The following is a 57671-nucleotide window of genomic DNA, read 5'->3' as shown; positions in this document are numbered from 1 at the left end:
CATCGTTGTTGTTGACGAGGCACTCATTCGAGGCGATACCAGCCAAGCCGTCACAACCATGCTTCTTGCCGCTGGAGCCAAAGCCGTACATTGGGCGATTGGTTCGCCGCCTATAGTTGCTCCGAATTACTACGGCATGGGTATTGACACGCCAGATGAGCTCGCATTCTGGCAGGCATTGAAGCGACTTCCGCCTGAACTGCGCGCCCAGTGCCTTCGCTTCCACAGGATGGACTTGCCAGCCCTCAGAACCATTGAAACCAACATTGCGAGAGCGATCCAAGCAGCGACGGTAACTTATCTGCCCTTCCGCGCCCTAGTATCCATATTGGCTGACAGGCTAGACAGCATCGATTTGTCACCCTTCACATTCGAGATGCCAACGCCCGCTGGACGGCAGCGCGCGGACAGAAGCTTGGAGGCGTTGCTGGCCGCTCTTTCTGTCAATCCCCGTCTGAGGTCAGGATCATGAAACCCGCTCTCGTATTCGACTGGAACGGAACATTGCTGGATGACACGTACGCGCTGCTCGATACGACCAACGCAATTTTGAACCGCTTTGGTCGTCCGCGCATCAATATAGACACCTTACGAGAGCATTGTGATGTTCCCCTCTCTCGTCTCTTTCATAGCCTTGGAATGTCGCAGGAGGAGATGGAGGCAATAGAGCGTGACGAGGGCGCACTGTTTCATGACACGTACGAGCCTCTTGCCGATAAAGCCGATTTACGTGAGGGCGCTCGCAGAGTGTTCGAGTTGGCGCGCCGAGAATCGGCTCTACTCATCATCGTCAGCAACCACATAGTCGCGCCTCTACAGTCCCAGCTGAGGAGACTTGGCGTGGATGACTACATCACCGATGTGCTCGCCTTTGAAAGCCGCGCCACCCAATACAAATCGATGAGCAAAGGAGAGCGGCTTCGCCTTTATATGCACAAGTACAGCCTGAATCCGTCGTCAACCTTCATCATCGGCGATATGCCCGTCGAGACTGATATTGCGCGTAATCTCGGGCTGACAAGCATATCCATTACCGGAGGCTTTGTTTCGACCTCGCGCCTGCAAGCCGCGCGTCCAGATTACACGATCAACAACCATCACGAGCTGTTGCCCATCCTACAAAAGCATGGCTTCTTTTCGGAATGCTAAATCATGAGCAAGGGATCATCAGCCAACGCGGCTCCCAAAACGATCAAGCAGAGCATAGGGCTTATCGGAGCGGGGCGCATGGGAACAGGTATAGGCATTAGCCTGTTGCGGCGCCAAAGCGAGCTCCACATCAAAGTCAACAAGAACCGGTCCGGTGCTGATCGCCTGACAGGTGGAGGAGCCCGCGAGCACACATCGATCGCAGAGTTGGCGCAGCACGTAAGTGTCGTGGTGTTATCCTTACCGTCCAGCCGTGAAGTTGAGACGGTGTGCCTCGATCACGATGGACTGTTTGCTCACATGTGCCGAGGAGGCCTGATAATTGATTGCACGACCTCGTATCCTACCTCGACCATTGCATTGGCGAGAAAGGCGCGAAGCCGGGGTCTAAACTTTATTGATGCTCCGGTAACACGGAGCCCCGAGCAAGCAGAGCTGGGCCTTCTCAACGCGATGGTTGGGTCGGATGCAACACTCTTTCCCGTCGCCGAACGCATTCTTGCTGCGTTTTGCGAGACCGTTCTGCATGTTGGAGATGTCGGAGACGGCCACAAGCTCAAGCTTGTTTACAACAGCATGACGATGGGCATAGCTGCCGTCGCCGCTGAGGTCTGCCAATTCGCGGATAGTCTAGAGATAGATCTTGTGACGCTACGCTCTTTGGTCGGTCGCGGCTCGACTAACAGTGGAATATTCCAAGCCTTCGCCGCCTTTTTGTTGGGCGAGAAACCAGATGCACTCGCAATCTCGATTGCAAATGCTGCAAAGGATATCGAGTGTGCTGTGCGCCTGGCGCGCGAGAGAGCCGTTTCCGTGCCGGTCCTGGATGCTGCCGCGCAGGAATTCAACCTCGCGGTTGTCGCAGGCAAAGGTGGACTGACCCTGCCACATTTGGCGATCGTAAACGGCTTGGTATAAGTCTGCGCGGGGCCATCTTTCCGCGTGCCTTTGGTGTCCGTGTTTCGGCGGGTGCCGCCCTGTGTTCGATGAGTATGACATTAGGCCTCAGCGCAAGCGAATCCGGCGGCGGCGTCAGGAGGTGGCAGCGCACCGAACTGAGCCAGGGCGCCGGCGATTGCAGGCGGTGGTTTAGCGATCATGAAGCGCGCGCTCGAAGCCGGAACGCGTTTGGAGAGTAATCCAAACCTGCGCTGGTTGGGGCGACACGCGGACGGCAAGGAATAGCTCACATCGCTTAAGGATGCTTCCTTGCCTCCTACGGCCAAGGAAGGCGGATTCGAACGCGTCACGCTTGCAACAGAAACGTCGGTATTGGTGGTTGCTCGCCGGCTATCATTGGCGGGAATACTTGAGCGCTCCTGCACACGTAACTGTTGTCCACGACGGGCTGATTTACTGGACAAAGTATCTCGTTCTGCTCCCGCCTGAATGTTCCGGTTTTAGCTCGCCTGGCTCACAAATTTGGTGTGAAGATAGCCCTCGATTGCCTCGAGGCCACCTTCCGAACCGAACCCCGGCTCCTTCGTTCCTCCGAAAGGCACTTCGGGAAGCCCAAGTCCATGATGATTGATCGACAGCATGCCGCATTGAAGATCGGCCCCGATCGCGGCGATCGTAGCGGCGGATCGCGTGTAGGCGTAGGCGGCGAGCCCGTAAGGCAGTCGATTGGCCTCCGTGACAACCTCGTCATAGGTTTTAAACCGCGCGATCGGGGCGACGGGGCCGAACGGCTCTTCATTCATGATGCGCGCTTGGAGTGGAACATCGGTCAGGACCGTCGGCTCGAAGAAGTACCCCGCATTGCCGATACGCTTGCCGCCGATGCGCAACTGTGCGGCGCGACCAAGAGCGTCCGCGACAAGCTTTTCCATTGCGTCGACCCGCCGCCAGTTGGCGAGCGGTCCCATCCGGCTATCCCTTTCGAGGCCATTGCCAACCCTGATCGCGCTGGCCTCGGCAACAAACCTGTCGACGAACTCTTCATAGATACTCTCATGCACCACAAAACGCGTCGGCGAGACGCAGACCTGGCCGGCGTTACGGAACTTGTTCGCCGAGAGGATTTTGGCGGCTTTCCCGACATCGGCATCCGCGAAAACAATGGCAGGCGCGTGCCCGCCAAGCTCCATGGTGGAGCGCTTCATATGGGCGCCGGCAAGGGCTGGGAGATGCTTTCCGACCACGGTCGAACCGGTGAAGGATACTTTGCGGATGATGGGATGGCGGATGAGATAGTCTGACACTTCGGACGGCACCCCGAAGACGAGATTGACGACGCCCGCCGGCAAGCCCGCATCCGCGAAGCTACGAACCAGCCCATGCAGCTCGCCGGCGTCTCTTCAGGTCCCTTGACGATGATGGACCAGCCGGCTGCAAGGCTCGCGGATATCTTGCGCACGGCCTGGTTGATCGGAAAATTCCACGGCGTAAATGCCGCAACCGGCCCGACCGGCTCCTTGGTCACCAGCTGGCCAACATTGCCAAAGCGCGCCGGTACGATCCGCCCATAAGCTCGGCGCCCCTCCTCGGCGAGCCAGTCGATGATATCGGCGGCGAGGAGCGTTTCAGCGCTCGACTCGCTCAGCGGTTTACCCTGTTCGAGCGTCATGATCGACGCGATGTCGGCTGCGCGCGAGCGTATGAGATCGGCGGCCTTGCGCATCATCCTGTACCGGTCGAAGGCCGATACCTTTCTCCAGATCTCGAAGCCCTCCGCGGCGGCTGCGAGGGCGCGATCAAGATCGCCGCGGGACGCATAAGGAGTCTCGCCAATGGGCTGTCCGGTCGCGGGATTGAGGATCTCTTCAGAGCGATCCGCCGTCCACTCCACGGCGATGAACATCCTGATCTGGGGGTACACAACTTGTGCCCGCACCGCTTCTTCTCGATTGTCCACGCCTCAATGTCCCCAGCGAAGAGCCAGCGGGCTGAGCTCATGCGCAAGCTCCATCAATCCAGCTCTCGTCGTCGGATGGAGCTGCTCGAGCGGATGGCGCACGGCTTCGCATCTGATCACACCACCTTCAGCCATCACGCTCTTGGCTGCGCGCAGGCCGCACTGGCGGTTCTCGAAATTGATGAGGAGCAGCACCCTTGCATACGCAAGAGCGGCTTCCTGCCGGCGTCCCGCTTTGTGATGATTGAGTACGGGGCGAAGCAGATCGGGCAGCAGCGCGCTCGACATCGTTCCGGTCGCACCGGCATCGAGGTCTGCCATCATGGTGATGGCTTCTTCCCCGTCAAATGGACCGATGATGGCCTCACCGCCGAGGTCGATCAGGCTGCGCAGCTTGGCAGCCGCAAACGGGACCTCGATCTTGAAATATCTGGCGAGCGGCACCTCGCAAGCAAGCCGGACGAGAAAAGGGACCGTCAATGTAACGCCGGAGAGCGGCGCGTCCTGGACCATGATTGGAATCCCGGCAGCGTCCGCGACGCGGCCGAAATGCGCGATCATGGCGCTTTCATCCGCCTTGAGGCTTGCGCCATGATAAGGCGGCATCAGCATGACAAGGCTTGCCCCACGTTCGGCCGCATAGCGGGCGCGTTGCGCTGCGATCTGCGTACTGAAATGGCTGCAGGTCACCATGACGGGCTTGCGGCCCGCGACATGCGAGAGGCAAAGATCGACCAGAATATCGCGCTCCTGATCCGACAGCAGGAACTGCTCGGAATAATTGGCCAGAATGCAGATCCCGTCGACGCCTTGATCGATCATGCAATCGAGCACGCGCCGCTGCCCTTCCAGATCGAGAGCTCCGGATTCCGTAAAGGGCGTCGGAGCGACCGGGAACAGGCCGCGATAGACGGGAGTTTTCGCATTTCTCATGCAGAGGGTTCCAAACAGGAGGCAGTCAGTTGTCTCGGGCTCGATCAGACCCATCGGAACATTCAAGGAGTAGAGCCGATGCCGTCGAACTTCCTGGACAGATCGAGCGGCGCGTCGCCGAGCAAGACTGCTCGAAAATGCTATCGATCAAGGTCGGACGTTTCGCTCATCGGGACTAGATCCGTCCAGATGGGAGCAGCCCCGTCAGGATGGCAAGACATTCAAACAGGAAGTAGCTTCCGAAGATCAACTCGACGTTCTCCGCCGCATCGATATCGCGCACGATTGCCTTTCGGGTGAAGCAGCCGCCGGTGAGCATTCCGGGCGGGCGCCGGTCTTCGGGAGCAGTCGGTGTCAGGTATTTCGACAGCTGCGTTACTGTGCGCTCCGCAAACACTCGATACTTGGCGCCCTCCTCAGGACCAAGTGCGGATGCGAGACGCAGCGCCGAGGCAGCGGCGATAGCAGTGGCCGCAGTATCCCTGCTGGTGTTGGGGATCGCCGGATCGTCGAAATCCCAGTAGGCAATGAGGTCGGCAGGGACATGGTCGATCCACCAGCCAAGAACCCGCACGGCGTAATCGCGCCATAACGGCTCTTTCGGGCGAACCATGGCGGCGTGAGCGGTGTAGAGCATCGCCCATCCCTGCGCCCGGCCCCAGGTGCTGATATCGCTATATCCCTTGTGCGTGTGTGTTCTGAGAACCTTGCCGGTGTGCGGGTCGAGCGTGGAGGACTGGATCACCGAATTATCCGGCCGCACGTGGATCTCCAGGACGCGCCGCATATGCGCATTGGCAACCTCCTCCATCCGGGCATCGCCAACCTCGTCGGCGGCCCAATAGAGCAGGCCTATCGCCTGGAGGGAGTCGATGCTGCTCTCGGAGGCCCCGACTGCGCTTGCCTCCTCGGCATCCCCGCCCAACGGGATCAGTCCGAGGCGTGGATCATACATGTCCCGAAGCGACCTTGCTGCTGTCAGAGCCGCCGCGCGCGCGGTTTCATCCGTAAAAAGAATGCTGCCGAGGGCGCCAGCATGATAGAATCCGAAACCCTTGAAGGCCGTAAGCCGCTCGGCACGTGGCAACATCCGACTTAGCGCTGCATGCGCATCGTCGATTGAGAACCGCCTCGGGTCAGCGAGATGCGCAAGCCAGAGCTCACCGACGAACGCTCCGCCAGTCCAATCACCGTCGGGCGTGAACGTCCAGGTTCCGTCCACGGTACTCGCCCAGTGTGGCAGGCCGGAGCGTGCAGCGTCCCGGGTCTGTGCAATGCGCGTGAGCATGCGCTCGCGCGCGGAAAGATATTCGCTTCTCGACATTATTCTTGGTCCGACAGGGTTTCTCTTTACGCCACGAGGCGCAGTGGGGAGGCAGGCTGGGGTCAGTCGCCGATGTAGACGCGGCCACGCTTTCTTGCGATCTGGTAGACCACGACGCTGAGCAGCGCGATCAACGATCCATAGGCAGGAAACATCCAGGCGATCTGCTCACGTTGTAACCACACGAGCAGATAGGGTGACGTCCCGCCGAACAGCGACACGCCCAACGCGTAGCCGAGGGCCACCCCTGTGGTCCGCACGGCACGCGGCATCAGGGTTGTGGCGATGAAGTTGTAGAGGGCCATGTTGAAGCCGACTATGGCGCCGCCGAACACCGTGACAAAGAAGAACGTGGAGATGCTCTTCTGCGAATAGACCAGTGTCAGAAAGAAGCACGGAATGAGCAACAGCCGCAGAAGCGTGAAAGCGCGCGAGGGCCGGACCTTGTCGGCGAACGCACCAACCAACGGTGCGGCAAACATCCAGATCAGGAGCATCAGCGTCATGATGCCGTAGACTGACGTGCTATCCTCCTTGAACACGGTGTTGGCCATGTTGGGCAGGCCGGTGTTCCAGGCGTAGTTCGCGATCTGCACCGACCCGATTACCAGAATGACGGCGAGCAGCGATAGCCGGACGCTCCAAAGCGTCTTCCAGACTCCGCCTGTCGTATCCTGAATGCGCGACAGCTCATGTTGCCGGTGCATCGCGCGATTGATCAAGGTTTCTGGAAGGGTGCTGCGCAGATAAATGATCAAGAGGCCAAGCACGCCGCCCACGGCGAATGGCAGACGCCAAGCCCATTCGCGCATCGCCTCGGGGGCGACCGACGCGCTCACCAGAAAGGCGACCATGCTGGATCCGAAGATGCCGAGCTGGATAAACGAACCACTGATCAGGCCCAGATAACGCCCTTCCCGGCCGGGCGGCGCCAGCTCGATGGCGATGGCGTTAGCGACGCCGGCTTCAGCGCCGGTCGCCAGTCCTTGAACAAGACGAAGGAGAAGCAGCGCAACCGCCGCGGTGACCCCGATATCCCTGTAAGTCGGCAGAAGCGCGATCAAGAGCGAGCACAGCGCCATCGCCGTGACCGAGATCATCATCACTCGTTTGTGGCTGATGCGATCGGCGACCGGACCGAGCAGGGCCGCGCCCAGCGGCCGCGCGAAGAAGCCGGCTCCGTAGACGGCGAGTGCCGCGAGCAACGAGGTGGTGGGATCATTGGACGGGAAGAAATGTGGCGACAAAAACGCCGCCATCACGCCATAGACGTTCCAATCGTACCATTCGAGCGCAACGCCTCCTCCGAGACCTGCCGTCATTGTCCTGGTGGCAATTTGCCCCTCAGGCGCATCGGACACGGGACTGACGTGAACGAAGGTGTTCACCTCTCCGCCAAGCGGCATCGCCGCTTGCGCTGACGTCGAAGAGTAAACGTTGCTGGAAGCGTCGCCGAAAAAGCGCGCGCGAGTTGGCTTATGTCCCATTCCCATGGTCCCTCCTGTTGTGAAAGCGCGCTTCTTTCGCGAAGCTTATTTTTCTTTGGTCATGCTATTCTGCAGCGCCGACGGCGCCCGTCTCGTAGAGATCCTTCAATTGCCGGGCGTCATAGCCGAGCTCTTTCAGGATCTCTTCCGTTTGCGCACCAAGCTTTTGCGGCGGCAAACGCACATCCGGCAGCTCCCCGTCGTAGCGCACGGGATGGCTGACAAGCGTGATGGGAGTCCCCGTTGCACCAGCGACGACCTGGAAGTTTTTGTTGTGCGCGATTTGCGGATCGGCAACGACCTCGGCATAATCGTTGACGGCGGCGTGCCAAATTCCGTGCGCTTCGAACAGGACGATGCATTCCGTGGTTGAGCGCTTAGCGACGTTGGCGGCAATCAGGGCCGAGGCTTCATCCCGCCGGCGATAGGCCTCCTGGTCAGGAATTCGCTGATCGGCAGGCAGGCCGAGCGCGTCCGAGAGCGCCTCCAGCGATCCCAGAGAGATCGCAATGTGTCCATCGCGCGTCGCGTAGATGCCGTAAGGTGCTCCGTAGTACCAGCCGGCTACGGGGCCCGGCTGACGGACGTCGTCAGGCCTTTTGCCGTTCAGGTAGCAGGTAAAAGATTCCATCTGCAGGTCGAGCGCTGCCGACAGCAGGCTGACATCGACGCGGCAGCCCTGCCCCGTGCGCGCTTTTCTCACCAGGGCAGCCAGGATCCCCGCCGCAAACAACGCAGCGCCGTGATGATCAATGGCGGAAACGCCCACAGCCCGCGGCCCTTGCTCGCGACTTCCGGTGATCATCGCAAGTCCTGACAGCGCCTGGATCAAAAGATCCTGGCCGGGGCGATTGACGTAGGGCCCGTCAGGACCGTAGCCGGAGGCGGCAGCGTAGATGATCTGAGGATTGATCTTCTTTGCATTCTCATAGCCAAGGCCCAGCTTGTCGAGCACGCCCGGGCGAAAGTTCTCTGTGATCACATCCGATTGCGCGATCAATTGCCTGGCAATGGCCACGGCTTCGGGTTTTTTCAGATCTAGCGTGAGGCTGCGCTTGTTGCGGTTTCCGGTGAGAAGCAACATCGACTGGCCGTCGACCCGCTTGTCCGCTCCGCCCCATTTCCTCTGAAAGGCCCCGCCGGGAGGCTCTACGGCGATCACGTCAGCGCCGAGGTCCGCCAGAAACTGCACCCCGACCGGACCCATCAGGAAGTGATTGAAGCTCAGGACACGAATGCCCTTCAATAGATCGACCATACGTTCGTGCCTTCGGCTTCCGTGAAGATGACGGTATTTTCTTACTTCATTTCTGAAATCGATTTCAGAATTATTCCCTCCTTTGAACGGAGTCAAGCGGATCAACAGATTTTTCGAATGCCGCCCGACCAGCTCACCTGCCGTCCGCGCTGGGAGGACCACAGATAGCGCGGGATCGTCACACACAGGACTTGAGCATGTGGTGCTCGGGATGGTTAAAGCTTTGAGCGGGAGACCCTCTCCTTCTCCGCGATTGACCAGAGCAGATGGACAAGAAACCTGTCATCGACCCCAAAGGCCGCCAGCAACCGCGCGTGAAGATCGAGGACGTCGCCCGGAAGGCAAATGTCTCACCGGCGACCGTCTCGCGCGTCCTCAATCATCCCGATATCGTGCGGCCGGAGCTTCGCGACAGGGTCATGCGGCATATCAATGACCTCTCCTATACGCGCGATAGCGCGGCCAGGGCCTTGAAATCGGGACGCATGCGGACTGTCGGCGTCATCGTCCCGACGCTGGCGCTCGGCATCTTTGCGGAAGGGGTGGAGGCGCTGCAGAACCGCCTCAGCGAAAGCGGTTACACGCTGTTCATTGCGAATTCCCAGTATGACCAACGGCGGGAATTCCAGGAACTGCAGAGCCTTGTCGAACGCGGCATCGATGGAATCGTGCTGGTTGGCGGCTCCCATGGACGTGAACTGAGGAGCCTGATCGAACAGGCCGGCGTACCCGTCATCACGACCTATGTTTCCAAGGCAGGTGGCGGTATCCCCGCGATCGGGATCGATAACGAAAGCGCGACCCGGGAAATGACCGAGTATCTCCTAAGGCTTGGACATGTCCGATTCGGCGCGATCGCCAACGTTGTTGCAACCTCCAACGACAGATCCCGCGCCAGGCTCGAGGGAATTCAGCGCGCGCTCTCGGACGCCGGCCTGCCGCTCAAGCCGACCCAGATCATCAAGGCCGATTATTCGCTTGCCCAGGGCCGCAGCGCCCTTCGTCAACTCCTGACCGACCACCCTGATACGACAGCGGTGATCTGCACCACCGACACGCTTGCCATCGGTGCCATGGCAGAGGCTCGAAAAATGGGGCTGATCGTTCCGACCGCGCTATCCATCACAGGATTTGACGATGTGGAGCTCGCGGCGCAAATGGACCCCCCGCTCACAACCGTCAGTGTTCCGGCAGCTGAAATCGGCCGAGGGGCCGCCGATTACCTAATTAATGCCATCGCCGGAAGCCCGGTTCCCAAAAGCGTCCTGTTGCCCTACCGCCTGGTCATGCGCTCATCGAGCGCGCCGCCACGCTCTGGCGAAGGGCCCGCCCGCCGGCGGCGCAGCCGAGATGTATGACCACCATTTGAAAACGATTTCATATAAGGAGGTAGTTTGACCTCCCCAAGGCCCCAGGAGCCGGTCGAAACGCAGTGCTGTTCGCCCATTTCATTGTCGCGCGAAAAGTAGATCGGTGACTATGCCATGACACCTCCCAAGAGACGACGGCACAGAGGTTTTCAATGCTCGCGTTCAACGTGAACGGAGTGAACGGGCGCATGGTGGTGGCTGGCGCCGAGCTCGTGCAGCTTGTGATGCAGGCGATGATGCGCAAGTTCCAGGGTGGCTCGCAGCCGCGCGTGCCGCGCCTCATTGGACTTCGGGGCAAGCGTATCCATATAGGCGATCGATCCCTCGATTTGCGCAAGGACCGCCACGGCGTCCGCAGTGGCAAAGATGGGCATCTCGCCAACTGTGACGTAGACAGCACTGGTGTGCGCCGCGATGTCAGCCTCGCGTCCAGCGACACTGCCCCGCACGCGTAGCGCGATCCAGCAGGACTCGGTGACGTGCAGCGAGAGCTGACCTTTGGACGACAAGCTGGCACATCGGACTTCCTCGACCACCGTGCCGTTACGGATCAGCTCCAGCCGTGTCGGTGCAACGCTGACCGATTCGATGCGCCAGTCGATGCCAAGCGTGCCGCCTGAACGGGAAAGCGGGATCGTGCTCCCGGGACGCTGGCCTTCGACGATCATCTCAACCAGAGGCCCGACCGTGATGAACGTATCCCCGCGACGCACGGCCTCCATCCAATTGCGATAGGTGAAGTCGCGCTCGCCCAGCCGCACATAGGTCCGCGAACCGCCGAGGAGTGCGGCCGCGTCCATCTTGTCGGAGCCGGCTACCAGCGGCAGATGGTATCCGATGTTGAGATAGCGGTACCAGTCGGCCAGGCCAAACGCGCTGATCTGCGCGGTCCGCGGGTTGAACGACATCATTTCGATGGCATCGACAAGGCCGAGCACAATGTCGGCCGCCCGCTCGGCTTGGGGGTTCGGCGCGTGCGGCATCACGACCAGTCCCCCTTGCTGGCGGCAGCGCTCCGCCCAGGCAGCCATGGTCGCTTCGAGGACATCGCCGATCGCAGCTTCGTTGGACCCGCCGCAAGAGAGCGGATTGATCATCTCGCCTTCGTAGCCGAGCAGCGATATGTGCCCCAGAACCTGCATTCGGTTCTCCGTGCCGACCCGAACCAGAAATTCTCCGTCCCCACCGAAATCCTTTGCCCCGATCGTCGTGCGGCCGTCGAAATCAGCGACGTTGGTGAATAGCTCGCCCCATTGTGCCGCGAGCAGGTTGACGACGTTGACACCCTCAGCCTTGCCCTCGAGCAGCGCTGTCTGCGGACTCAGGAAATGGACGTGCGTATCGGAGCTGACCCATCCCTGTTCGCGCCAGCGCAGCACACGATCGAGCTCAAAGATGAGATTGTCGGTGGTCGCAGTGATTTCGACGATGGTGCGCAGCGGATGCACCTCAAAACCCCGGCAGATCTCGACGAACACGGGTCCGAGCGGCAGGTCCGCCTCGCAACTGCCGTCCACATAGGCGTACTGGTTCAGCCCGTTGGCAAATTCGCCGGCGAAGTCTTCGAACCTGCCGGTGTTGACCTTGCGGTGATGTCCCTTGGGCGGCAGATACTCCCCGTGCGCACCGTGCAGATGCAGGCGCGCGGCAACACGCACGCCGCTGCCCTTCTCTACGATGCGGATCCTGACCGGCCTTGTGGCCGGTTCGACTGTGGTCACATTGAGCGGCGCGCCTCCTGCATTGCCGGCAGCTTCCAGCGCTCGAAGCTCGAAGACATGCAAGCGGCCATCGTCGGAGCGCAGATAGAGCCTTGCGTCCGGATGCGCGGAGTACTCGACGATGACTTCGTTCCCGGAGCGGACGGGCTGCACATCAACCTTGGCGCCGAGCCAATCCGCTCTGGAGTACTCGAGCACTGCGCGGGCCGAGATGACCGTGCCGAGGTCCATGCCGATCTGCTCGCCCCGATCGTCGACATCGAGCTCGCCAAGCTTGTTCAGATGGACCCCGGGCGGCAGCCGCACCTTGAGCTTGCGGCGGCACTGCAGGCGCAGCGGATGCTGGGTGAGCGTTGTCGTGGTCACCGCAAAGACAAGCGAGATTTCCTGTTCCGCGCGCAAACTCAACGCCGAAAGCTCCTTGTCCGGATAGGGGTTCGGGAGCGCGTAAAGCCACAGGTTCTCGCCTTGCCGATCCATGCGTCCCGATTCGGTGCGGGCCTCGCCCAGGAAGAAGCTCGCCCCCGGCGCTCTGCCGAGTACATAGTCCTCGCCGGTGCTTGCGTGCACGATCGGGGCGCGTAGCGGCAGGGCAGCGAACGCACTCGCACTCCAGGAGATGTGGTTCTGCTGGATCGCGAACCTGCGCAGCACCGGCACGTCGGTCTCGCTGCCGTCGGCATAGCGGAGCCCATAAGTGGCTACCCGATCGCCAAGTGGATTGCCTTCCACAGGCAGCGTAGCCGGGCCGATCTCTCCGAAACCCACGGGGCTTGCACTGGGTCGGTCTGCCGCCACTAGCACGAACAGCACATAGCTCGCCATTCTCGGTGGCAGCGCGATGGCAACAGGAGGTGCCCCGGGGCGCAGCTCCAGCACGTCCGCCCCTGTTTCGCTGCCGAAGAGAAAGGGCATGCCGCGATGGGTCTTCAGCCCGCGAAGCGAACCGATCCAGCCAATGTCGCCCGGGCGGCTGGCAAAACCCTCACCGGCATTTGCACGCCTGGCGTTGAAATATGGCTTCAAGTCCACGGGCGTGAAGTGCGGCGATGAAGGCGTTTTCATTCGTTGGACTCCAGTTCAGGAATTCGCCGGTCCGCAAGCGAGGTGTGCCGCGATCATTGCCTTGCATCGAACACAAAACACTTGCGTCTGCCTTGGTGCAGCGGAATGCAGCAGGCAGAGCACCTTCAATCACCGATGTAGACGCGGCCGCGCTTCTTGGCGATCTGGTAGACGACGACGCTGAGCAGCGCGACCAACGAGCCGTACACGGGAAACATCCAGGCAATTTGCTCGCGTTGCAGCCAGACCATCAGGTAGGGTGACGTTCCGCCAAACATCGAAACACCGAGTGCATAACCAAGAGCTACTCCCGTTGTCCGTACCGAACGCGGCATCAGCGTGGTCGCGATGAAGTTGTAGAGAGCCATGTTAAAGCCCACAATGGCGCCGCCGAACACCGTGACAAAGAAGAAGGTGGAGATGCTCTTTTCGGAGTAGAGCAGCGTCAGGAAGAAGCACGGGATGAGCAGCAGCCGCAGCAGCGTGAAGGCACGCGAGGGCCGTACCTTGTCCGCGAAGGCGCCGACAAAAGGCGCGGACAGCATCCAGGTCAGGACCATCAATGTCATGATCCCGTACACAGAGGTGCTGTTCTCCTTGAACACAGTATTGGCCATGTTGGGCAGCCCGGCATTCCAGGCATAATTGGCAATCTGCATCGACCCGATGACGAGGATGACAGTCAACAGGGATAGCCGCACGCTCCACAGCGTCTTCCACACCCCGCCCGTCGTTTCCTGAATGCGCGAAGCCTCATCCTGCCGATGCATGGCGCGATGGATCAAGGTTTCCGGCACCGCGGTGCGCAGATAGATGATCAACAGACCCAGGACGCCACCGACCGCGAAGGGTATGCGCCAAGCCCACTCGCGCATCACATCGGGAGCCACCGAGGCACTCACCAGGAACCCAACCAGGCTGGATCCGAGGTTTCCCAGCTGGATGAACGTGCCGCCGATCAGACCAAGAAAACGTCCCTCCTTGCCGGGCGGCGCCAGTTCAATCGCGATGGCGTTGGCGACACCAGCTTCAGCGCCGGTTGCAAGCCCCTGAATCAGTCGCATGACGAGCAGCGCCACGGCCGCCATGACGCCGATGTCCTTGTAGGTCGGCAATAAGGATATCAATAGCGAGCAAACCGCCATGGCCGTGACCGAGATCAGCATGACACGCTTGTGGCTGATGCGATCGGCGACGGGGCCCAGCAGCGCCGCGCCCAGGGGCCGCGCGAAGAAGCCCGCTCCGTATACGGCCAGTCCCGCGAGCAGCGAGGTCGTCGGATCATCAGAAGGAAAGAAGTGGGGCGAGAGAAACGCCGCCATCGCGCCATAGATATTCCAGTCGTACCACTCCAGAGCTACGCCTCCTCCGAGGCTGGCGGTCATCCGTCTGTTCGCAACTGGACTGTCAAGCTGGATGGATGCAGCGCTGGGCTGAGCAACAATGTTCATGGGTCCTCGGGCTCTATTGATGACGTGAATGGTGTTGCGGGTCGGGCGAGAACGAGCAACCGCTCGTGGGCTCAACTGCGCCCGCCGACTTGCGGGCCTCGCCTCACGAGTGACCATTGCACGACCTCGGTCGCGCAGGACGCCTCCATCGCTGCTTGCGACTCGCGCGGCGGCTCGCATGAAGCGCGCGCCAGATTCCATGCCATCCCCATGGCCAGCCTTCCTCCTGTTGCTCCAAGCGCTTCTGAAGAAGCTGATTTTGTTGTGTTGGACAGCTCGGCGTCAGAAGAGGCGTCGCAGCGTCAATGAAATCCCTCAGATGCAGCCCACTCTCGCCGGCCGCACGCTTCCGGTTTCCCGCAGTGTCCTTACATCGACTGCTGAAATCGATTTCATAACAAAACGTTTTTGGAACTGTGAGTCAAGGCCTTTTTAAGGGGCGGGTCTCCGCACCGCGCACTTTCAGCCGCGTTGAGCGTGTTGAGCCAGTGCTGCAAGAGCTAAACTAGCGAAAATGAGGCTTCGAAAAGCCTCGTTGCCAAGAAATCGATTTCAGTCTAAGGCGTCCTCTCATATTCCTTCCGGAGAATCGGCCCATGACCGAGACGTCCAATCTCATCCTTTCGACATCTGTGCCGCCCCACGTGCGCCTGTTGACGCTGAACAGGACATCGAAACGAAACGCCCTGAGCAACGAGCTGATCGTGGAGCTTGGCGCCAGTTTGCGCCGTGCCGCAGTCGATGAGGATGTCCGCTGTGTCGTGCTTTGTGGCAGCGATGCGTTCTTCTCTGCCGGAGCCGACATCAAGGAGATGCGGGAGCGCGGCTTTGAGGCAATCGACAATTTCGCCCGGCGTTCTGCCTGGCGGGACATCGCCAATTTCCCCAAGCCTCTCATTGCCGCGGTCGAGGGGATTTGCTTCGGCGGCGGCCACGAACTGGCGCTGCTCGCGGATATCGTGATTGCAGGCGAAGGGGCGGTCTTTGGGCAGCCTGAGATCAACATCGGGATATTGCCCGGCGACGGCGCAACGCAAAGGCTGACACGTGTGGCTGGCAAATCTCTGGCCATGCTAATGATCCTGAGCGGCCAGTCCATTACGGCCAGCAAGGCGATGCAGGCAGGCCTTGTCGCGGAAGTTGTCGAAAACGGCCGGGCACAGACGCGAGCGCTTGAACTAGCCGATCTGATTGCGCAAAAGCCTCCCCGTTCAGCTGAACTTGCCAAAGCGGCCGTTCTCGCTGCGTTTCAGACCACGCTGGACGCCGGCCTCGAGTTCGAGCGGCAAGCGATACGTCACGCTTTCAGCACAGCTGACCAGCAGGAGGGCATGAACGCCTTCTTTGAGAAGAGGCCGCCGAACTATCGCAGGACCTAGCCACCGCGACTGGCTCGCACGCGGCGCCGGCGAAGCTCGCCCGCGCAACATGCGGTGTTCAACACTCCTTCGGCTCGACCGGGCCGGCGCTACGGGCTACGATCTCGTATTGGCCGGCCTTTGCCACACCAATGTACATGTTCATCCTGCAGTGGCGCTTGCCCGGCACCATCTCCGCCGGCCCGCCAGGCCCTTGCGCAATCTTGGCGTGGTCAAGCGCGGTAGCGACGGCCTCGCGGTCAATTGTACCGGCTTCCCTCACTGCGGCTTCCCACAGCTTCAGTCCTCGATAAGTGCCGGTCGCGGCGCTGCCTGCTGAGAACCGGAACTTGCCTGGAAACTGCTTTTCGTAGGCCGACTGAATCTCGGCGCTCACCGGATCTTCCGCCGCGAGCGCCTTGTAATAGTCAAGGCTGCTGGCGAGGCCTTCGATCTCATGAGCCTGATTCATTTCGAGCGTGTTCTCGTCATAGTAGACGCAGCCCAGCTGTCCCCCATTCCTGGAAAAGCCCGCTTCATAAAGCTGTTTGAAGAACGAGCCGACGCCCGGGGGGATAATGCTGTTGAATACGACGTCCACCTTGTTGGACGTGATGCGGCTCACGGTGGATGAAAAATCGATCTGGTCGAGCGGGTAGTACTCCTCGAATACCACCTCCCCGCCGCTGTTCTCGATCACCTTGCGCGCGTAGGCATTGATTGTTTGCGGCCAGACGTAGTTGGAGCCAGGCAGCGCAAAGCGTCTGCCACCGTTCTTGATCAACCACGGAATGAACCGGTCGCAATTCTGCGCCGGTACCGGTCCGGTGCAAAACAGATAGGGCGTGCACTCCCTGCCTTCGTAGGCCTGCGGATAGATGTAGAGCGTCCTGCCACGAGAGATGATGATGTCCTTGATGGCGTTGCGCATCGAGCTCGCAATGCCGCCGAGCACCAGATCGACCTTGTCTCGCTGAACCAGCTTGCGGACATTGCCGACAGCAACCGACTCGTTGGACGCAGTGTCCTCGATCAGGAGCTCGATCGGGCGTCCCAGGAGACCACCGTTCTCGTTGATCTCGCTCGCGACCATGCGAGCGACATTGGCGTCGGTATTCCCAGCAAAGCCGAGTGCCCCCGTAAGGTCGGTGGCAATGCCAATCCTGATCGGGCCCTCGGCGGCGTTGGCCCAGTCAGGACGGATCATCCAGCTGCCCGGGCCGGCCCAAATGGCCGCAGACGCAAAGGCGAAATTGCCGAGAAAGCGGCGGCGGCTGAGTTGCCGGTGATCATTCAACATCGAACTGGCCTCCCCTTGGCTCATGGCCTTAAATCCGAGCGCCCTGCTCTTTCCTCTGGGCGCGGTAGCCGGAAAGCTATCCGTCCTTATTGGGTTCAAGCAGCCTCTTCCGCTCGCGTTTGGGTAAAATCGCGTAACGGGCAGCCTTCAGGACAGTCTGAAGAACTCCCTCGCGTTCTCGCCTAGGATTCTGACCGCCAGGCGCTCTGCGTCTCGTGATCGAAAGTAACCGTTCGCGACCTTTTCGTTCAGAACCTCGCTGATGAGCCGGCGCGCGCCCTGTATCGCGGCAAACGTCTCCTCAACGTGAAGACAATCTCCTCCGATCATCATTCGCGATTCATCCGGCAAGACTTCGATAGCCTCGTGCAGGGCGAGCTTGAAATGTGACGGGCTCAACAGAAAGGACCAGCACAAATCAAGCCAGACATTTCGGTAAACAAAGGCCATTCCCAACAAGTCCCGGCTCCAGGGATAGGCCAAATGCATCAGCAGAAAGCGCGTCCGGGGATGACGCTCAATCAACCCGGTCATTCGCAGGGGGTGGGAGCCGCTTATGATTGCCGTTCCAAGGTGAGTTTGGACTGGCAGGTCGGCCTCGCCTGCGAGCTGGCAAAACAAGTCGACGACAAAGTCAGAGAAAGCCTTGCGCGCCACAGGGGATGGAGACCTTTGTCCCCAGGCCTGCCGAGCCAGGTCCTCATTCGGTTCGTCAAAGCTTAGATCCCGGTCATAGGCGAGCGCGTTTTTGAGCGCAACGTGATTGCGCCAGGCGCAGCCGGATACGAGCTCGCGGATTGCATCGCAATAATCGTCAAAGGTTTTCACCTCCATGCCAAGGCGCCGCAGCAACGTATGGCCGCAATTTCCATTGTGATCGCGGGATTCCGGGTGCCAGCCGAGGGCGAATGCGTTGATCCGGAGGACCGCATCGTAGTTTTGTCCAAGACCCGGGCGCGGATCCATCAACGGATCGAGAAAAGGGTCCGTTACGATCCGCCCAATGGCGGCGCGCCCAATCACTTCACTTGGCCATGTCGCCTCCTTGTGGCGCGAGCGCACGGAAGCGTCTACCGCCTCCCAGTTGTCGCGCGTGATTCCGGTTTCGGCGACGCCGTAAAGCTCGGCTATACCGCCGGCGAGGTTGCGAACGAATGCGTTCGATCCACTCTTCTCCAGGAACGCCGCAAGGGCTTCCCAGGTGGTCGGCTCGGTAGCGGTAGATAACATGTCGCCCGTCGCCTTGGGCTCGGATGGCAGGACGTTGCTTGTCCAAGCCGCATAGCTCTGCTGGAAGAGTTTCAACAGATTTACGTCCCGGCTATGTGCCACCTCGGGCATGTGATGTTCATGGACATCGACGACTTGGCACGCATTCACAAAATCACTCATGGTTTTGGACATCGTTCCTCTCTGTTCAGTCATCTCAAGGAACTTCAGCGCGCCATCTTCCGGGCTGTGATGGCAGCCGGGGACGCCTCTACGGCGCCAGATACGTCAGGAGCCGCGGGTCGTCGCGTAATTGCTGCGAGGGGCCCGACAGCGCGACACGGCCGCGATCGAGCACATAGGCGTGCTCCGCGACACGCATTGCAAGATCGAGATGTTGCTCAACGATGATGATGGCGATCTCTCTGGCCAGCTCCATCAAGCGCTCGGTAATCTCCTCGATGACGCCGATCCAGACACCCTCGGTCGGCTCATCCAATAGGAGAAGCTTAGGGTTTCCGAGCATCGCGCGGGCGATTGCGAGCATCTTGCGCTCGCCACCGGACAGCGTTCCGGCCGGCTGATCCAGGCGCTGGCCGAGTTTTGGAAACATCCTCATGACCCGGTCCACTGCCGATCCATCGCGGTGCAAAAGCGATCCGACGGCGAGATTGTCGCGCACGGACAGGCGCGCGAACACCGAATGCTCTTGCGGCACATATCCAATACCGGCCCGCACCCGCTCTTCGGTGCGGCGGCGATCGATGTCCCGGCCGCCGAACTGCACGCCGCCCTTCCATGCCGGCAGTTCACCCACGATCGCCTTCATGAGCGTGCTCTTTCCGGCGCCGTTGCGGCCAAGGACGGCCACACCGCCGCGCGGCGGGACGGCCATATTGACGCCGAACAAGACCTGGCTGCGTCCATAGCCGGCGTCGAGATGCTTGATATTGAGGAATTCAGGCACGGCGCAAATAGATCTCCTGGACGCTTCTGTTGGCCTGGATCTCGGCAACCGTCCCTGACGCCAGAACCTTGCCCTGATCGAGCACCGTTAGCCGGTCGCACATGTCGCGGATGAAATCGAGGTCATGCTCCACGATGACGAGCGAGCAATGCTGTTTGATCGGCTGCAGCAACTCGCCCGTGACGCGGCGCTCCTCGAGGCTCATGCCACCGGTCGGCTCGTCCAAGAGCAGAAGGCGCGGCCGGCATGCGAGCGCCATCGCGATCTCCAGCCATTGCTGCTGCCCGTGAGACAGGGTCGCCGCAGCATCAAAGGCGCGATCGGCGAGCCGGAACTGGAGGAGCAGCGTCATGACCTCCTCGTGCAGTCGTCCCCGACTGCGCGAGAACGCCAGATCCAGCAGTGAGGACCGGGCCTGCAGCGCGAGCAGGATGTTGTCGTAAAGCGTGAGGGACGGTAGCACAGCGGTGATCTGGAATTTCAGGCTCATGCCCGCTCGCGCACGCTCTGGCGGCGTCAACGAGGTGACGTCAGTATTGATGAACGTCACCTTGCCTTGCGTCGGCACTAGCGCACCTGCAAGACACTTCATCAGCGTGCTCTTGCCCGAGCCGTTCGGCCCGATCAGGCCATGAAACTCTGTCTCGCCGACGGTGAGCGCCGCTCCGTCCAGCGCGGTGAGCTTGCCGAAGACCTTGGAGATGCCCACGGCTTCAAGGAGCGGCATTGCGCTTCTCCTTCAGGCTCGGGCCGAAATTACCGACACGTTCCCGTTCGCCCAGCACCAGGCTGATCAAGCCTAGCGGACGGAACAGAATGACGAGCAACAGCAGAACGCCGAGAATGATCGGCCAGATATCGCGATAATTGTCGGAGAGCCAGAAGCTGAGGCCCTCGACAATCGCGGTGCCGATGACCGCGCCGATCAATGTCCCGGAGCCGCCGAACAGGACGTAGAGCACGACCTGGGTCGACATGACGACGCCCAGCATGTTGGTCCAGACGAACCCCTCGTGAAACGCATAGAGGCTACCGGCAGTCCCCGCGATCGCGCCGCTGATTGCGAATATGATCGCCTTCAAATGTTGCACTTTGTACCCGAAGAAGGCGATGCGCTGTTCGTTCTCTCGCAATCCCGCCAGCGCCAGACCGAACTGCGACCTCAACAAAAAGCGCGACAGAAGGTAGATCAGAACCAGAGTGGCGAGCACCAGGTAATAAAACCCTGGTCCCTCGCTCAGTTGGTATGAGCCGATTGTCATCGGTTGGATCGAAGGGATACCGTTCTGGCCGCCAAGGTAATGAGAGCCTCTCGCAAGCCGGTCAGCTGTGTAAGCTCCGGTCATCGTACCAAGCGAAACGAAGACCACACTGGAGGGGTGACGGCCAAGCAGCAGGAAACCAGCCAGCAACAATGCCGCCACAAAACCGATCAGGGTTCCAGCCGGGAGGACGGCAAAAATCGATCCGACTCCGAAGTCGCGTGAAAGCAGCGCCACTCCGTAGCCGGCCATGCCGAAGAACAACGACTGACCCAAGCTCAAAATCCCGGCATAGCCCCACACCAGGTCGAACGACAACGCAAAGAGGCACAGGATGAGCACTCGCGTCGCATAGACAGTGATGTAATCCCGCAGGACGAGCGGTGCGATCGAAGCTGCAATGAGCAATGCCACTTCGAGAATCGGGAGCACCTTCATTCGCCCGGCGAAGGCAGATGCCGTGGCGGGCGAACGAGCAGCTTCAATCACGTGTGGCGGGGGCTGTATGTCAGTGCCGGTCGATGACATCAGCACTCCTTCGGTTCGACCAGGCCGGCGCTACGGGCGACAATCTCGTACTGGCCGCCCTTCGCCACTCCAATGTACATGTTCATCTTGCAGTGGCGCTTGCCGGGCGCCATTTCGGCAGGCCCGCCCGGCCCTTCCGCTATCTTCGCGTGGTCGAGGGCTGCGGCTACCGCGTCACGGTCGATTGTACCGGCCTCCTTCACTGCAGCCTCCCACAGCTTCAATCCTCGATAGGTGCCGGTCGCGGCGCTGCCTGCAGAGAATCGGAACTTGGCAGGGAACTGCTTGTCGTAAGCCGACTGAATCCTGGCGCTCACCGGATCCTCCGCCGCGAGCACCTTGTAGTAGTCGAGGCTGCTCGCAAGCCCTTCAATCTCCTGGGCCTGGTTCATTTCCAGGAAATTTTCGTCGTAATAGACGCACCCCAGCCGCCCGCCGTTTTTGGAGAAGCCGGCTTGATAAAGCTGTTTGAAGAACGGGCTCACGCCCGGCGGCACAATGGCGTTGAACACCACGTCGACTTTGTTGGATATGATGCGGCTGACCGTCGACGAAAAGTCGATCTGATCGAGCGGGTAGTATTCTTCGAAGACGACTTCGCCACCGCTGCTCTCGATCACCTTGCGCGCATAGGCGTTGATCGTTTGCGGCCAGACATAATTGGAGCCAGGCAGCGCAAAGCGCTTGCCACCATTCTTGACCAACCAGGGAATGAACTGGTCGCAATTCTGTGCCGGTACCGGGCCGGTGCAGAACAGATAGGGTGTGCATTCTTTACCTTCGTAACCCTCGGGATAAATATAGAGCGTCTTGCCGCGAGAGATAATGACGTCCTTGATCGCATTGCGCATCGAGCTCGAAATACCGCCGATCACCAGATCGACCTTGTCTCGCTGGATCAGCTTGCGCACATTTCCTACGGCGACGGATTCGTCGGAGGCAGTATCCTCAATCAGGAGTTCGATCGGGCGTCCCAACAGGCCGCCGGAGTCATTGATCTCCTTGACCAGCATGCGAGCGACATTGGCGTCGGTGTTGCCGGCAAAGCCGAGTGCCCCCGTAAGATCGGTCGCAATGCCGAGCCTGATCGGACCTTCCGCAGCATTTGCCCAATCCGGACGGATCACCCAGCTGCCCGGACCCGCCGCGATGGCGGCGGAGGTGAAGGCGAGATTGCCGAGAAAGCGGCGGCGGCTCAGTTGACGGCTGGCGTTGATCATCGATTGACCCCTCTTCCCGAAACAAGGCCTTGCGGCCGGAACTTGATGAAAATGATGGCGAGCACGAACACCAGAACGTCGGCGATGACCGGTGACATCAGCCAAGGCAGCCAAGCGCTGAACGTACCGATGACGTTGGCGCCAGCGACCGAGCCCGCGAAGGACCCGACGCCACCGACCATCACGGCAACGAAACCCTGGATAAGAAAGCGGATGCCGAGATCTGCAAACAGCGAGAAGACCGGCACGATCAGCGCGCCGGCGAGACCCGCGAGCGCCGCACCAAAGGCAAAGGTGACGCTGTAGATCATGCCCGTGGAGATGCCTGAGGCACGCGCCAGTTGTGGGTTCTCCAGCGAGGCGCGGACTCGCAGGCCGAACGAGGTGTAGGCGAGCAGTGCATGGCTCGCGGCCATGACCAGCAAAGTGATGACGACGATGACGCCGCGCCAGGAGGCGAAATGCAGACTACCGATCGTAATAGAGCCACTGATTGGCTCCGGGACCGAGAGATAAAGCCCCCCGGTCAGGCCGCGCACGGCTTCGCGAATGATCAGCCCGAGCGCATAGGTGCCGAGCATGGCGACAATTGGAGCGGCATAGAATCGTCGTACGACCAGTTTTTCCAGGACGAAGCCAAGCGTGCCGACCGCGACGGGCGCGGCAAGCATGCCGAGCGGGACCGGTAAACCGACGCTGTGCACGAGATAAGTGACGTACGCGCCGAGCAGGACGAACTCGCCTTGCGCGAAGTTGAAGATGCCCATCATGCTGGCAATGATCCCGAGCCCGAGCACGACCAGCACAACGATGGCACCAAAGCTCAAAATCTCGAAGGCCGCGATAAGTAGCGTATCCATGTTGCTGCGTCACATTCCTTGGGCTTGGGAGCAAATCATCTTCACGCCGAGCGCTCGAAGGCGTGAGCTGCACGTTGGAATGCGAAGGGCTGCTGACACGAGAGCGCTCCTGGAAGGTCATCCCGACAAGGGGAGTTGCAGGCAATGGTGAGCTTCTTGGGCGGCCCGCCTGTCGGCGCTTCATTCACGACATGCGGCGCGAGATTGCCTAGATCAACGCAGGAAGATTTGAGTAATGTTGGGTAATGTTGGCCAGGCGACCGACATTGCGGGACACGTTAAAGAGGCCCCGCCGGGTCGCCGGCCGTTCTCGCCAGCCCAATTTCGATGCAGCCAAAAGCGATAGAGAGCTATCCGCATGCCGTCACCGCAGACGCTCGCAAACGCGCGTCGTTAGCGCTTGCCGAACTATCGGAGGAAACCAGACGAGCTGACGCACCACTTCACGATGGCCGCAGGCAGTGAGTTCGGCACCGAGAAGGTATCAAGTCATTGTGGCCGAACACCTTGCTTGCCGACCAGCGGAAATGTGAATTCAATTCCCGCACCCGCAAACGTGGCCAACAGAGTCTGTAGCAGATCGTCGGATGCGGGAAGCGTGTCATTGTACTCTTCGAGCCGCCTGATGACGGCGCATGACAACCCGCTTCGCTCGGCCAACTGCTTCACCGACCAGTTCAGCATCCCCCGTGCGGCTCGCAATTGCCTCCACGTGAGCTTCGATGCGCCTTTCCGCTCCCTTGCGAGTTATTCTAATGCGCGTCGATCCACAAGCCGAGCCACTCCCTTACACCGCCATTGCTGTTGCCGAGCGGTACAGCCGTGCATTGATGGCAACGGTAAGCTCCATCTGCCTGCCGCAACCGGGCCTCCACCTCGTATGGCTGTCCCGTCGCTAAGGAGACTTGCCAGTCCCTCAAAACGGGTTCGCGTTCCTTGTCATGGAGAAGGTCCGCCCACTTTCCCGGATTGCTGTATTCCACGCAGGGGGTCTGGATCGGAAAACGCGCTGATGTGACCATCACAACTGGCTGTCCCATACGAGCCCCCGAACGATCCGTGCCAGAGCTCTCGAGCGCTCCGTTGCAATGTTGAGAGCCTTGGACAAGTTTTGCTTTTCCGTGACATCGGTAGCAAGGCCAAGCATCCATTGCGGCTTGCGGTCGGGTCCGACAACGGCTCGGCTCGGCTCGGGCGCAAATCCTGCGCAAGGTGCCGTTGTGCCGGATGATCCGAAATTCACCCTCGAGTGTCGCATGGGCGATTGATCGCTGTCCGAACCTGCGGACGCAGCCGCCGTCCTCGCGATGAATTCTCCTGTCGATCTCGGCAGGGGACGGTTCCGTTTGACGCGGGTCCAGTCCGAACACTTCGTAGAATCCGGGAGACCATTGCATCTGCCCACTGTCATTGCTCCGCCACAGGCCGATCGACTTTTTTTCGATAAAGAGAAGTATATCGGCCAGGCTGATGCTGCCGGCGCTCAAGCGATGTGGGCTTCTGATCAGGCGAACTGCAATCAGTTGCGGACACTTTCATGTCTTGTCCATCGAGGAAGGGCCGCCGGTCTGGGCACATTGTAGTTGCCGTACCCAAGTGGTATGCAGGCCCGGGGTAGGCCATGAAGGCTGCCCGGCATACCGCCGCAGATGCATGGGCCCTCGTCAGCGGCTTGCCCAGAATGGAAGCCCCTCGCGTCATCTGATGGTGCTTCAGGCGTACATTGATGGCAGTGGTACCGGCGATAAGCGGTCGCTTGTTTTGGCCGGCTATATTGCCGATGCTGACACGTGGGCCAGCTTTTCAGATGAATGGAAAGCGCAACTGGACCATGCCCAAATGGCGCGGTTCAAAATGTTCGAGATGAAAGAGCGGCTAGAAATAGCTGCGTACTTTTACCGACTGATTGAAAAGCACAACATACAAGCAGCCATCTCAATTGCGGTTGATACGGCCGCCCTCAAGAAGGCCGTTCGCGAATTGGTTACAGAAACCGTGCTCGGGCGAGAAAACCTTGAAAATCCATATTACATCGCATCGCGCGGCCTCATTGAGATTTTGGCCATACATCAGCAGAAATTCATGCAGTTGAACGATCCAGTAGATTTCATCTTCGATGACGAGTCGGAAAAGGTTCATATCTTGGAGATGTGGGACTGGATGAAGGTATTGATGAATCCAGCGGCGCAAGGCCGTATCGGCAGCACGCCAATCTTCAGACCAGATGAAAGATTTATGCCGCTCCAAGCCGCTGACCTGTACGCATGGTGGATCAGGAAATGGCACAATGAAGGGAATCGAGAGGCTATCCAGAGCTATCAGTTTCCCTGGGGATGTAAGAGAGACATACCTCAAATCCATATAGACCTGAAGGAAAGCGGCATCCGCAGGACTCTTGCTGATGCAATAAAAAAGATGCCTTTCACCAGATCCGTGATGAGTGCTTTCTCCGGACCGCAAGATGCGGCGCGGTGGCTAAGTCGGCGACGTGAAGGGGTCAGGATGACTTTGCCCGACCCGACCTCGCGGCTGTTGACGAAGTGATTTTTCCTAGGGCCCGCTCAAACTTTTCGCCACTCTCGTCAACGCCAAGCTCACGAGCGGTTTGCATGAATCGCTCGGATTGTTCTTTGTCGGTCAGTTTCGTTTTTGGCTCTGCCTTTTTCCCTTTTGGGGGAGCGGCGGCTTTTGCCGTAGGGCGCCTCTTGGCTAGTTAGTTGTCTTATAGGTGAGGCGCTTTCCAGCGGCACCCTTCAACGCACTTCTGCACGGTCGAGATCGTTCACGCCAAGAGCAACGCGATTGCTGCAGCGGAAATCAAACTCGTTCAAATATCGGTGCAAATGCTTCTCGGCGCAATGCTGATAGGTACCCTTCATGCCGCGCGGCAGCGGGATTGACTGCTTCCCGCCTGTCCTTCTTAGCGCGAAGCAGACCGTCTCCCCGGCATCCAGCGCGAGCTGGCCCTTCATCGAGCCGGCCAATCCGGATCTTCGGGCCTTGCAGATCCTGCAGCACGCCGATCGGCCGATTTAATTCCAGCTCCAACGCACGGATCGAGGCGAGCACACGGGCGTGATCGTCATGGGTCCCGTGGCTGAAGTTCAGCCTGAAAGTATCAGCCCCCCAAAGATAGAGCGCACAAAGCTTTTCAGGTCATGCGGTTGCCGGCCCAACGGTTGCGACAATCTTGGCATGGCGTGAGCGGCGCATCGTGCCTCTGCAGGTCAGAAGATAAGCTCGGCATCAAACGAGATAGGGCCGCCCATAAGATATTCAAAGCGAGCTGGCCGACGTTGCCGTCCGTCGTTTCTGGACCAAGAGGTGAAAACACTGCACTTACGCTCCGGATGCTGCCGCGGTCTGTCCTTGATGAGTGGATTGTACGATGCTGTTCACCGCGCGGTAGGCGAACACGATGGCCGGTCCGATCGTAATGCCTGCCCCAGGATAGATCCCACGCATCGGTGAGGTCATGTCGTTGCCGCAGGCATAAAGACCTGCGATCGGCACGCCGTTTCCATTCAGGACCCTTCCGCCAGGATCCGTTGACAGGCCGGTCGCCGTTCCGAGGGTTGCCGGGACAATCGGAAGCGCGATGAATGGCCTGTTTTTGATAGCCCCAAGGTTTGGGTTCTTCTTTCCGACCGACGGATCTCCCAGGGTTCGGTTGAAAGCCGATTCACCGCGTTTGAAGAGCGGATCGCTTCCTTCAGCTGCGTGGGCATTATGTTCTTCAACGGTCTTTTGCAGCTCTTTCGGGTCGAGCCCCAATTCCGCCGCAAGCTCCGCAATCGTCCGGCCAATTTCGATGTAGCCCATGCGGGCATATTTCTTGATGCTCAAAGTCCAGGGCCAGGGGAGCAGGTGTCCCATGCCTCTGAGGCGGACGAATTCCTTGTCGCAGATGAAATAGAACCGCTTGTCCGCCGGATAGCCGTTGTTGAACATGGCAAGGCAGATGTCGTGGTAGGAATTGGATTCATTGACGAAGCGCTTGGCGTTTGGCCCTACGGCGATGACACCTGGACGGCCACGATCGAGCCAGCCGTACGGGACCACTTGCGAGGAGCGGCCGTTCCTAAGGATCGACACGGGCGTCCAGAATCCACTCGATGCAACGTCATTATCGATCGCAGCTCCGAGCTTGCCTGCGAGCGCAATGCCGTCTCCAGTGACATCGCTGTGAGCCAGCGTATCATTGTGCTGGTGGGCTCGGCTGAGCTGGGCTCTCAACTGACCGTTCCGCGCAAAGCCACCAGTTGCCAGGATCACCCCGTGAAAGGCGCGGATGCGGAGATCGGCGCCATCACGCTTGACGATTGCGCCAGTGACTCTCCCGCCCTCTTTCGTCAGATCAACCGCTGGGCAGCTTGGCCGGATTTCAACGCCATATCTGCGCAGGCTGACCAGTAACCGCGCGATCAGCGCATTGCCCCCGCTGAGTTCAGTGCCTCTCCTGTAGCGCAGCCGATCGCTTGCGTAGCGGCCGACGCGGCGCAGGACGTGCTTGAGCGCGGCAGCCGACTGGAAGGGATTGAGGAAGCTTCTGACCTCGCTGGATGAAATCATCATCCCGCCGAGCACGACCCGGATCGGATCACCTATCAGGTCGAAATCCTTGCCGAGAAGCCGTCCGTCATAAGGTGCGGGGCTCAGCGCCCGGCCCTTGTCAACCCCGCCGATCTGGCTCGAATGATAATCGGGGGCGGAGGCCAGTGTGAATTTGACTTCACTCCCATTCTCCAGGCCGGCGAGCGCTGTCGGGCCGTCTTCAAGATAGGCGTCTACGAACTCAGCGCGATAATAGTTGCCAAGTTCGTGTTGCAGATAGGTCTTCGCTTTCGCGATCGAATCATCAATTTTTGCCGCTCGAGCCTGCATTGAGCATGGAACCCAGATCATGCCGTTCGACAGGGCGGTGGTGCCACCGAGCCGGGCAGACTTCTCGCACACGGTCACGCGAAGACCGGCCTTTGCCGCATAGAGCGCCGCCGACAGTCCGGCCGCGCCGCTGCCGATCACGAGCACGTCCGTCTCCCAATCATGCGTTGGCTTGCTCGCTTGGGAGAAGGAAGCGGTATTGGGCTTCAATTTAGTGATCTGGTTATTCATTCGTGCCTCGGTGCAGACTCTGCCGTGAATGCTGTCGCTTTCGCGGGAGCGGAACGGCTTTGAATTCTTCGGCTGCAGCCTTCACCGCCCGCTCGATCGGGATCCGTTCGATGGAGGAGGCGCCAACAAAGCCGACACATCCGGTCGATCGGTAGACTTCCGAGGTATCCTGAGGCTCAGCGATTGCCCCGCCATGGCAGAGAAGGATGACATCCGGGCGAACGGCCTGAGCCGCAGCATTGATCTCGTTGATGCGCCTGATGGCCTCTTCAATCGACTGTCCCTCCTCATGACCAACGAGCCCGCCGCGCGTTGCGCCGACATGTGGGACGAGGCAGTCGGCTCCTGCGGTTGCCATCGCTTTGGCATCGTGCGCGCTTGCGACATAGGCGAGCGAGAAGATGCTCTTCCTGCGGGCCGCTGCGATCATCTCGACCTCACGTTCAAAGCCGAGCCCGACGCGGCCTCGACGATCTCGCCATTTCTCACCCATCGTTGAAATGGTCGGGTAATTGATCACGCCGGAGAAGCCGGCAGCCCAGAACTTGTCCAAGAGATCATCGAGATCGAGCCGGAGGGGATCCCAGGCCTCGATACCGCCGATAACAGGAACGGAGGAGACGACGTTGCGGATCTCCGCCGCGAGCCCGAGCGTGCGTGCATTGGAATCACCGATCCGGCTCGTCGGCAGCCCCATCAACCGCGACAGCCCGGTGCTGTAGACCACGAGCATGTCGGCGCCGCCGAGAGCTGCGCATTTTGCGACGAGGCCGCAACTGCTTGCCGCGGCAAGCACTGCCTTCCCCGCCGCAACTTGAGCTGTGATCTTTGCAAGTATTTCGGGCCGATCAAACATCCGCACGGGATGAATCTCCTTGTGTCAATTGTTCGACGATCCACGATGCGGCCGCCTCCGCAAATTCCGGATCATTGATGTGACAATCCAGCTCGCGAGCGATGATCGAGCGCGGCAGATGCCGCCTGACCGCGTCGAACCAGGCTCTATCGGCTTCAGGATTTCGAAAGATGCCGCCGTCCCGGTCATAGTCAGACACCCCCTTGGCCGGCCACAAAACGAGAGCGGGCGCCTTTGCTTGCGAAAGGCGCGCGCCTGTGAGCCTTCCTATGCGCTCGTTCTCCGAGACGGTCGTGCGCATGAGCGTCGTGAAGGGGGTATGCGCATAGAGTTGGCGCCCTTTGAACTCGGCAGGCACGCTCGAGGGCGGGCCAAAATTCACCATATCGACGGCCCCCGGCGCGATGAGCTGCGGAATCATGCGGTGAGAAGCTGCTTTGAGCCGATCCGAACCTGCACTGGCGGTGCCGCCGACGAGCTCGTCAGCAAGCTCGGTTGTGGTCAGATCGAGCACCGCATCGAACTCACCGGCGGACACGAGTTGCTCCATCTTGCGTCCACCCGCGCCATTGGCCGGAAAGACGATCGCGTCGATGCCTGCCTCTGCCAGCCGCGCGACACAGCGATTTGCCGCCGGCGTCGTGACCCCAAAGGCCGTGATCGCAACAATCTTTCTCTTCTGCCGACCTTGAGCCGCTACATAACGCATCGCCGCAATGGCCCGCCCGGCATTGTCCAGAACGCGTTCGGTGAACGCGTTGATTCCGAAGAGATCGACCAGGGTCGGATAGAGGATGACGTCGTTTTGGAGGGCCAGTTCGGCCAGGAGGGCTGGCCTTGCGCTGCTCACCAGCAGCTTCGGGAATCCATACGGCAACTCCGAAACAACTTCACCGAAGACTGCACTGCCTTTGCCGCCCGCTACTCCGACGATGGCGTCGATCGCACCTAATCGCAGGAGCTCCTTCACCTCTTCACGCGCACTTGCAGCTATTTCCCGTAAGAGTTCGGCGGGTGCGACCACCCGTGCATCGCTGCAGTCCGACGCGCTTCTGCCTGTCCTGTTTGATGTGCCTACATCAATCGTGAGAGTCTTGCGGCCGCACTGTTCGATGACGCGCGCGAGATAAGCGGTTTCGCGGCCCTTTGTGTCCAGGGTTGCGACGATCGCGACCTTGCCGGCAGGATCGGACGGGTGACCATCCCGGACTGACCTCTGGTCGTCCGCGCAATGGTGAGACACGATCTTCCTCCTGGACGTTTTTGGACACCTGGAGGTCTAGATCGGAGTAAAATGGCACATAAGCCCGGATACGAGCGCGATTGGGTAAAGTTGGGTAGGTGCAAAGCGGCCGTAGCAGCAGCAGCCGCTTCCCGAGAGGCTCAAGGTCCGATTAACAGCAGATTGCACGTCCAGAAGTTTGCAGGTGGCGTTGAATAGCCGTACAGCGCTGAGAGCGCTGACCAAGGCGACGTCCTTGGCGAGCCAAGAGCGCTCCGGCGCTTGCCGCATCCTTGAGAAGGATCACAGGCAATGGGGCGGGCAGAAGGCTTCCCCTGTGCTTCGATGAAGGTGCCTCGATGAGGTACAGCGGTTTCGAAGCGAGGTGATTGAGGGCCGTGTGACGATGGAAGCCGCCTCCCATTTGGATGGACTGAGGCGAGCGTCAGCTGGCGAAGCTTTGATGGTTTGGGCTCCCCCGCATGGCGGCGCGCTCCGAGACAAAAAGATGCCGCTGCCGGAGTTTTCCAGCAGCGGCGCTGAGTCAGGGAGGAAAGCAGACGACCGGTCTGCTAGCGGATTCGTCAGGCGCAGCGATAGCTCCCCCCAGACGCTTCACGGGCCCTTTTTCAGAACGAGCCGAGCTCGGGCCAGCATCGGCAAATCGTATCCGGCAGGCGAGGACAGACGCGGAAAGGCCACTCAAGCATACCGCAAGCAAGAACAGCGATGACGGCCCTTAGCATCCATCGCTTCCAGCCGAGCCTGGCTCCCTCGCCGAGGGAAGACATGACATTGCTCCTCCAAGATCGACAGTGGTGGTCTAGACCTCGATGGAGCGGCGTGTAAGATCGGCGAAACGTTCAAATGGGTAGAATTGGGTAGAACCGTGAGAGCCAATGTCTTAGGTCGCCTTGTCGCAAGTCTCTCCTCGTCTCGCGGTGATCAGATGACGATCTATGCTCCGTCACTGCGGACCCTTCCGCAGAATGCCATGTTCGTCATGGCTACACTTCCCGTCATCGACTGGAACGACTGTCTCCTGCGAGACTTGCAAACGAGCCCCAAAGCGCCCCCTTCCTGCTACGCGGCGATCGTCATGATCGATCCGTTTGCCTGCTGGGAAGACCTGGTAGATCTGTTACAGGATGCAAAGATGACCGGAGTGACAAACTTTCCGCCTGCCTCCATGATTGAACGGACACCGGCAGGAGCGCCGATCGATCGCGGTCAGGAGCTCGAGCTTCGGAGAATGGAGTGGTTTGCAAATCGCGGGTTCAAAGTCCTGTTTGTCGCGGCAAACGAGTCGGAGATGAGAGCAGCAGAACAACGCTTGGGTTCGCAGCTGGGTGGGTTCGTCTATCTGCGTCCCGATGCGCTTGCGCTGCCGATTGGAGCGGACATAACGTTCGTAAGCCTTGGCTCTCAAGGAGCGTCCGTACCGAAATTCGCGCTGGAGCATGCAGCCACATCCAAACAGCCGCTTCGACGAGCATGAGGCGTTATTCGAGGATCCGCAGCTTCTTGATTTTATTATAGAGGGTTTTTCGCGAAAGCCCGAGAGAGCGGGCAGTCTTGCCGCGGTGAAGCCTGTTTCTCTTCAAGCCCTCAATAATCCAGTCTCGCTCCGAAAGAGAAACGGGCGGCCTTGCATGTGAGGCTGTGTCCAAAAGCGGCTTTAGCACCTCACCGGTGATGTGACTTGCTGGAAGGGTTACGAGCTGGTTCACGACCTGCCGCAGCTCGCGCAAATTGCCCGGCCAGTCGTGCCCGGCGAGCGCGAGAAATGCAGAGTTTTCGATTGTGAGCGTCTGGGCGCTGGAATCCCCCTTTGCTTCGACCGTGAAGTGTTGAATGAGTTGCGGCAAATCTTCAAGCCTGTCGGGCAGCGAAGGTAATTGGACATCGAGGCCGGTAAAAAGGGCGAGAAGCCGCGCGCACAGAACCGTTTCAAGGCCAGCGCCGCGCTCGACCGTGGCGGTCGCAATGATCCGGGCATTGGAACGCATCACAGTTACCCCGTTCAGAGGGGTAAATCCGCCTGTCTCGAGGTAATCGGCAAGCCGCTCCTGTCCGTCGCGCGAAAGTTGGTCGACATGCAGTAGCACGACGGCACCGTCACTCGACGCCTCCAGGAGTGACAATTGGCGTCTGCCGCTCTCAAGACGCTCGGCGCCGAACAACGGGCCAAGTATATTCATCGCCGGACCGAGGCGGCAATGAAACAACGCCGTCTTGGCGTGCCTGCGGTCGCTAAACGCGTGAACCAGGGTTGCTATTCTACGCTTGCCAGAGCCAGCCTCCCCCCAGATGAGGACCGGGCGTGGGGTCGCCGCTACGCGTTTGGTGATCTCAAGGATGCGCTTCATTGCCGAGGACTGCGCGATCACACCGTGCCTGAAACCACTCAACTGTAGCTGTCGTTCGAGCAGATCCACTTTCTCGCGCAACAGGTGGATGGTCTTGAAGCCTGATGTCACCTCAAGTACCGACATCTCGAGGGGCACGCGGTCCAGCGAGGAGCCTCCAATGAACCCTTGAATTCCAGTCTCGCGGCAGATGTCGAGGAGTTCGTCCGGCTTCGTAATGGGGCCGCCCCCAAGCAGGCAGATGGTGCTCTTGTTGACGGATTGAGCAACGCGCGCAACGGCGCTCGTACGCGCTGTAAGTTCAGATAGGCTGAGCGACGGATCGGCTCCGCTTTCAACCGCGCGGTTTAGATTGAAGTTGATGCAAATGGCCTCGGCGCCGGCTTCGACCATGCGACGCGCTTCGGATTGGCTGCGCGTATAGGCAATCGTCATCAGGCCGCGTTCTGCAGCTTTCACGAGGAGCTCGATTTCCCGGGCGTAACCAAGACCACACTTCTCGAGCAATGACCTGCGCTCATCGTCGATGTGGATGACCGATGGGAAGTTGGTCACACCGGCAAATCCCCATTTGATGATCCGATCGAGCCAACGATCAAGATCAAGCTCGGGGTCGAAGGTACAGGTGCCGAAGAAGACTGGCAGTTTGGTACTCGGGAGGATTTCGGTCCGTCCGAAGCTTGCTACGAATTCATTACTGTTGCGGATTGGGAGAATCGAGGCAGGCGAGGCCCCACCCATGGCACGAAAACGGCCCGCATTGAGCGCGAGCACGAAATCGGCCCCCGCCCGCTCGGCGGCCCTGGCCGTCATGCCCGACCCGATCCCCGCACCAAGGACAAACGAACGGGAATTGCGGAAGAACTGCCTGATACCGGCTCCCTTCACCTCAGCCGTCCGCGTGTCGATTCTGAGCCGCGCATCATCGCACGGCTCTACGTCAAGACTAGCTCCAACTCGCCGGTGCGTGCAACCGTCGTACCGCCCTTCCATTGCTCATGAACAAGTGGCAATCGGCTGGAGCGGCGGTGAGGGTGAGCCGGCTAGCGCCTTTGGGCCAACCGGATTGTGGTGCCCTGGCGACGACCGTTTCGTTTCCCACATTGCCGTATATATACGTGACGCTGCCGAGATGCTCGACGAAATCGACCCCGAGTTCAATCGAGATCTCCTTCTGGCCAGGCGCGGACGAGGAGAAGTCATCCGGGCGAATTCCGACAGCGACCGGTTTGCCAACCAGCATCTGGTCAGGGTGGACCGGAACGGAGATCGTCGGACCGGCGTCCAACCGGACGTCCATGCCATGTTCATGAGCTGCCTCGACGTTGCCGCCCAGGAAGTTCATCTTGGGCGAGCCGATGAATCCGGCCACAAAGCGCGAGGCCGGATTGTGATACAGATCGTGCGGGCTGCCGACCTGTTCGATGTTGCCGTCCTTGAGCACGACGATCTTGTCAGCCATGGTCATCGCCTCGACCTGGTCATGCGTCACGTAGATCATAGTATTTCCGAGCTGCTTGTGGAGCTTGGCAATCTGAACTCGCATTTGCACGCGCAAATCGGTGTCGAGGTTCGAGAGCGGCTCATCGAACAGGAAAACTTTTGGTTCGCGCATGATGGCGCGCCCGATTGCGACGCGCTGGCGTTGCCCGCCTGAAAGTTGTCGAGGCTTGCGATCCAATAAATGGTCGATCTGCAAGAGCGAGGCAGTTTTGGCTATCTTGGTGGTGATCTCGGCTTTCGACGCTTTCGCCATGCGCAGAGGAAAGGCCAGATTTTCTCTGACCGACATATGCGGATAGAGAGCGTAGCTTTGAAAGACCATGCCGAGGTTGCGATCGGCCGCATTGATGTCGTTGACGAGCTCATTGTCGATGAGGAGCCGCCCACCGCTGATGGGCTCGAGCCCGCCAATCATGCGCAAAAGCGTTGACTTGCCTGACCCGGATGGACCGACGAAGACGACAAATTCGCCGTGATCAATCGCAAGGTCGATATTGCGCAGGATCTCGATCGTCCCATAGGCCTTCCTGAGGCCTTCCAGGCGAACATCGGCCATTATGCCCTCCTCTGTTGCGGGCGACCCGAGCGCGCGACACTTACCTCAACGTCGCGCAAGGTCGTTACGGTGAAATCGGGGGCCATTAGGGACGGGTCATGACGCATCGGCACACCAGTTGTAACCAGCACCGTGGCAAGCCCCGCCCTCTTTCCGGCTTGAATATCCGTAGGAATCTGGTCTCCAATCATAATCGTCGAAACGCGGTTCGTACCGAGGCGTGAGAGCGCTGTCTCGATCATCGGCACTTGCGGCTTTCCGACGATCGAAGGCTGCACTTGCGTCGCGGCAGCCACAGCCGCAATCGCAGCTCCTGCCCCAGGCTCGAACCCGCTGGCCGTGGGCAAGAGAAGATCAGGATTGGTTCCGACGAAGACAGCGCCGTTGAGGATCGCCTCAACGGCAATTCGCATCTTCTCGTGAGTAATATCTCTGTCAAGCCCCATCACGACAACTTCGGGGTTTCGCTCAGTGACCTCCAGCCCGACATCGCGCATGGCCGTGACAAGCGACGGAGCTCCGATGACATAGACGCGCGTCAATTGCGGATAATTCGTTCGAATAAGTTCTGCGGCCGTGATAGCGCTTGTCACGACCTGTGACGGCGCGATCACAAGCCCAAATCCTGTCAGCTTGCGGACGACGTCCTCCGGGGTATGCGTGGAATTGTTCGTCACAAAACAGAACGGCACGCCGGCTTTCTGCCATCGCGTGAACGCTTCTATCGCATCCGCGATTGCGGTGCTGCCGCGATAGACGACGCCATCCAGGTCGGAGATGATCCCTTCTATTGGCGGCCAGCCGATGTCGGAGCCGTTGCTAACCATTCATCAGCATCCCGCCATTCACATGGACAATCTGCCCGGTCATATAGGAGGCTGCGGGGCTAGCCAGGAAAACCGCGAGGCCTGCGATATCCTCCGGCAATCCGACCCGGCCCAGTGGAATCCGGCCACTATGACGCGCTTCGGTCTCCTCTCGCGGACGCCCATGCATGGGCGTATCGATAATCCCCGGTGCAATTGCGTTGACGTTGATCTTGAGCGGAGCACATTCATAAGCGAGCAGCTTTGTCACATCGTGAACGATGGCTTTTGACAAGCAATAGTCGGCGCCGCCAGCCTGGTAGTTGAAAACTGCGCCTTGAGATGACAACGAGGACCCGACATTGACGATGCGGCCGCCCTTGCTCTTCATGAAGCGCTCGATCGCCAGCTTGGCACAGCGCAGAACCGCGACGGAATTGATCTGGATGGTTTTTTCGATTCGATCGGCATTGCCGGTCAGAAGCGGCTGAGCCGATTTTATTCCGGCGTTGTTGATCAGGACATCGAGCCTACCGAAGCGCTTGGCGATCTCATCAAGCACCCTGCCGACATCGTCTTCTCGTGACACATCCATGCTCATCGGCAGGATGCCGTTGCCGTACCGCAAGCGCGTCAGAATGTCCCGGAGGTTTTCCACATTTGCGTCGGTTGCCAGGACGTTCGCACCGCCTTGACGGAAAGCATTTGCAATGGCTGAGCCAATGCCTCCACCCGCACCGGTCACGAGCACGGTCCTGTCTGCAACTGAGAACTGTTCGGTCATTCCAACTCCAGGATAGTTTGAGACTTGAGAAACTCGTCGACGGCTTCGCTGCTTGGCATTGCGCTTTGCGCGCCGCGTCGCGTTACACACAGCGCCGCTACGGCAAGGGCCTTCCTGACCGCTTGCCGGATCGGTAGGCGCTGAGCAAGGGAGGCTGCGAAGGCTCCATTGAAGGCATCGCCCGCTGCAGTCGTATCAACGACCTTCACAGGAAATGCTCGGAGCGCAAAAGACGCGCTGGCATCGGCGTAGTAGGCCCCCTGCGCACCAAGCGTAATCAGGGCTGCTCTCGGGCCGAGATCGAGGAGCTTTCCGGCCGCATGAGCGGCGCTGTCGAAGTCGTGCACCTCGACGCCGGTGAGCTCGAAAGCCTCGGTCTGGTTTGGAGTGACGAAATCGACACTTCTCCACGCCGCCGCCGACAGGCCGGCCCTCACGGGGGCCGGATTGAAAATGAGCTCGAATCCCTTGACGCTCTTCATTGCAAAGAGGTGATTGAGTGCGCCGACCGGCATGCCCATCTCGGCAACTACAATTGCGTCCCGCGCAATGAATTCGGCGGCCTTTTCGACCATGCTTGGTGTGACATTTGCATTGGCTCCGGCATCTATGACGATCATGTTGGAGCCGTCGTCACCGACCAGGACGAGAGCTGAACCCGATATCTCCTCTGGGCAAACCGCAACTGCATCGAGACAGACACCTGCCTCACGCAGCGCTTGCAGCAAAGATCGACCGGCGTCGTCATCGCCAAGCCGGGTGTAAAAGCTCGGCCGAAGGCCTAATCGAGCGGCGGCGACCGCCTGATTGGCGCCCTTGCCTCCCGCATTCCGCTTCAAGCTTCCCATCAGGCTTTCACCGGGCGTTGGAAGCCGCTCGACGGTGAAGCAGAGGTCGAGATTGGTCGTTCCAAAGAACATCAAGGGTCTCGGGCTCATTTCACAGCCCCGAAGGTAAGACCACGTTCGAGATGACGCTGGCCAAGGATGATCAAGACGACCGGCACAATCATGGTCACCACCAGACCCGCGGCCATGACTGGATAGAACTGAACGCCCGGATTGAGCAGCTTGAGGAGAGCGACGGTGACGGGCGCTTTTGTCGAACTGAGGATCAGGCCGAGAGCGAAGTTGTGCCACGCAAGCAGGAAAATGAGCAATGAAGCGCCTATCAAGCCGGGCTTTAGAAGCGGAAGGACGATGTGCCAGACCACGCGGAATGGTTTTGCACCATCCATGGCGGCGGCCTCCTCAATGTCCTTTGGGATGTCCTCGATATACGAACGGCTGAGCCAAATGATCATCGGCAGCGTGACGACCTGATAGACCCAGATCATACCGAAATAGGTGTCATAAAGGCCGACTGTTTGGAACACGCTGAACAGCGGTATGACCACAAGAAGCGCCGGCGCGAAGCGGAAGCCCAGAATGAAGAATGCGATGTCCTCCTTCATGGGGATATCACGCCTCGCCAGGACGTAGCCTGCAGGCACCCCGGCGATCAGCGATACGAGCACCGCACCAAGCGAGATCACGACGCTATTGGTAACCGGCGTCAGGAAATCAACCTTGATGGTGCCGTAGCTTGTTGCGCCAGCCCGTGCTGCATCGAACAAGACGCGGAAGTTTTCGAAAGTCGGCGTGAAGATGAAGCGCGGTGGCCAGGTCATGACCTCGGCCTGCTGCTTCAGCGACATGATCACGATCCAGATCAGCGGAAATGTCAGGATCAGCGTACAGGCGACAACCAGCAGATTGAGGAACAAGCTTGCCGGCGTTGAGCGATTTAAACGCATCTCAAGCCTCCCCTAACTGACACGCTGCCGGACCAAGCGCCACAATTTTACCATGGCCAAGGTCCCGAGAAGTACGATCAACCAGTTGACGACCATGAGCGCGGCACCACGCCCGAAGGCAAGATTTTGAAAGGCCGTGATGTAGGCGCGGACCGAGAGCACGGCGGTACTGTCACCCGGGCCTCCTTGCGTTGTCCCGAAGATGATATCGAACTGATTGAGCGATTCGATCAGCCGAAATACAGCGGCGATCAGGATGTATGGCGCGATGAGCGGAAGCTCGATATGGAGGAAGGTTGCCCAACCCTTCGCACCATTGACCCGCGCGGCTTCTCTGACCTCATGGTCGATCCCCTGCAAGCCGGCGAAGATGATCAGCGCGAAAAATGGCGTGTAAGTCCATATGTCGATGAGAACCAGCGACAACATCGCTGTGCTGGCGTCCGAAATCCATGCCAACCGGCCTATCCCAACAAGGGAAAGCAAATAGTTCAGGATCCCGGACTGCGGATCCATCATTGTGGTCCACATCAAGGCGACGCTCATTGGCGGCAGAACCAAGGGAAGGAGAATGACGGGTCGCATCAGCCGGGCAAGGAACACCCCACTTACGAACAATTTCGCAAGCGCAAGCCCAAACAGCGCCTCCGCGAGCACCGCGGAGCAGGCATACGCCATGGTCGCCCGCACGCTGTTCCAGAAATCCTGGGTCTTGATCGCCGCTTCATAATTGGTGAATCCAATGAAGCGAACCAGGGGACGGCCAAACTTGAGATCGGTCAGCGATTGAAAGACGCCATAGAAGAACAGAAAAAGAAATCCAAGCAGGATAATGATCGCGGGCGCAATCGCAGCAAGGCTCCACCAGTCAAGCGCATGCTTCTCGGCGTTTTGCACCTGCTCGTCTTTGGACGATGCCAGTTGGCCTGCCGATGATTGTAACGTCACGGTTGCGTCGGTGCCTCGAAGGTCCATCGCTCACTTCTCAAAAGCTACTCGGGCGTGATGGGGGCGGCAAACCCTTATGCCGCCCCCGATCGCCTTACATGGAGGAGCGGATCTCTGAGGCGAGGTCGGTCAACGTCGCCTTCACGTCCGCGCCATTGACCATTTTCTGCATGGCGACTGCCCAGGCGTTCATGGCCTCGGCAAACCCTACGCGCGGTGTAAAGGCGAGCGCTGCCCGGTCCTGCACGCTTTTGAAGGTATCCACGAAGTTCGTGAATTCCGGTTTAGCCGCATAGTCGAGCCAAGCCTTGTCACTCCAGGTCGAAGCGCGTGGAGAGTTGACGAGCTTCCCGGCGACGGCTCCGTTCAGCTCGACCTGCTTTGACGTCGCCCACTGAATGAACAGCCAGGCCGCTCCCTTTTTCTGGGAGGCAGCATTCATGGCCAGGGACCAGATCCAGATGTTCGATTCGAAATTCTTGCCATTCGGAGCGCGCAGCGGGGGAGCGAATGCGATCTTGCCCGAAGCGGGCTTGCCGGCAACATCGTTCCAGAATCCGAACATGTTGGAATCGATCGCCATCGCGGTCCGGCCCGAATTGATGCCATCGACCACCTGGTACCAGTTGTCGTTGGCAAAGGACGGAGCAGCGCACTTCTTGATCATCTGCACATAGTCCTCGTGGAAGGCGATCGACTCGGGCGAATCAAGACCGGTTTCCAACTTGCCGTCCTTGACGACGAAGTCGTGCACACCATAGGACTTGGCAATCGAGATTGCGGCCGTGTGGATACTGCTCCAAAAGCGCACTCCCCGCACGCCCAGGGGTGTGATCGCGGGATCAGCAGATTTCAGCTTTTCGCATGCCGCGGACATCTCCGGCGGAGTTGTGGGGACCTTGATACCGTGTTTGTCCAGAATGTCCTTGCGGTAGAACAATTGGATGTTTTCGAAACCGTGCGGGATGGCCCACACCTGGCCCCGGCCGGCCTCGATCTGCCCGCCGTTGATCTCCCATGTCAGCGCATCACGTAGTGCGGGGAAGAAGTCCTTGTAATCATAGCTTGCTGAGGTGAGCTTGGGATCGTTCAGGTATCGATCGAGCGGCTCGAGCAGTTGACCGGGGGCGAGATCCCAAGCCGGCTGAATCCCCGTGCCGACGATGTCCCACGAGGGTGACTTTGTGCTCAGCTGGATGGTCAGCTTATTCCAGTAGGCGTCGTCCGGATAAAGCTCGGGCGTCACCTTGATGCCTGTCAACTTCTCGAAGTCAGGCAGCTGTGCTGCGACCGCGTCAGCATAGGGATGGATGTCATATGCCCACACGATCGAAGCGCCCTCGAACTGGCGCCAGTTGATATCGTCCCCTTTGGCCTGGCCGAAAGATGCGGCCGCCCCAGCCAAGAGAGCTGAGCAAATCAGAGCGGCTTTGAACAAATGAGCCGAATGGCCGCGCAAAGCGGCTTGCGTCCTTGGCATTAATCCCTCCTTCGGGCTCTTTGGCCCGCCAATTCGCGTACCCCTCCTCTTCCGGGGTCGCGAGTATCGGGAACGCTAACCGTCATTTTCGGCCCATATACGCCCATTCAGATCGAAGTTGGGTAACATTGGGTAAGTCAAGAAGACAACGTCGCACGAGCCGCTTCACGAAGCGGTGGGAGATGATCAAGTGCAGGCGCATGGTCAGGCGCCGCGAAACCAGTCCCGCAACGACTGGTCGATAGCCAAAGACTGGATCACAGAGAACATCACACTTCCGAGCGAAGTGACCAAGAACGGCCGCACGCACGTGATGCCGCTAACGGTTGCCGCAAAGCACTACGCATATGCGATGTGGTGTGAGGACTTTGCACATACCTAGATCCGGACGAGATGATTTGGGGCTTGCACCGGAGCGTTTTTGATATTCTTTTTGAGCGCTCAGCAAAGCTCGCTCGAACGCAGGAGAGGCGTCTAAACGTATACTTCGAGATGGCCATCCCGGACGGCCATTGAAGTTTTAGATGAAGGCATTCTGCCTCGGCTTGCCGGGCGCGATGTAGTGCCAGGCGACGCGGCTCCGACCGGCCTATGTCACGATGGCGTTGCTGGTAAATTCAGTGCCGTTGTCGCTGACCACCATTTTTGGCTCGCCGCGCTCGATGATCGTAAGCGCTTAGCCGCAACCCTATTGATGCTGGCTTGACGTTTTGCGGAAGGGCCATGGCATGAGGTCGTCGATTTCGCTTTGGGGATGGTCGGCAATGATCGCCGTGAGCGTTTTGGCGATGTGGGCGACCGGGTTGATGTCGTTGAGCTTACAGGTCGCCACGATGGGTGCGAGCAAGGCCCAGTTTTCGGCTCCGACCTCATGACTGGCGAAGAGCGCGTTTTTTTTGGTCAAGCAGATTGGCGGGATCGCCTTTTCAACCGGATTGGTGTCGAGCTCGAGACGCTCGTCATCGAGGAAGCGCGTCAGCCAGGGCCAATCTGACGAAGCGCCGGCGCAAATGGCTCCAGCAATGTACGAGCACCACGGCCCTTGCGGTCGGACAACTTCGATCAGCCGATCATAACCGTCATAGGCATCGCGTTGCAGGAAGTGTCCGTTGAAGCGTCCAGGAACTGCTCAGCGGAGGCATCCGGGCATATCGGAACGGCACGATCGGCGGATTTGGCCACTATGGCTGCGGTCGTCGGAGACGATCGCCCAGAAGCAGCCATTCTTCGTTTGACCACGCCCGCGATCGAGCACCGGCGCCGTGGTTTCAATCCATGAACAAGCGATCCGCCGCTGCCAGATGGCGGCGCATGTGGTCGGCAACGGGCTGGAAATGGAAGCAGCGCGGCCTGACCAATTGCCCGCGTCACTCAGATGGCGCCAGGGTCGCGCCCGATCATGATCCCGGCGGGCTCGCGATGACCATCGGGAAATCCTTCTCGTTGCGCCACGTGCGTGGGTTGGAAAAGTAGCGGCCAGGCGCGTACCGTGCACTCGCGCACTAGTCAGCTTCTCGAAAGCCAACCGTCCTAGAATTCGAAGCCGATCTTTAAGGGCCAACCGAAGAGGCTTTGTTCTCATAGGAGCAAGGGAGAGCATAATGGATTCCAATCGGATAAACGGTGCCGGCTTGCCAGAGTCCCCAACGGGGTACGCCCACTCACAGGAGCATCATGAGCTTTTCAGGCAAGCTGTAAACGACGTCGGGCGGCCGGTCGCCGCTGTACCGGCAAAGCCCCCGATTTGGAGTTCGAGCGCTCCGTACGGGAACTTTGCACGCGATGGCTACTCCTGGAACAACGACGTGTGGGGCAGTGGTGCCGGGCCTCAGACCATTTCGGTGTATGGAGCGAACCGGTGGAGCGTGTGGTCGAACCAGCCTCGAACTGGTGGCATCAAGAGCTATCCGCATGAGGCCGTCCATATCGGGAAGCCGCTCAGTGCAATCAACACCTTGAGCTCGACCTTCAATCAGGACGTTCCTAAAAGCGGCGCTTGGGACACCGCCTATGATATTTGGGACAGCTCAAACCAGCACGAGATCATGATCTGGACAAACTACACTGGAAACTCGGACGGTAGCGGCAACGTTAAGCCGATTTCTTATCATTATCGGCAGGATCCCTCCGGGGCCGCGATCCCGGTCTACACTAACGTCGAGGTGGGAGGGACGACCTGGAACGTGTTTGAAGGGAACAATGGTCACAACGTCATCTCGCTCGTGCCCACTTCGAAGAGCAATAGCGGGACAGTGGACATCAAAGGCATCCTAGAGTGGATCAAGTCGAAAGGCTACTTCGGCGACATAAACGTCGGTAGCGTCCAATACGGCGTCGAGATCACCTCGTCCCCAGGCGGAATGGACTTCAAGTTCAATAACTGGACCGTGACCTCAAAGTGAAGATCCAGTTCTGTTCGCCTCGGCCGTTCTCGAGGCCACCGGCAGCAAGCGCGTGAGGCCTTGCCGAGGGTGATCGGCTCGCTCTCTCCAGAATCAGATGACAGACGATATCCAGGTACAGCGCATCGGCGCCGACGAAGTCGATAGGCGTTTGGAGGGTCTCGCTGACATCCTCATCGACTGCGTCGCCCACGGCGACTCAGTCAGCTTGTATCTCGACGACGTGCGCTGGTGTACTGGCGTAGCATTGCGGACGCGGTCATTTGCAATGAACGCGTGTTGCTAGCTGCGGAAATAGCACAGGTCAGATTGTTGGCACAGTCCAGATGGTACCTGCCGCCTCTGCGAACCAGATGCATAGCGCTCAAGTCGTCAAACTCCTGGTTGGAAGAAGTGCACCCGTCGCGGTATCGGGCGCTGGCTGCTCTCGGCTGTCAGCGAGTTAGCACAAAAAGAGGGAAAGATGTTGTTGACGCTCATCACGACCACAGGTTCTGCTGCCGAGCGTCTTTACGCCAGCGATGGATGGCAGCGGTGATCTCCGTTGAGAAATCTGCTTCTTGCCCCCAACCCACTCCTCCAAGATAGGATGCCGCAATCGTCCGATTCACCTGCGCTGGCGTGACCACTCATCAGGACGTAGCTTTGATAGTCACCGTTGATTGTCAATACCAGACGATGGTCTTTGCCCCGTGATGAGATATGTCCACTCGCGTAGATCTTAATAAAACCGTCTGAAACGGATGCGATCGCGGTCGCCGGAAGGATGATCCATCTGGCGGTGAAGTTTTACCAGGAAGACCTGAAGCGCCGGTGGAGGTCGTCATCGGTCATGCTTATCTGATCGCGACCACCGGCCGGCGTATTGCCCAGTTGCAACGTTCCTGCATGGACGTCGCTCGAATATTATTCCCCGCCGGTTGCGCTCAACGATAGCTATAATCAATTCTTCAGTGGCGATCAGAGCCAGCTCCATTTTTTCCTTAACAATAGTCGACGTATCTCGACCGATACTGTCGAGGTGGTTCAGGGCCATCGCTTTGAAACTATGGGCTAGGCGCTCCTCGGCATCGTCGCGTGCATAGTCTACAATAGTATCCAGGTGGGCGACGATTTCAGCCCGTTGCTCGGTCGGTTTTGGTCCGTCAAGCAACGTTATCGCTCGAATAAAGGACTGCTCAATAGGGATCATATCAGGTTTCCTTTGGACTGTGGTTGGAAGCAGCTATTCCAGTTCGCACCGTTGGTGAAGATTCAGCGGAAAGGCGGGGACTTCAAGCGGCTTGCCGCTCCGAAAAACGGCCAGCGCAGACGTCATTCGGCGCTCGCCCCCGAAAGCACTGTCCCTACCACCAGCCGTCGCCCTCGGAGTTAGCAAGGCTGGCCACCTCGGCCCCCGAGAGGCTGAACTCCCAAAGGGTGCTGCCAATTATCGCGGAGAAGGACTGCAAGGCACCTACCAGGATTGGTCGGCGCCGATCTCATGTGGCCCGCGATTAGCCGGCTGGTGTGGTATGGGTCGTGGCCATGTGTCCACTCGATTCTAAATTGGTGGTTTTCCCCTTGAACGAGAACTAAGCGTCGTGCCCTGCCTTTCCGTTCGCGTGGGCGGCATCGACCGCGGTGCGGATTGCCTCCTTCCGAGTAGCGTATGGGTCGGCTATCGTCGCTCGCATTCATTTTGGCTGCGCCGTGGAATCATATGTGGTGGCTGACTCACGCAATCTTTGCTGACGCTCTGCAGGCGGGTCGCCGACAGACGGCAGCCTCGCGAGCTGAGGAAGAAGGCCTGGTCCTTCGGTTTGGGAAACACAGTATCGCCTTCAACCAGCTCAACCGCCAGACGGTACACCGCATCAAGTACGTGAAGGGCGACGCCGACACCGGCGACGAGGTGCCGAACGAAGAATCGTCAGGGGCTACGAGCTCGAGAAGGGTCAGTACATCTAGGTCTCGAAAGAGGAGCTCGAGGAGATCGCGCTCGAATCGACACGTACCATCCGACGCGCAACTATTACGGTGACGATCCGCTGGGATACGTCATCAGCCTGACAACTTGAAGCGTCGACACCGACAACGATCCGAGATCGAAGATGTTGATCTCTCTCGGAGAGATTTAATCGCGTTAGGTCTTCTCGAACCTCGAGCGGGCCCACGTCCCGTTCGGCAGCCCAATTTTCAACCCTCTGGTCTACGTCATCCTCCGCATGAGCTGAATCTGCCACGTCATAGACTGTGAGCACTCCGTCCCACTGCGCCCCGGCCTCGTTTTCGCCGAGAGCCAGCGCGCGATGTGTGCGGCGCGGGCAGCCGAACAGTTCAGGCAGCGACAGGGGACGGCCGCGCAGACCAAGGCGGCGGTGGCACGGTCGGACGGCGAGGAGGAAATCAGACGCCTCCACGCGGATACGTCCCTGTCATATGATGATCGTGCCGAAATGGTCGAGCAGCTTCGGGCAGGCGCAACGATCACCGCCTTTCCAACTCCTATGGTCGCCACCTGGCGATAGCTTCTTCGTCAGCTTACCGACAGGTATACAACGTATCGTATGGACTAAGTCTACTCAGTCCTGACAAGGGAGTATGGAATGGATCCTTTTGAGGCAGGACAGATTCTGCGCGGCGATGGGATCTCTTCGAACGAACAAAAGGGGCAGGAGCGGAGATCCGCCCTGATTCGCTCCAGTATCTCGAGCTCAGCGACAATCAATTGACGAGTCTGCCGAAGGGCTTCCCCGCTATGCTCCATACTCTCGCCGTTAGGAGCAACCAGCTAACCAGCTTACCTGAGGCGCTCCCGCCCGGGCTCGTGCCCCTTCTCGCTAACCATAACCAGCTAACCAGCCTACCCGAGAACCTACTGACGCATTTGAGCGCTGGCGCTGAGTTAGATGTGTCTGGAAATCCGCCGCCGGAGCAGGTGCCGACGAACCTGCATACAGGCTCGATTTTGTGACCACCGCGGTGTGAGCATCAGAACAGCGAGACAGGCCATGGCAAAACCGTTCCCGTCGAAGACCCATATCGGCAACCATATGCTGCATCCGGAAACCCTGATGCTGACCTATGGCTATGATCCGCAATTGTCGGAAGGCGCCATCAAGCCGCCGGTGTTCCTGACCTCGACCTTCGTGTTCAAGACCGCCGAAGACGGGCAGGACTTCTTCGATTACGTCGCCGGCCGGCGCGAGCCGCCGGAAGGCATGGGTGCGGGCCTGGTCTATTCGCGCTTCAACCATCCCAACAGCGAGATTGTCGAGGACAGGCTCGCGGTCTACGAGCGCACCGAAAGCTGCGCGCTGTTCTCCTCGGGCATGGCGGCGATCGCGACCACGATTCTCGCCTTCGTCCGGCCCGGCGACGTCATCCTGCACTCCCAGCCGCTCTATGGCGGTACGGAAACGCTGCTGACGAACACGCTGGCGCGCCTGTCGATCGGCGCGGTCGGCTTTGCCGACGGCATCGATGAGGCCTCCGTCAGGCAGGCCGCGGAGGAGGCGATGGGTAGGGGGCGGGTTTCGATGATCCTGATCGAGACCCCGGCCAATCCGACCAACGGCCTCGTCGACGTCGCGATGATCCGCCGCATCGCCGATTCCGTCGGCAAGGCCCAGGGACACACGCCGATCATCGCCTGCGACAACACGCTGCTCGGCCCGGTGTTTCAGCGCCCGATCGAGCACGGCGCGGACCTGTCGCTGTATTCGCTGACGAAGTATGTCGGCGGCCATTCCGACCTGATCGCGGGCGCCGCACTCGGAACGAAGGCGATCATGAAGGGCATCAAGGCGCTGCGCGGCGCCATCGGCACCCAGCTCGATCCGCATTCGTGCTGGATGATCCACCGCTCGCTCGAGACGCTGAGCCTGCGCATGGAAAAGGCCGATGCGAATGCGCGCCTGGTGGCGAGCTATCTGCGCGACCATCCCAAGGTCGCCAAGGTGCACTATCTCGGTCATCACGAGCAGGGCTCGCCCTCGGGCCGCGTGTTCGCGCAGCAATGCCTGGGCGCGGGATCGACCTTCTCGTTCGACATCGTGGGCGGCAAGGACGCCGCGGTGAAATTCCTCAACGCGCTGCAGATCCTCAAGCTGGCGGTGAGCCTCGGCGGCACCGAGTCGCTCGCGAGCCTGCCGGCGACGATGACCCATTCCGGCGTTCCCGCCGACATCCGCCAAAAGATCGGCGTGCTCGATTCCACCATCCGGCTGTCGATCGGCATCGAGAACCCGTCGGATCTGATCGCGGACCTCGCCCAGGCGCTGAATGCGGCTTGAGCGGGGGGATCAAAGCGGATTGGACGCGCGGCATGCCGACATGATCGCCGCGGCAGCCTCGTTACTCTGCGCGCCCGAGAGCTGCCGCACGAGGCAGATGTAATAGCCCGTGCTGGATGCGTTCAGCAAGGAATCGCCGGCAGGACGTCAATCTCACTCGGCTTCGAGCCATTTGGAGACGGCGCGACCCGTGGGCCAACGAACGAAACAAACTCCCAATTGCCGCCTGATCCCGTGCCCGACCGCGATCACCGTGCTCCTGCTTTGCATCTAGTTGGAGCAGTTCAGCCTCGGCTCAGTTATGGTCCTCTGCTTCCTTGCAATCACGATGGTTTCGGTCGGCGTCGCCGCCCCCCCCTCAGCCTTCGCCGGCTCGAGCTCCATTGGAGCGTCTTCAGCCGCTTCGCGCACCGTGTGCCAACGTTCTCCGCCGCCAGATCGTGCTTGTCGGCCTCTACAGGGGTTGGTCGGGTTGGCACTAACTGATGATCTGACCGGCACCCGCGTCCGTCCTACGCAAGGCGGTTGCTGGAACCTATCGGAGATCGCCTTCGCGGCAGCGTGCAGTTGCAGTTCGAGATCAGGCGCAGCTACCGCATTGGCTTACCGAGGAAATGATTTAAGCGAACGGAAGCCGTATGACGCTGAAGCGGGCCTCGGCAACCGGCAGTTATGCACGAACATCGGCGCAATCAGCGCAACAGCAATGATACGCTCAAACGGTACCCGCAGGATCACCATTCCTGCACGAAGCCGACGACTACGAACAGCGCAATAGCATCGAGCGCTGCTTCTTCGCTGAACACTCTTTCGACGCTTGGCACCCGTTATGACAGGCGAATAGGACAGGCGAACCGTCAATTTTAGCCGGCTTCTTCATCGATCTCGCGGCCGCATTGGTCTGCGGTTGCACGCGTTTCCCCGTAACCGTCCGGATTGTCAAGTGTCGGAACAGGTTGTTCTACTGTAAGAACACCGGCTGAGGATTTCATACTTAAACTGTCTTTTCACTAAATTCCGGTGGCGAGGCCGCGGGACTGCATCGTCTCGCGGCCCCATTGATTTCCGCTGTTGACGTCCGGGCGAGTTCCTCCACCGAATTCCGGCTCTTTACTCCCAGAAGGGATGAGCGCTTCGATCGCCCGTTGGCATTATCGGGCCGTCGGCAATTTCTCGCTGGACAGCATTCCGGAAAATGTTGTCGTGGAGTGCACAGGGCTGGTGCCAACCTGATCGACAGCAGCGACAGCGATCGTACGAAAACGCGCTCCGCATCGAAGCGAGCGGCAAGACCCGCGACTTGTTGCAGGCGCCCTGTTGCTGCGCGTCCAGCGCATCTGCAACCGCATGTCTACGCTCCTGCCCAATCTCTTGGCAGACGATGAAAGTCCGGCTGAGGCTCTACGTAAGATGCGCGACGATGGAATGCGGGGCGTTGCCAGGACGGGATACCTGCGTGACGCAAGTGAGCGCGCGGATGTTCTCCGCGCGCTTGGCGAAGTCTTCCCCGAACATGAGTCGGCAGGCTGTCCGCCCGTTCTATTCCACGACTACGACACAGACATGGAAGGACCGCAGGTACGTATTAATGCACGTCATTCCGGCTGAAAACGTCACCGTCGGCTACGGCCGTCGCTCTTTTATGATTATCTGTACGCGAATCGGCAATCGCCAAAGTGGCTGCGCGGCCATCCTACTCGCCCCGACAAATCTCGGCTGGCCTGAGGATCCGCTAGCGATGTGAAGGTTGAGTTCACATCATAGAGTAGAACAAGCAGGAGGATTGCAGCACAAAGGCATTCCGTTTGATGCGCCGCTTTACCACGGGGCGACGAGCAGGGTAGCGCGTTTCTTAACTGCCAAGCCGTAAATGTCATGTTCAGCATCACAAGGGACGCGACTCGTCTACTGCCAGAGGAGCTAGTACCTGCAGCAAACCCGGCGATCGGTATTGTGGGCGTAGCGTGCTATGGCTTAAGCACAGTCGGACCGGCTGCCTTGCACAGCGCCTGGTCCGTGCGCTCAGCCTCGCGCTGAGCCGACGGGGAGTGGCTGGCCTTGAGACTTTAAGCCGCCTGGAAGCGCAATTGTGGAACGGCTGCAACCAGCTTCCTCGTATAGGGTTGCCGAGGCCGTAAAAATACGTCGTCTGCTCCGCCGGCTTCGACGGCCACGCCGTGATTCATGACAAGAACACGGTCGCTCAGGTGGTGCACGACGCCGAGATCATGCGAGATGAATAGATAGCTGACGCGCAAGTGAGACTTGAGATCGCCAAGCAGATCGAGAATTTGCGCCTGGATGGATACATCAAGTGCCGCGACCGGCTCGTCACACACGATGATCTTGGGGCGCGGAGCAATCGCGCGGGCGATCGCAACCCGTTGGCGTTGACCTCCCGACAGTTCGAGTGGGCGCCTGTTCCTGAAGCTTGATGAAAGCCCCACAAGATCGAGCAACTCGCTGACCTCGGATCGTCGACTGGCTCTGTCGAGGGGATCTCCGCGGCGCCTTGCCAAGGCATCATCAATGACGCGCTCGATGCTCCAGCGCGGATCGAATGAACTTAGTGGGTCCTGGTAGATGACCGAGATATCCGATCGCCGCTGGCGGCGCTCTTTCTCAGTCGCTGCAGTCCACAGCGCACCTTCGAGCGTCACCTCTCCCAGGTCCGGCCTTTCGAGCGCGAGCGCCATGCGTGCCACGGTCGTCTTCCCAGACCCTGACTCGCCGACGATACCAAGCGTCTCTCCATGGCCGAGGCGAAACGAGACATCATTGACAACGGTACGCAGCTTGCCGTCCGGTCCACGAAAGTGCTTGACGAGCCCTTCCGCTTCAAGCAGCGGCCTACTACGCTGTGCGATATCCGATTGGGCCAGCGCTTTGGTCACGTCGCGTTCAGCCGAGATGAAGCGCGGCGCCTTAGAGGACGAAAGACGGCTGCCGCGTGACCGGACGGATGGGATCGCCTTAAGAAGGCTTCTGGTATAATCGTGTCTTGGATTGCCAAAAATCTGTTCTGATGAGCCATGCTCTACGATTTCACCGTGTCGCATCACGATGACTTCGTCGGCCATCTGCGATACCACGGCAAGATTGTGGCTGATGAGGATCACGGCCTTCCCGCGTTCGCGGGTTTCGCCGAGCAGATCCAGGATTTGCGCCTGGATCGTAACGTCCAGCGCCGTCGTGGGCTCATCTGCGATCAAGAGAGCTGGATCGAGAGCGATCGCCGTCGCAATCAAGGCTCGTTGTCGTTGTCCGCCTGACAGCTCATGTGGAAGCTGCCGCGCCTTGACCGCCGGCTCGGGCACGCCGACGAGCTTCAGAAGCTCAACCACCCGTTCTGTCAACTCTCCGCCTGTCCTGATTGCGCGGTGAACAGTCAGTGCTTCACCGATCTCCTTGCCAACCGGTCTTAGCGGATCGAGCGACACCAGTGCGTCCTGTAACACGAAGCCGATACCCTTGCCGCGCAGGGCTCTCCATTCCGTGTCACCCAGGTGATCGATACTCTTCCCTTGAAAAGTCAGGCGGTCAGCTTGGACATGAGAACGCGCGCCGGTAAGACCAACCAACGTCCGGGCCGTAACGCTCTTGCCTGATCCCGATTCACCAACGATCGCGACACACCGGCCTTCCTCAACCGTGAAAGAGACACTCTTTACCACATCTCGCCGCGAATGCGCCGGCCCGAAGGAAACGTTGAGGTTTTGTACCCTGAGCAACGGGACGCTAGCCGCGGGCGGTGTGGCATTTTGCCGGAAGGAGGCTGTGGGATAGGTCACGTTCATGGAAGCTCGATCCTTCCTTCCAGGCGTTGCTGCACGTACTGGCCGACAACAGTAACTGAGAGTGCTAAGGCAGCGATGGCAATACCGGGCATGACCTCGAGCCACCACGCATAGATCACGTAGTTACGGCCGGCATTGAGCAGCGCGCCCCATTCCGATGACGGGGGCGCAACTCCCAAGCCTAGAAAGGAAAGGCCGGATGCCCAAATGATGGCTTGCCCGACACCGAGCGTGAACATTGTCGCAAGTGGGCTGATTGCGTTGGGGAGAATATGCTTGAACAGGATGCGTCTCGGCGAGTGTCCTAGCGCTCTTGCCGCCTCAACATAACTGGTCGCTTTAACGCTCAGAACCTGCACCCTCACCATCCGCGCATATCCGGGCGATGTTCCAAGGCCGACGGCGATAACCAGCGTCGGGACCGAGGTGCCCAACAACGAAACGAAGAGAAGCGCAAGAAACAGAGTGGGGAGAGCGAACAAGGCATCGAACAGCCGGCTGAGCACATTATCGATCCAGCCGCCAGACAGGCCCGCCGTCACGCCGAGTATAAGCGCGAGGGCAAGGCTGAGCGCAGTCGCACCCAGCCCAATCGAGAGAGACTGACTTGTCCCCGCCACGATGCGGGAATAGAGATCCCGTCCGGACTGGTCCGTCCCCAGCCAATGCGTCAAGGAAGGGGCCTTCAGAGGTGACGTCAGGCTCAGCACTAAAGGATCATGCGTCTGAAGCAGTTTCGGCTCAATCGCCGCGATGAGGAAGAACGCCATAAAAAAAGCCGCGACATAGACCCGAACTGGAAATCTACGGGCGCCCGTCAGCACTCTTGCAGTTATGAACGCCTTTGCATGTCCGGCGGAGCTAGTGGCGAAACTCATGCCTCTTTCATCCGGGGATCGATGAGCTGCACCGTGAGATCCACGAACAAGCTGGTAGCGACAAACAGCGCAGCCGAAACCAGAATCACCCCTGACACGACCGGGACATCGCGTGTGGAGGTTGCTGCGACGAGAACGCCGCCCAGCCCCTGACGGCCAAAGACCGCTTCGATCAATACCGCGCCGGACAGCAGCTTGCCTATAATCCAGCCGGAAAGGGTGATCCCGGGCAAGGCAGCATGGCGCAGAGCGTGACGTAGACGGATACCGAGATCCCCTGTGCCGCGCATTCTCGATGAGGTGATGAAAGGTTGATCAAGAACCCGCGTGAATTCACTCAAAACCGCTTGACCAAGGAAGCCATAGATTTCCAAGGCCAGGGCGATCGTCGGCAGAACGAGGCCCATGAGGGTGTTGCCGCCTACGACAGGAAACAAGCGAAGCTGGATCGCGAAAACGACCAACAGGATTGTCGCCAGCCAATAAGGCGGAAGGGTTGCCAAGAAGACCTGAAGCCCGCCCAGCGCCTTGGACCATATGTTGTCACGCCCAGCGAAAAGAACCGTGGTTGTGATGGTGATGATCCAGGCCGTCAACACGGCGGCAAAGGCGAGCGCAATCGTCGGTCCGATCTGGCGCCCAATCAGGTCCGTGACAGGTTGATATTGAACGTAAGACTGCCCAAGGTCTCCGTGCATCACGTCCCTTATATACCTTCCATATTGCACGATGACGGGTTGATCGAAGCCATATTTGGCGTTGATGGCGAGCAGTTGGTCCCGAGGAATCTCTCCCACGTTTCCGCTATTTGCATTGAAGATGATCTGGGCGCGTTCCCCGGGCATCAGAAACTGCACAAAGAAGGTGAATGTCGCCGCGGCCCAGACCACGATCACGCCGGACAAGAGCCGGCGCGCCAGCCAAAGGCTTTGATGGCCTATCATCTTCGCCGCATTCATTTCTTATCGGTGAAATATGCGTCCGAGAAAACGGGCTCGCCCACCGACCCGCTGTCGAGCCAGATGTCCTTCACATTATCGGCTAAAGCGAGGGTGACATCCAAAACCGTGTAACTCAGGGACGGCGCGTTCTCGACGATCCGGCGCTCCGCCTGCTGATAAACCGCGGTGCGTTGCTCCTTGTCAGCGGTCTGTTCGGCCTTCTGGATGATGTCCCACAGGGGCAGATCCTGATAGCGGGATGGATTGAAAGGATTGCGGACACCATTCAGGTCGGGCTTGTACGAGATGCGATAGATCTCGGCGCCGGGCGCAACCCAATATAGGGGCACGATCTCATAGTCATTTGGACCAAGATTCTTTCCGGCCCAGAAATCAGCCTGGTTGGTGGGCTGGAGGCGCACGTCGAAGCCTGCAGCCTTCGCTTGCTGCTGGATGATCTGCAGGACCTGATCGCCATCGGGAGGCGAAAAGGCGTTGGTGTAGGTGATGCGTATGATCAGCGCTTTGCCGTTCTTGCTGCGAATGCCGTTTGCATCGCGCACCGTCCACCCGGCCTCATCGAGCAGCTTGTTCGCCTTCTCAACGTCATAAGAATAGGATTTTGAGAGCTCGCCGACATATTCAGGCGAGCTTTGGCTCAAAGCGAAATTGCCCTCATAGGGCAGCGAGCCAAGGAACGCCGCTTGCACGGCAGCACGCCGGTCGGAGGCATAAGCAAAAGCCTGCCGGACACGCACGTCGTCGAACGGCGGTCTCTCGGAGAACAACGCAAGCCGAAGCGGCGTTCCGCCCGTGAGGTGACGCACGATCTTGAAGCGGGAATTGGCGTCTTGCCAGTTGACGGCCGGGATATGATAGACAACGTCGGATTCGCGGGACAGAAGCGAGCCGTAGCGTATCGTGGGGTCAGCGAGAAAACGCCACTCGATTCCTTCGACATAGGCTGGGCCTTGATGCTTGGCAGTGGCCGGGGCCGAATTGTAGTTTGGGTTTCGACGGAATATGACGTTCTTGCCGCGGTTCCATTTCTCCACGATGAACGGTCCCGAACCGACAGGGCTTTCGCAGTTCACGGCCTTGCCACGCTTCAGCCCCGTCGGCGATAGGATACCTTGCGAGGACTGCGCAAAGACATTCAGCAGCGGCTCGAATGGCGTCTTCAAGGTGATCTTGAGCGTCAGCGGGCCAGCCGCCGCCGCGGACTCGAAGACGCCCTTGAGATAAGGGCCGGCTGTGGGGTTCTCCAGCTCCGGATTGTCGCTCAGCCATCCATTGATGTTATCGACGACCGCCTGGGCGTCCAGAGGCGTCCCGTCCGTGAATTTGACGTCGGGCTTGATCTGGAAAATGTAGGTTTTGCGGTCATCCGAAACGCTCCAGGCGGTCGCAAGCCAAGGCAGGATTCTTCCGTCTTCAGCCCTGGCGACCAGATTGTCGCTGAATTGACGCTGCAGGTACCATTGCTGCACCCAGCCACCATAGAGGCACGGCGGCTCCTGGAAGTGACCGTACCGGATGATCCCGCCCCATTTCGGCTTGCCAGCAGAAGCATCTTCCGCCTTCACGGCATCCGCTATGGTAAGGCCAGACATCGCGATGGCGATGATTGCGGCGTGAGACTTCAGACGACGATTCATACTTTTGAGAAGAAACGCCGAACGAACGGCAGCCGGCTTAGACATGATAAGCTCCGAATATGAAGGGAGAAGAACTTAGGCGGCGGAGACCTGTTCGGCGCGCTCGCCCGGCAGAGGAATGCCAAGATGCTCGCGCAGCGTTTCGCCGCGATAGTCCGAACGGAACAAGCCGCGCCGCTGCAGAACGGGAACAACATGGTCGACGAACGCAGGCGTGCCGTCGGACAGAACATCCGGTATGACGTTGAACCCGTCCACTGCGCCAGCCCGGAACCACTCTTCGAAGGAAGCGGCAATCTGCTCCGGCGATCCAACCAGCACCCGGTGACCGTAAGCAGGCGCCTCGACGATGATCTCGCGGACCGTTTTGCCGGAGCGCACGAGCGCTTCCACAGTGCGATACTGGCCGATGGAAAAAGCCGCGTCCGCATGTCGCGGCAGTAAGTTGGGGTCGATTGGTTCGTCGATCTTCAGCCTTTCGGCAGGAATACCGAAACGACCGGACAGCACATCAAGGGCAACGTCAAAGTTGATAAGCTCGTCAAGCCCTGCCTTGCGCTTGATTGCTTCCTCTTCCGTTCCGGCAATGAAAGTGACGATGCCCGGCAGCACAAGGGGCGCCCGTCGTCCATGTTGAGAAGCAAACGACCTGAGGCGATCGGCCTCGCGCAAGGCGATTTCCAGATTGCCTGTCGACGAGAACACGGCGTCGGCGCTTCGGGCAGCGAACTGAAGCCCCTGATCCGATCCGCCTGCCTGGAAGATAACCGGCTGTCCCTGTCTTGAGCCCGGATGTGTCAGTGGCCCGCTGATGTCGAAGAACTCGCCGGCATGTCTTACCCTCTGCAGCCGGCTCGGATCACCGAAACGCCCCGAGGCCTGGTCCAGAATAAGAGCGCCTTCTCCCCAGCTCTGCCAAAGGGTTCGCACGGCCTCCACGAATTCTTCAGCGCGGCGATAACGGTCATCACGTGATTGCTCCTGGCCGCCAAAGCTCCTGGCCGTATAGACATTGGATGTCGTAACTGCATTCCAGGCCGCACGGCCGCCACTGACAACGTCAAGCGACTGAAATCGGCGCGCGAGGTTATAGGGTTCGTTGTAGGTGGTGGATGCCGAGCCGATTAACCCGACAAATTTTGTTTCTCGTGCGATGCTGGCAAGCGTAATCGTCGGCTCGATGCCATTGAGCGGCGGGCTTTTGTCGATTGCTGGATTGAGCGCTGGCGTATCGGCGAGGAAAACCGCGTCGAGCTTTCCACGCTCGGCGAGCTTTGCGGCTCGTACGTAATGTTCAACGTCGTAGAATGCCCCGGGAGGATTTCCGGGCCACCGCCACGCCGCTGCATGTCCCCCAGCGCCATGCAGGTTCAAACCAAGGTGAAGCTCACGTTCAAGCGCTGACGTCATCACGCGGCACATGCGATTCGAGTGGAGGTGCACCGGAAGCTCAAAAACGTCATCGCGCTCCTCTCAATTTTCGGTAGCCATGAACCCGTCATGGCACTTCAACATTGTTGAGTAGCCGACCAGCGTCAACCATGCAGACGAAATAAGAATGCCTGTTTCAATTCGTGCCGCCCGATAATTGATTTTTGTTGGGAATGTATCACCGCACGGAACGATAAACTCCGCGACTGAGAAGCCCCATCTATCCGGTTTGCAATCGCATCGGCGGTCTTTGGGCTCCTCTCATGAATGTTCTCCCCCAGCATGGTGCGTGAAGACGCGACGCGAGAGGACCCTTGCATTCTATTTTGCACGCGAAATTAGCCGAATTCGCTACGATTAGGAGGGCACGCTTTTCATGTTCGTTCTTGTCTGCTTCCATGTTGTATCGAAATCGTTCAACGGAGCAAAAAAGTGACGCGGCGTTGCGGACTTATGCAGCTGCGCTCGCCAAATAGCGCACAGAGCATGGAGCCGCCCTATTCTTCAATTGAAGTCGCAAAAGCGATGGGCATTTCGCTGAACACTTTCTATCGCACGCGTCAGATCCGACACGAGCGCGACGGCTTGCCAGCGCCGATCAGCGCGCGGGGGCCGCTCAAATGGGAGCGCACGGGCTTCGACGCCTGGCTGACCCGACATCACCCCATGCGTCCGAAGACGATCGCCAATGACACATTCGTGCCACCACCAGCAGCAACCGATGCAGAACATCGCGAGCGGCTGAGAACGGCCTATGGCAATCATCGCGCTTGACATCGTAGATCGCCCCAGAGTCCAATAGGTGCTTTCTTACTTCGGCACCAAGGTTTGCTATGGCGGATCAGAAATTTCCGTACGTGAAGTGGCGTGACGGTCGCCCGCGTTCATCGCATGGCGCTTACGCCAGAGCACTTGGCTTCCTCGATTCCGACTTGCGCCATCCGCCCCACGATGAAAAAGGCCGTCCGGTCGGTGCATGGTTCAATCTCCAGGAGGCCTCTGACTTTTCAGATAAACGAAGATCGGAAATCGATGCGGCGCGGCGCGCTGGCAAACTGCCCAAAAAGATAACTGTAAGGAAGCGTACCACAATTGGAGATCTTCTAGACGACTGGAGCAAATCGGCTGAGTTCAAGGCATTGTCGGCCGCCTCGCAATCATCCTACCGGAAGTGCATCTCCGCCATCCTGTACCGACCGCAGACGCGCGAGGCTGCTGCACGGATGCGTGCGGAGATCCGAGCCGCCCGACTGCTCGGCCTGGCGGAGCCCGCGCGAGAGCTCGAGGCGATCGCGACCGCGACGCCATCTTCGATCGGAAAGCCGGAGCTCCGCGCGTTCTATAACTATGCGAAATCAGTGCGCGGGCATCACATGGCGCTGTCGATGATCGCGACGCTGTCTGCCGCGTTCACTTGGGGTCAGGAAAGCATCCTGTGGCGCCTCGGACCAAACCCGCGAGAGGGCATGGAGTTCGATCATCCGGACGGCCGGATCGTGCTGGTAGCGATGCGAGAATTTTCGGCATGGGTGGC

The 57671-nt window shown here is 59.4% G+C and carries 45 protein-coding genes and 5 pseudogenes (2 of these 50 running past the window's edge); 13 read left to right on the top strand and 37 right to left on the bottom strand.

Translation table 11 applies throughout. From position 1 onward, the window contains the following. The 3 genes in view from XH88_RS17330 to XH88_RS17320 are tightly spaced (at most 3 nt apart) and all read left to right on the top strand, a layout consistent with a single transcriptional unit that may run on beyond the window. Positions 1-472, top strand: the final stretch of a protein-coding gene (locus tag XH88_RS17330) for a hypothetical protein (protein ID WP_271669492.1). 1124 nt of this gene lie to the left of the window's left edge; 472 of the gene's 1596 nt are visible here — the last part of the coding sequence; its start codon lies off the left edge, out of view; its stop codon occupies positions 470-472. Beyond that, positions 469-1149, top strand: a complete 681-nt coding sequence (locus tag XH88_RS17325) for an HAD family hydrolase (RefSeq protein WP_271669491.1) — start codon at positions 469-471, stop codon at positions 1147-1149. Before XH88_RS17330 ends, XH88_RS17325 begins: the two co-directional genes overlap by 4 nt. Before the next feature lie 3 nt (positions 1150-1152). Continuing rightward, complete coding sequence (locus tag XH88_RS17320) at positions 1153-2067, top strand: NAD(P)-dependent oxidoreductase (RefSeq protein ID WP_271669490.1); 915 nt, start codon at positions 1153-1155, stop codon at positions 2065-2067. Between the two features lie 482 nt (positions 2068-2549). Here XH88_RS17320 and XH88_RS17315 read toward each other — a convergent pair. From XH88_RS17315 to XH88_RS17295, 5 genes and pseudogenes are all read right to left on the bottom strand, one after another. Beyond that, positions 2550-3952 (bottom strand): annotated as a pseudogene (locus XH88_RS17315) (NAD-dependent succinate-semialdehyde dehydrogenase). Between the two features lie 57 nt (positions 3953-4009). Then, the gene (locus tag XH88_RS17310) at positions 4010-4939 is read right to left on the bottom strand and encodes a dihydrodipicolinate synthase family protein (RefSeq protein ID WP_271669489.1); all 930 of its coding nucleotides are present in this window, start codon (positions 4937-4939) and stop codon (positions 4010-4012) included. A gap of 175 nt (positions 4940-5114) precedes the next feature. Next, on the bottom strand, positions 5115-6263 hold the full coding sequence (locus XH88_RS17305) for a hypothetical protein (RefSeq protein ID WP_271669488.1): 1149 nt from the start codon (positions 6261-6263) through the stop codon (positions 5115-5117). A 62-nt stretch (positions 6264-6325) separates the two neighbouring features. Then, positions 6326-7756 (bottom strand): MFS transporter, encoded by a 1431-nt coding sequence (locus tag XH88_RS17300; RefSeq protein WP_271669487.1) that lies wholly within the window; start codon positions 7754-7756, stop codon positions 6326-6328. Positions 7757-7814: 58 nt separating this feature from the next. Further along, entirely contained in the window at positions 7815-9008 is a 1194-nt protein-coding gene (locus XH88_RS17295; RefSeq protein ID WP_271669486.1) for a CaiB/BaiF CoA transferase family protein, read from the bottom strand. Between the two features lie 266 nt (positions 9009-9274). Between XH88_RS17295 and XH88_RS17290 the strand changes: the two genes are divergently transcribed. Then, a complete protein-coding gene (locus tag XH88_RS17290; RefSeq protein ID WP_271669485.1) occupies positions 9275-10366 on the top strand; it encodes a LacI family DNA-binding transcriptional regulator in 1092 nt (363 codons plus the stop codon). A gap of 161 nt (positions 10367-10527) precedes the next feature. On the opposite strand, the gene XH88_RS17285 is transcribed toward XH88_RS17290, so the two are convergent. Continuing rightward, the gene (locus XH88_RS17285) at positions 10528-13164 is read right to left on the bottom strand and encodes a CehA/McbA family metallohydrolase (RefSeq protein WP_271669484.1); all 2637 of its coding nucleotides are present in this window, start codon (positions 13162-13164) and stop codon (positions 10528-10530) included. A 125-nt stretch (positions 13165-13289) separates the two neighbouring features. Continuing rightward, complete coding sequence (locus tag XH88_RS17280) at positions 13290-14549, bottom strand: MFS transporter (protein WP_271669483.1); 1260 nt, start codon at positions 14547-14549, stop codon at positions 13290-13292. A 662-nt stretch (positions 14550-15211) separates the two neighbouring features. On the opposite strand from XH88_RS17280, the gene XH88_RS17275 reads away from it, so the two are divergent. Further along, positions 15212-15994 carry an enoyl-CoA hydratase-related protein gene (locus XH88_RS17275; protein WP_271669482.1) on the top strand — a complete coding sequence of 261 codons (783 nt, stop codon included), beginning with the start codon at positions 15212-15214 and terminating at the stop codon, positions 15992-15994. A gap of 58 nt (positions 15995-16052) precedes the next feature. Here XH88_RS17275 and XH88_RS17270 read toward each other — a convergent pair whose 3' ends face one another. The 9 genes from XH88_RS17270 to XH88_RS39230 form a co-directional block, all read right to left on the bottom strand. Continuing rightward, positions 16053-17273, bottom strand: coding sequence for a substrate-binding protein (locus XH88_RS17270; protein ID WP_271669481.1), 1221 nt, complete (start codon positions 17271-17273; stop codon positions 16053-16055). 147 nt (positions 17274-17420) lie between these two features. Further along, positions 17421-18677 carry an amidohydrolase family protein gene (locus XH88_RS17265; protein WP_271669480.1) on the bottom strand — a complete coding sequence of 419 codons (1257 nt, stop codon included), beginning with the start codon at positions 18675-18677 and terminating at the stop codon, positions 17421-17423. A gap of 76 nt (positions 18678-18753) precedes the next feature. Continuing rightward, positions 18754-19449 (bottom strand): ABC transporter ATP-binding protein, encoded by a 696-nt coding sequence (locus XH88_RS17260; protein WP_128948341.1) that lies wholly within the window; start codon positions 19447-19449, stop codon positions 18754-18756. Further along, complete coding sequence (locus tag XH88_RS17255; RefSeq protein WP_271669479.1) at positions 19442-20176, bottom strand: ABC transporter ATP-binding protein; 735 nt, start codon at positions 20174-20176, stop codon at positions 19442-19444. The genes XH88_RS17260 and XH88_RS17255 overlap by 8 nt, the downstream gene beginning before the upstream one ends. After that, positions 20163-21149 (bottom strand): branched-chain amino acid ABC transporter permease, encoded by a 987-nt coding sequence (locus tag XH88_RS17250; RefSeq protein ID WP_271670370.1) that lies wholly within the window; start codon positions 21147-21149, stop codon positions 20163-20165. The genes XH88_RS17255 and XH88_RS17250 overlap by 14 nt, the downstream gene beginning before the upstream one ends. Positions 21150-21238: 89 nt before the next feature. Further along, on the bottom strand, positions 21239-22459 hold the full coding sequence (locus tag XH88_RS17245) for a substrate-binding protein (RefSeq protein WP_271670369.1): 1221 nt from the start codon (positions 22457-22459) through the stop codon (positions 21239-21241). Then, on the bottom strand, positions 22456-23319 hold the full coding sequence (locus XH88_RS17240) for a branched-chain amino acid ABC transporter permease (protein ID WP_271669478.1): 864 nt from the start codon (positions 23317-23319) through the stop codon (positions 22456-22458). Before XH88_RS17240 ends, XH88_RS17245 begins: the two co-directional genes overlap by 4 nt. A 489-nt stretch (positions 23320-23808) precedes the next feature. Then, positions 23809-24003, bottom strand: coding sequence for a hypothetical protein (locus tag XH88_RS17235; RefSeq protein ID WP_271669477.1), 195 nt, complete (start codon positions 24001-24003; stop codon positions 23809-23811). Positions 24004-24071: 68 nt separating this feature from the next. Further along, the gene (locus tag XH88_RS39230; RefSeq protein WP_442868461.1) at positions 24072-24716 is read right to left on the bottom strand and encodes a PAS domain-containing protein; all 645 of its coding nucleotides are present in this window, start codon (positions 24714-24716) and stop codon (positions 24072-24074) included. 307 nt (positions 24717-25023) lie between these two features. On the opposite strand from XH88_RS39230, the gene XH88_RS17230 reads away from it, so the two are divergent. Continuing rightward, positions 25024-25863: a DUF3800 domain-containing protein gene (locus tag XH88_RS17230; RefSeq protein ID WP_271669476.1), complete on the top strand. Its 840-nt coding sequence runs from the start codon at positions 25024-25026 to the stop codon at positions 25861-25863. 165 nt (positions 25864-26028) lie between these two features. Here the strand turns inward: XH88_RS17230 and XH88_RS17225 are convergent. From XH88_RS17225 to XH88_RS17205, 5 genes and pseudogenes are all read right to left on the bottom strand, one after another. Continuing rightward, a pseudogene (locus tag XH88_RS17225) lies at positions 26029-26204 on the bottom strand (IS1595 family transposase); the annotation flags it as partial. 3 nt (positions 26205-26207) lie between these two features. Beyond that, positions 26208-26532 (bottom strand): annotated as a pseudogene (locus XH88_RS17220) (pyruvate kinase); the annotation flags it as partial. Between the two features lie 126 nt (positions 26533-26658). Then, positions 26659-28434 (bottom strand): FAD-dependent oxidoreductase, encoded by a 1776-nt coding sequence (locus XH88_RS17215; RefSeq protein WP_271669475.1) that lies wholly within the window; start codon positions 28432-28434, stop codon positions 26659-26661. Beyond that, positions 28427-29290, bottom strand: a complete 864-nt coding sequence (locus tag XH88_RS17210; protein ID WP_271670368.1) for a phosphoenolpyruvate hydrolase family protein — start codon at positions 29288-29290, stop codon at positions 28427-28429. Before XH88_RS17210 ends, XH88_RS17215 begins: the two co-directional genes overlap by 8 nt. Next, positions 29283-30533 (bottom strand): Tm-1-like ATP-binding domain-containing protein, encoded by a 1251-nt coding sequence (locus XH88_RS17205; protein WP_271669474.1) that lies wholly within the window; start codon positions 30531-30533, stop codon positions 29283-29285. Before XH88_RS17205 ends, XH88_RS17210 begins: the two co-directional genes overlap by 8 nt. Positions 30534-31461: 928 nt before the next feature. Here XH88_RS17205 and XH88_RS17200 point away from each other — a divergent pair. Continuing rightward, positions 31462-32010: a hypothetical protein gene (locus XH88_RS17200; protein WP_271669473.1), complete on the top strand. Its 549-nt coding sequence runs from the start codon at positions 31462-31464 to the stop codon at positions 32008-32010. A 4-nt stretch (positions 32011-32014) separates the two neighbouring features. On the opposite strand, the gene XH88_RS17195 is transcribed toward XH88_RS17200, so the two are convergent. The 10 genes and pseudogenes from XH88_RS17195 to XH88_RS17150 all read right to left on the bottom strand — a co-directional run bounded on the left by XH88_RS17195 (position 32015) and on the right by XH88_RS17150 (position 41765). Next, on the bottom strand, positions 32015-33769 hold the full coding sequence (locus tag XH88_RS17195; protein WP_271669472.1) for a phosphoenolpyruvate hydrolase family protein: 1755 nt from the start codon (positions 33767-33769) through the stop codon (positions 32015-32017). 58 nt (positions 33770-33827) lie between these two features. Next, a complete protein-coding gene (locus tag XH88_RS17190) occupies positions 33828-34940 on the bottom strand; it encodes an ABC transporter ATP-binding protein (RefSeq protein ID WP_271669471.1) in 1113 nt (370 codons plus the stop codon). Beyond that, positions 34940-35767 carry an HAD-IIA family hydrolase gene (locus XH88_RS17185; protein WP_271669470.1) on the bottom strand — a complete coding sequence of 276 codons (828 nt, stop codon included), beginning with the start codon at positions 35765-35767 and terminating at the stop codon, positions 34940-34942. Before XH88_RS17185 ends, XH88_RS17190 begins: the two co-directional genes overlap by 1 nt. Next, a complete protein-coding gene (locus XH88_RS17180; RefSeq protein ID WP_271669469.1) occupies positions 35760-36530 on the bottom strand; it encodes an SDR family NAD(P)-dependent oxidoreductase in 771 nt (256 codons plus the stop codon). Before XH88_RS17180 ends, XH88_RS17185 begins: the two co-directional genes overlap by 8 nt. Next, positions 36527-37450, bottom strand: coding sequence for a ribokinase (locus XH88_RS17175; protein ID WP_271669468.1), 924 nt, complete (start codon positions 37448-37450; stop codon positions 36527-36529). The genes XH88_RS17180 and XH88_RS17175 overlap by 4 nt, the downstream gene beginning before the upstream one ends. 14 nt (positions 37451-37464) lie before the next feature. Further along, positions 37465-38226, bottom strand: a complete 762-nt coding sequence (locus XH88_RS17170) for a carbohydrate ABC transporter permease (RefSeq protein ID WP_271669467.1) — start codon at positions 38224-38226, stop codon at positions 37465-37467. Between the two features lie 111 nt (positions 38227-38337). Further along, the gene (locus XH88_RS17165; protein ID WP_271669466.1) at positions 38338-39300 is read right to left on the bottom strand and encodes a carbohydrate ABC transporter permease; all 963 of its coding nucleotides are present in this window, start codon (positions 39298-39300) and stop codon (positions 38338-38340) included. Positions 39301-39367: 67 nt separating this feature from the next. Further along, positions 39368-40753 carry an ABC transporter substrate-binding protein gene (locus XH88_RS17160; RefSeq protein ID WP_271669465.1) on the bottom strand — a complete coding sequence of 462 codons (1386 nt, stop codon included), beginning with the start codon at positions 40751-40753 and terminating at the stop codon, positions 39368-39370. Between the two features lie 523 nt (positions 40754-41276). Continuing rightward, positions 41277-41420, bottom strand: a pseudogene (locus XH88_RS17155) (IS3 family transposase); the annotation flags it as partial. A 21-nt stretch (positions 41421-41441) separates the two neighbouring features. Continuing rightward, entirely contained in the window at positions 41442-41765 is a 324-nt protein-coding gene (locus tag XH88_RS17150) for a transposase domain-containing protein (protein ID WP_442868460.1), read from the bottom strand. A 263-nt stretch (positions 41766-42028) separates the two neighbouring features. Here XH88_RS17150 and XH88_RS17145 point away from each other — a divergent pair, with 263 nt between their 5' ends. Further along, a complete protein-coding gene (locus XH88_RS17145; RefSeq protein ID WP_271669464.1) occupies positions 42029-42226 on the top strand; it encodes a hypothetical protein in 198 nt (65 codons plus the stop codon). A 128-nt stretch (positions 42227-42354) separates the two neighbouring features. Next, positions 42355-43155: a GH12 family glycosyl hydrolase domain-containing protein gene (locus XH88_RS17140; RefSeq protein WP_271669463.1), complete on the top strand. Its 801-nt coding sequence runs from the start codon at positions 42355-42357 to the stop codon at positions 43153-43155. An 823-nt stretch (positions 43156-43978) separates the two neighbouring features. Here XH88_RS17140 and XH88_RS17135 read toward each other — a convergent pair. Beyond that, entirely contained in the window at positions 43979-44347 is a 369-nt protein-coding gene (locus tag XH88_RS17135; RefSeq protein ID WP_271669462.1) for a hypothetical protein, read from the bottom strand. Positions 44348-44971: 624 nt separating this feature from the next. Between XH88_RS17135 and XH88_RS17130 the strand changes: the two are divergent. Both XH88_RS17130 and XH88_RS17125 read left to right on the top strand, forming a co-directional pair. Continuing rightward, a pseudogene (locus XH88_RS17130) lies at positions 44972-45102 on the top strand (Ku protein); the annotation flags it as partial. Between the two features lie 1046 nt (positions 45103-46148). Beyond that, a complete protein-coding gene (locus XH88_RS17125) occupies positions 46149-47432 on the top strand; it encodes a cystathionine gamma-synthase family protein (protein ID WP_271669461.1) in 1284 nt (427 codons plus the stop codon). 2066 nt (positions 47433-49498) lie between these two features. Here the strand turns inward: XH88_RS17125 and XH88_RS17120 are convergent. The 5 genes from XH88_RS17120 to XH88_RS17100 are packed head-to-tail and all read right to left on the bottom strand — an operon-like array spanning position 49499 to position 56116. Then, entirely contained in the window at positions 49499-51229 is a 1731-nt protein-coding gene (locus XH88_RS17120) for a dipeptide ABC transporter ATP-binding protein (protein ID WP_271669460.1), read from the bottom strand. Then, positions 51226-52107 (bottom strand): ABC transporter permease, encoded by an 882-nt coding sequence (locus XH88_RS17115; protein ID WP_271669459.1) that lies wholly within the window; start codon positions 52105-52107, stop codon positions 51226-51228. Before XH88_RS17115 ends, XH88_RS17120 begins: the two co-directional genes overlap by 4 nt. After that, on the bottom strand, positions 52104-53066 hold the full coding sequence (locus tag XH88_RS17110) for an ABC transporter permease (RefSeq protein ID WP_271530761.1): 963 nt from the start codon (positions 53064-53066) through the stop codon (positions 52104-52106). Before XH88_RS17110 ends, XH88_RS17115 begins: the two co-directional genes overlap by 4 nt. Then, complete coding sequence (locus tag XH88_RS17105) at positions 53063-54751, bottom strand: ABC transporter substrate-binding protein (protein ID WP_271669458.1); 1689 nt, start codon at positions 54749-54751, stop codon at positions 53063-53065. Before XH88_RS17105 ends, XH88_RS17110 begins: the two co-directional genes overlap by 4 nt. 30 nt (positions 54752-54781) lie before the next feature. Then, the gene (locus XH88_RS17100; RefSeq protein ID WP_208757079.1) at positions 54782-56116 is read right to left on the bottom strand and encodes an NtaA/DmoA family FMN-dependent monooxygenase; all 1335 of its coding nucleotides are present in this window, start codon (positions 56114-56116) and stop codon (positions 54782-54784) included. 507 nt (positions 56117-56623) lie between these two features. Here XH88_RS17100 and XH88_RS17095 point away from each other — a divergent pair. Both XH88_RS17095 and XH88_RS17090 read left to right on the top strand, forming a co-directional pair. Beyond that, positions 56624-56911 carry a hypothetical protein gene (locus XH88_RS17095; RefSeq protein WP_271669457.1) on the top strand — a complete coding sequence of 96 codons (288 nt, stop codon included), beginning with the start codon at positions 56624-56626 and terminating at the stop codon, positions 56909-56911. Positions 56912-56970: 59 nt separating this feature from the next. After that, positions 56971-57671, top strand: the beginning of a protein-coding gene (locus XH88_RS17090; RefSeq protein ID WP_271669456.1) for a hypothetical protein. It continues 826 nt past the right edge of the window; 701 of the gene's 1527 nt are visible here — the first part of the coding sequence; its start codon is at positions 56971-56973; the stop codon falls past the right edge of the window.

The organism is Bradyrhizobium sp. CCBAU 51627 (assembly GCF_028128765.1).
Classification (GTDB): domain Bacteria; phylum Pseudomonadota; class Alphaproteobacteria; order Rhizobiales; family Xanthobacteraceae; genus Bradyrhizobium.
Note: the sequence above shows the minus strand (reverse complement) of the source record. Positions and strands in the feature narration are given on the sequence as shown.

Bases quoted from the DNA above. Each gene is read 5' to 3' on its own strand.
- XH88_RS17325 (WP_271669491.1), top strand. From the start codon at position 469: ATGAAACCCGCTCTCGTATTCGACTGGAACGGAACATTGCTGGATGAC.
- XH88_RS17320 (WP_271669490.1), top strand. From the start codon at position 1,153: ATGAGCAAGGGATCATCAGCCAACGCGGCTCCCAAAACGATCAAGCAG.
- XH88_RS17310 (WP_271669489.1), bottom strand. From the start codon at position 4,939: ATGAGAAATGCGAAAACTCCCGTCTATCGCGGCCTGTTCCCGGTCGCT.
- XH88_RS17305 (WP_271669488.1), bottom strand. From the start codon at position 6,263: ATGTCGAGAAGCGAATATCTTTCCGCGCGCGAGCGCATGCTCACGCGC.
- XH88_RS17300 (WP_271669487.1), bottom strand. From the start codon at position 7,756: ATGGGAATGGGACATAAGCCAACTCGCGCGCGCTTTTTCGGCGACGCT.
- XH88_RS17295 (WP_271669486.1), bottom strand. From the start codon at position 9,008: ATGGTCGATCTATTGAAGGGCATTCGTGTCCTGAGCTTCAATCACTTC.
- XH88_RS17290 (WP_271669485.1), top strand. From the start codon at position 9,275: ATGGACAAGAAACCTGTCATCGACCCCAAAGGCCGCCAGCAACCGCGC.
- XH88_RS17285 (WP_271669484.1), bottom strand. From the start codon at position 13,164: ATGAAAACGCCTTCATCGCCGCACTTCACGCCCGTGGACTTGAAGCCA.
- XH88_RS17280 (WP_271669483.1), bottom strand. From the start codon at position 14,549: ATGACCGCCAGCCTCGGAGGAGGCGTAGCTCTGGAGTGGTACGACTGG.
- XH88_RS17275 (WP_271669482.1), top strand. From the start codon at position 15,212: ATGACCGAGACGTCCAATCTCATCCTTTCGACATCTGTGCCGCCCCAC.
- XH88_RS17270 (WP_271669481.1), bottom strand. From the start codon at position 17,273: ATGTTGAATGATCACCGGCAACTCAGCCGCCGCCGCTTTCTCGGCAAT.
- XH88_RS17265 (WP_271669480.1), bottom strand. From the start codon at position 18,677: ATGTCCAAAACCATGAGTGATTTTGTGAATGCGTGCCAAGTCGTCGAT.
- XH88_RS17255 (WP_271669479.1), bottom strand. From the start codon at position 20,176: ATGCCGCTCCTTGAAGCCGTGGGCATCTCCAAGGTCTTCGGCAAGCTC.
- XH88_RS17250 (WP_271670370.1), bottom strand. From the start codon at position 21,149: ATGAAGGTGCTCCCGATTCTCGAAGTGGCATTGCTCATTGCAGCTTCG.
- XH88_RS17245 (WP_271670369.1), bottom strand. From the start codon at position 22,459: ATGATCAACGCCAGCCGTCAACTGAGCCGCCGCCGCTTTCTCGGCAAT.
- XH88_RS17240 (WP_271669478.1), bottom strand. From the start codon at position 23,319: ATGGATACGCTACTTATCGCGGCCTTCGAGATTTTGAGCTTTGGTGCC.
- XH88_RS17235 (WP_271669477.1), bottom strand. From the start codon at position 24,003: ATGCTGAACTGGTCGGTGAAGCAGTTGGCCGAGCGAAGCGGGTTGTCA.
- XH88_RS39230 (WP_442868461.1), bottom strand. From the start codon at position 24,716: ATGCAATGGTCTCCCGGATTCTACGAAGTGTTCGGACTGGACCCGCGT.
- XH88_RS17230 (WP_271669476.1), top strand. From the start codon at position 25,024: ATGGTGCTTCAGGCGTACATTGATGGCAGTGGTACCGGCGATAAGCGG.
- XH88_RS17215 (WP_271669475.1), bottom strand. From the start codon at position 28,434: ATGAATAACCAGATCACTAAATTGAAGCCCAATACCGCTTCCTTCTCC.
- XH88_RS17210 (WP_271670368.1), bottom strand. From the start codon at position 29,290: ATGTTTGATCGGCCCGAAATACTTGCAAAGATCACAGCTCAAGTTGCG.
- XH88_RS17200 (WP_271669473.1), top strand. From the start codon at position 31,462: ATGACGATCTATGCTCCGTCACTGCGGACCCTTCCGCAGAATGCCATG.
- XH88_RS17190 (WP_271669471.1), bottom strand. From the start codon at position 34,940: ATGGCCGATGTTCGCCTGGAAGGCCTCAGGAAGGCCTATGGGACGATC.
- XH88_RS17185 (WP_271669470.1), bottom strand. From the start codon at position 35,767: ATGGTTAGCAACGGCTCCGACATCGGCTGGCCGCCAATAGAAGGGATC.
- XH88_RS17180 (WP_271669469.1), bottom strand. From the start codon at position 36,530: ATGACCGAACAGTTCTCAGTTGCAGACAGGACCGTGCTCGTGACCGGT.
- XH88_RS17175 (WP_271669468.1), bottom strand. From the start codon at position 37,450: ATGTTCTTTGGAACGACCAATCTCGACCTCTGCTTCACCGTCGAGCGG.
- XH88_RS17170 (WP_271669467.1), bottom strand. From the start codon at position 38,226: ATGTCGCTGAAGCAGCAGGCCGAGGTCATGACCTGGCCACCGCGCTTC.
- XH88_RS17165 (WP_271669466.1), bottom strand. From the start codon at position 39,300: ATGGACCTTCGAGGCACCGACGCAACCGTGACGTTACAATCATCGGCA.
- XH88_RS17160 (WP_271669465.1), bottom strand. From the start codon at position 40,753: ATGCCAAGGACGCAAGCCGCTTTGCGCGGCCATTCGGCTCATTTGTTC.
- XH88_RS17145 (WP_271669464.1), top strand. From the start codon at position 42,029: ATGAACAAGCGATCCGCCGCTGCCAGATGGCGGCGCATGTGGTCGGCA.
- XH88_RS17140 (WP_271669463.1), top strand. From the start codon at position 42,355: ATGGATTCCAATCGGATAAACGGTGCCGGCTTGCCAGAGTCCCCAACG.
- XH88_RS17135 (WP_271669462.1), bottom strand. From the start codon at position 44,347: ATGATCCCTATTGAGCAGTCCTTTATTCGAGCGATAACGTTGCTTGAC.
- XH88_RS17125 (WP_271669461.1), top strand. From the start codon at position 46,149: ATGGCAAAACCGTTCCCGTCGAAGACCCATATCGGCAACCATATGCTG.
- XH88_RS17120 (WP_271669460.1), bottom strand. From the start codon at position 51,229: ATGAACGTGACCTATCCCACAGCCTCCTTCCGGCAAAATGCCACACCG.
- XH88_RS17115 (WP_271669459.1), bottom strand. From the start codon at position 52,107: ATGAGTTTCGCCACTAGCTCCGCCGGACATGCAAAGGCGTTCATAACT.
- XH88_RS17110 (WP_271530761.1), bottom strand. From the start codon at position 53,066: ATGAATGCGGCGAAGATGATAGGCCATCAAAGCCTTTGGCTGGCGCGC.
- XH88_RS17105 (WP_271669458.1), bottom strand. From the start codon at position 54,751: ATGTCTAAGCCGGCTGCCGTTCGTTCGGCGTTTCTTCTCAAAAGTATG.
- XH88_RS17100 (WP_208757079.1), bottom strand. From the start codon at position 56,116: ATGACGTCAGCGCTTGAACGTGAGCTTCACCTTGGTTTGAACCTGCAT.
- XH88_RS17095 (WP_271669457.1), top strand. From the start codon at position 56,624: ATGGAGCCGCCCTATTCTTCAATTGAAGTCGCAAAAGCGATGGGCATT.